Annotated in this window: 54 protein-coding genes and 1 tRNA gene (1 of these 55 running past the window's edge); 38 read left to right on the top strand and 17 right to left on the bottom strand. The window is 52.2% G+C overall.

The features are described from left to right. From BUA28_RS15965 to BUA28_RS12810, 17 genes are all read left to right on the top strand, one after another. Positions 1–900, top strand: a 900-nt coding sequence (locus BUA28_RS15965; RefSeq protein WP_218587266.1) for a hypothetical protein, incomplete at its 5' end; no start/stop codon positions are given. Further along, entirely contained in the window at positions 897–1,514 is a 618-nt protein-coding gene (locus BUA28_RS12745) for a DUF2460 domain-containing protein (RefSeq protein WP_072768504.1), read from the top strand. The genes BUA28_RS15965 and BUA28_RS12745, both read left to right, overlap by 4 nt. Next, complete coding sequence (locus BUA28_RS12750; RefSeq protein WP_072768505.1) at positions 1,511–2,365, top strand: DUF2163 domain-containing protein; 855 nt, start codon at positions 1,511–1,513, stop codon at positions 2,363–2,365. The genes BUA28_RS12745 and BUA28_RS12750 overlap by 4 nt, the downstream gene beginning before the upstream one ends. Next, entirely contained in the window at positions 2,362–2,793 is a 432-nt protein-coding gene (locus BUA28_RS12755; RefSeq protein ID WP_072768506.1) for a C40 family peptidase, read from the top strand. Before BUA28_RS12750 ends, BUA28_RS12755 begins: the two co-directional genes overlap by 4 nt. Continuing rightward, on the top strand, positions 2,790–6,053 hold the full coding sequence (locus BUA28_RS12760; RefSeq protein ID WP_072768507.1) for a phage tail protein: 3,264 nt from the start codon (positions 2,790–2,792) through the stop codon (positions 6,051–6,053). Before BUA28_RS12755 ends, BUA28_RS12760 begins: the two co-directional genes overlap by 4 nt. Continuing rightward, positions 6,050–6,463: a hypothetical protein gene (locus tag BUA28_RS12765; protein WP_072768508.1), complete on the top strand. Its 414-nt coding sequence runs from the start codon at positions 6,050–6,052 to the stop codon at positions 6,461–6,463. Before BUA28_RS12760 ends, BUA28_RS12765 begins: the two co-directional genes overlap by 4 nt. Then, positions 6,460–7,455: a phage tail protein gene (locus BUA28_RS12770; RefSeq protein ID WP_072768509.1), complete on the top strand. Its 996-nt coding sequence runs from the start codon at positions 6,460–6,462 to the stop codon at positions 7,453–7,455. Before BUA28_RS12765 ends, BUA28_RS12770 begins: the two co-directional genes overlap by 4 nt. Continuing rightward, positions 7,452–7,637, top strand: a complete 186-nt coding sequence (locus BUA28_RS15625; protein ID WP_143148521.1) for a hypothetical protein — start codon at positions 7,452–7,454, stop codon at positions 7,635–7,637. Before BUA28_RS12770 ends, BUA28_RS15625 begins: the two co-directional genes overlap by 4 nt. Before the next feature lie 112 nt (positions 7,638–7,749). Further along, positions 7,750–7,872: a hypothetical protein gene (locus tag BUA28_RS16315; protein ID WP_256598318.1), complete on the top strand. Its 123-nt coding sequence runs from the start codon at positions 7,750–7,752 to the stop codon at positions 7,870–7,872. A 24-nt stretch (positions 7,873–7,896) separates the two neighbouring features. Continuing rightward, positions 7,897–8,241: a hypothetical protein gene (locus tag BUA28_RS12775; RefSeq protein ID WP_256598319.1), complete on the top strand. Its 345-nt coding sequence runs from the start codon at positions 7,897–7,899 to the stop codon at positions 8,239–8,241. After that, positions 8,238–8,501: a hypothetical protein gene (locus BUA28_RS12780; protein ID WP_143148522.1), complete on the top strand. Its 264-nt coding sequence runs from the start codon at positions 8,238–8,240 to the stop codon at positions 8,499–8,501. The genes BUA28_RS12775 and BUA28_RS12780 overlap by 4 nt, the downstream gene beginning before the upstream one ends. Then, positions 8,498–8,782 (top strand): DUF7940 domain-containing protein, encoded by a 285-nt coding sequence (locus BUA28_RS12785; RefSeq protein ID WP_072768511.1) that lies wholly within the window; start codon positions 8,498–8,500, stop codon positions 8,780–8,782. Before BUA28_RS12780 ends, BUA28_RS12785 begins: the two co-directional genes overlap by 4 nt. Then, a complete protein-coding gene (locus BUA28_RS12790; RefSeq protein WP_072768512.1) occupies positions 8,779–9,312 on the top strand; it encodes a glycoside hydrolase family protein in 534 nt (177 codons plus the stop codon). Before BUA28_RS12785 ends, BUA28_RS12790 begins: the two co-directional genes overlap by 4 nt. Then, positions 9,309–9,524, top strand: coding sequence for a hypothetical protein (locus BUA28_RS12795; protein ID WP_143148440.1), 216 nt, complete (start codon positions 9,309–9,311; stop codon positions 9,522–9,524). The genes BUA28_RS12790 and BUA28_RS12795 overlap by 4 nt, the downstream gene beginning before the upstream one ends. Then, positions 9,521–9,868, top strand: a complete 348-nt coding sequence (locus BUA28_RS12800; RefSeq protein WP_072768513.1) for a hypothetical protein — start codon at positions 9,521–9,523, stop codon at positions 9,866–9,868. The genes BUA28_RS12795 and BUA28_RS12800 overlap by 4 nt, the downstream gene beginning before the upstream one ends. 113 nt (positions 9,869–9,981) lie before the next feature. Beyond that, positions 9,982–10,461, top strand: a complete 480-nt coding sequence (locus tag BUA28_RS12805) for a hypothetical protein (RefSeq protein WP_072768514.1) — start codon at positions 9,982–9,984, stop codon at positions 10,459–10,461. Positions 10,462–11,279: 818 nt separating this feature from the next. Continuing rightward, positions 11,280–12,071 carry a DNA adenine methylase gene (locus BUA28_RS12810; protein WP_072768515.1) on the top strand — a complete coding sequence of 264 codons (792 nt, stop codon included), beginning with the start codon at positions 11,280–11,282 and terminating at the stop codon, positions 12,069–12,071. A gap of 75 nt (positions 12,072–12,146) precedes the next feature. On the opposite strand, the gene BUA28_RS12815 is transcribed toward BUA28_RS12810, so the two are convergent. The 3 genes from BUA28_RS12815 to BUA28_RS12820 form a co-directional block, all read right to left on the bottom strand. Further along, a tRNA-Asn gene (locus BUA28_RS12815) sits at positions 12,147–12,222 on the bottom strand. Positions 12,223–12,534: 312 nt separating this feature from the next. Further along, positions 12,535–12,690: a hypothetical protein gene (locus tag BUA28_RS15970; RefSeq protein ID WP_178298044.1), complete on the bottom strand. Its 156-nt coding sequence runs from the start codon at positions 12,688–12,690 to the stop codon at positions 12,535–12,537. Between the two features lie 225 nt (positions 12,691–12,915). After that, on the bottom strand, positions 12,916–14,088 hold the full coding sequence (locus BUA28_RS12820) for a hypothetical protein (RefSeq protein ID WP_083570016.1): 1,173 nt from the start codon (positions 14,086–14,088) through the stop codon (positions 12,916–12,918). A gap of 301 nt (positions 14,089–14,389) precedes the next feature. On the opposite strand from BUA28_RS12820, the gene BUA28_RS12830 reads away from it, so the two are divergent. After that, a complete protein-coding gene (locus BUA28_RS12830; protein WP_072768559.1) occupies positions 14,390–17,095 on the top strand; it encodes a tetratricopeptide repeat protein in 2,706 nt (901 codons plus the stop codon). Positions 17,096–17,555: 460 nt separating this feature from the next. Here the strand turns inward: BUA28_RS12830 and BUA28_RS12835 are convergent, their stop codons facing one another. Next, the gene (locus tag BUA28_RS12835; protein ID WP_072768516.1) at positions 17,556–17,783 is read right to left on the bottom strand and encodes a hypothetical protein; all 228 of its coding nucleotides are present in this window, start codon (positions 17,781–17,783) and stop codon (positions 17,556–17,558) included. A gap of 258 nt (positions 17,784–18,041) precedes the next feature. Between BUA28_RS12835 and BUA28_RS12840 the strand changes: the two genes are divergently transcribed. Beyond that, positions 18,042–19,280 (top strand): vanadium-dependent haloperoxidase, encoded by a 1,239-nt coding sequence (locus tag BUA28_RS12840; protein WP_072768517.1) that lies wholly within the window; start codon positions 18,042–18,044, stop codon positions 19,278–19,280. 1,053 nt (positions 19,281–20,333) lie between these two features. Here BUA28_RS12840 and BUA28_RS12850 read toward each other — a convergent pair. Next, positions 20,334–21,788: a homospermidine synthase gene (locus BUA28_RS12850; RefSeq protein WP_256598320.1), complete on the bottom strand. Its 1,455-nt coding sequence runs from the start codon at positions 21,786–21,788 to the stop codon at positions 20,334–20,336. 202 nt (positions 21,789–21,990) lie between these two features. Here BUA28_RS12850 and BUA28_RS12855 point away from each other — a divergent pair, with 202 nt between their 5' ends. Continuing rightward, complete coding sequence (locus BUA28_RS12855) at positions 21,991–22,344, top strand: hypothetical protein (RefSeq protein WP_072768519.1); 354 nt, start codon at positions 21,991–21,993, stop codon at positions 22,342–22,344. 235 nt (positions 22,345–22,579) lie between these two features. Here the strand turns inward: BUA28_RS12855 and BUA28_RS12860 are convergent, their stop codons facing one another. Then, positions 22,580–24,607, bottom strand: coding sequence for a GumC family protein (locus tag BUA28_RS12860; protein ID WP_072768520.1), 2,028 nt, complete (start codon positions 24,605–24,607; stop codon positions 22,580–22,582). A gap of 602 nt (positions 24,608–25,209) precedes the next feature. On the opposite strand from BUA28_RS12860, the gene BUA28_RS12865 reads away from it, so the two are divergent. Continuing rightward, positions 25,210–25,398: a hypothetical protein gene (locus tag BUA28_RS12865; protein WP_072768521.1), complete on the top strand. Its 189-nt coding sequence runs from the start codon at positions 25,210–25,212 to the stop codon at positions 25,396–25,398. A 192-nt stretch (positions 25,399–25,590) separates the two neighbouring features. After that, positions 25,591–26,379: a 4,5-DOPA-extradiol-dioxygenase gene (gene ygiD, locus BUA28_RS12870; RefSeq protein WP_072768522.1), complete on the top strand. Its 789-nt coding sequence runs from the start codon at positions 25,591–25,593 to the stop codon at positions 26,377–26,379. A gap of 48 nt (positions 26,380–26,427) precedes the next feature. Here ygiD and BUA28_RS12875 read toward each other — a convergent pair whose 3' ends face one another. Beyond that, entirely contained in the window at positions 26,428–27,561 is a 1,134-nt protein-coding gene (locus BUA28_RS12875; protein ID WP_178298046.1) for an NAD(P)/FAD-dependent oxidoreductase, read from the bottom strand. Positions 27,562–27,865: 304 nt separating this feature from the next. On the opposite strand from BUA28_RS12875, the gene BUA28_RS12880 reads away from it, so the two are divergent. From BUA28_RS12880 to BUA28_RS12890, 3 genes are all read left to right on the top strand, one after another. Then, positions 27,866–28,531, top strand: coding sequence for a dioxygenase family protein (locus tag BUA28_RS12880; protein ID WP_218124755.1), 666 nt, complete (start codon positions 27,866–27,868; stop codon positions 28,529–28,531). 123 nt (positions 28,532–28,654) lie between these two features. After that, positions 28,655–29,653 carry an aminoglycoside phosphotransferase family protein gene (locus BUA28_RS12885; RefSeq protein WP_072768524.1) on the top strand — a complete coding sequence of 333 codons (999 nt, stop codon included), beginning with the start codon at positions 28,655–28,657 and terminating at the stop codon, positions 29,651–29,653. A gap of 2 nt (positions 29,654–29,655) precedes the next feature. Next, on the top strand, positions 29,656–30,414 hold the full coding sequence (locus BUA28_RS12890) for an HAD family hydrolase (protein ID WP_072768525.1): 759 nt from the start codon (positions 29,656–29,658) through the stop codon (positions 30,412–30,414). Here the strand turns inward: BUA28_RS12890 and BUA28_RS12895 are convergent. Next, positions 30,398–31,267, bottom strand: a complete 870-nt coding sequence (locus BUA28_RS12895) for a hypothetical protein (RefSeq protein WP_072768526.1) — start codon at positions 31,265–31,267, stop codon at positions 30,398–30,400. The two genes, BUA28_RS12890 and BUA28_RS12895, sit on opposite strands and share 17 nt — an antisense overlap. 431 nt (positions 31,268–31,698) lie before the next feature. Between BUA28_RS12895 and BUA28_RS12900 the strand changes: the two genes are divergently transcribed. After that, positions 31,699–35,022, top strand: coding sequence for a bifunctional diguanylate cyclase/phosphodiesterase (locus tag BUA28_RS12900; protein WP_072768562.1), 3,324 nt, complete (start codon positions 31,699–31,701; stop codon positions 35,020–35,022). Between the two features lie 136 nt (positions 35,023–35,158). On the opposite strand, the gene BUA28_RS12905 is transcribed toward BUA28_RS12900, so the two are convergent. Beyond that, the gene (locus tag BUA28_RS12905) at positions 35,159–35,344 is read right to left on the bottom strand and encodes a hypothetical protein (protein WP_072768527.1); all 186 of its coding nucleotides are present in this window, start codon (positions 35,342–35,344) and stop codon (positions 35,159–35,161) included. A gap of 401 nt (positions 35,345–35,745) precedes the next feature. On the opposite strand from BUA28_RS12905, the gene BUA28_RS12910 reads away from it, so the two are divergent. Both BUA28_RS12910 and BUA28_RS12915 read left to right on the top strand, forming a co-directional pair. After that, the gene (locus BUA28_RS12910) at positions 35,746–36,060 is read left to right on the top strand and encodes a phage protein NinX family protein (protein ID WP_072768528.1); all 315 of its coding nucleotides are present in this window, start codon (positions 35,746–35,748) and stop codon (positions 36,058–36,060) included. An 80-nt stretch (positions 36,061–36,140) separates the two neighbouring features. Then, positions 36,141–37,727, top strand: coding sequence for a phospholipase D-like domain-containing protein (locus BUA28_RS12915; RefSeq protein ID WP_072768529.1), 1,587 nt, complete (start codon positions 36,141–36,143; stop codon positions 37,725–37,727). Positions 37,728–37,869: 142 nt separating this feature from the next. Here the strand turns inward: BUA28_RS12915 and BUA28_RS12920 are convergent, their stop codons facing one another. Continuing rightward, entirely contained in the window at positions 37,870–38,508 is a 639-nt protein-coding gene (locus BUA28_RS12920) for an SRPBCC family protein (protein WP_083570017.1), read from the bottom strand. Between the two features lie 391 nt (positions 38,509–38,899). On the opposite strand from BUA28_RS12920, the gene BUA28_RS12925 reads away from it, so the two are divergent. Further along, positions 38,900–39,406, top strand: a complete 507-nt coding sequence (locus tag BUA28_RS12925; RefSeq protein ID WP_072768530.1) for a hypothetical protein — start codon at positions 38,900–38,902, stop codon at positions 39,404–39,406. A gap of 62 nt (positions 39,407–39,468) precedes the next feature. Further along, positions 39,469–40,872, top strand: a complete 1,404-nt coding sequence (locus tag BUA28_RS12930; RefSeq protein WP_072768531.1) for a Dyp-type peroxidase — start codon at positions 39,469–39,471, stop codon at positions 40,870–40,872. 245 nt (positions 40,873–41,117) lie between these two features. On the opposite strand, the gene BUA28_RS12935 is transcribed toward BUA28_RS12930, so the two are convergent. Next, on the bottom strand, positions 41,118–41,465 hold the full coding sequence (locus tag BUA28_RS12935) for a DUF488 domain-containing protein (protein ID WP_072768532.1): 348 nt from the start codon (positions 41,463–41,465) through the stop codon (positions 41,118–41,120). A 429-nt stretch (positions 41,466–41,894) separates the two neighbouring features. Here BUA28_RS12935 and BUA28_RS12940 point away from each other — a divergent pair, with 429 nt between their 5' ends. From BUA28_RS12940 to BUA28_RS15630, 3 genes are all read left to right on the top strand, one after another. Next, positions 41,895–42,386 (top strand): CreA family protein, encoded by a 492-nt coding sequence (locus BUA28_RS12940; protein ID WP_083570018.1) that lies wholly within the window; start codon positions 41,895–41,897, stop codon positions 42,384–42,386. Positions 42,387–42,732: 346 nt separating this feature from the next. Continuing rightward, the gene (locus tag BUA28_RS12945; RefSeq protein WP_072768533.1) at positions 42,733–43,188 is read left to right on the top strand and encodes a CHRD domain-containing protein; all 456 of its coding nucleotides are present in this window, start codon (positions 42,733–42,735) and stop codon (positions 43,186–43,188) included. An 81-nt stretch (positions 43,189–43,269) separates the two neighbouring features. Further along, positions 43,270–43,506 carry a hypothetical protein gene (locus tag BUA28_RS15630; RefSeq protein WP_143148523.1) on the top strand — a complete coding sequence of 79 codons (237 nt, stop codon included), beginning with the start codon at positions 43,270–43,272 and terminating at the stop codon, positions 43,504–43,506. Positions 43,507–43,618: 112 nt separating this feature from the next. On the opposite strand, the gene BUA28_RS12950 is transcribed toward BUA28_RS15630, so the two are convergent. The 3 genes from BUA28_RS12950 to BUA28_RS12960 form a co-directional block, all read right to left on the bottom strand. Beyond that, positions 43,619–44,920, bottom strand: coding sequence for a c-type cytochrome (locus BUA28_RS12950; RefSeq protein ID WP_072768534.1), 1,302 nt, complete (start codon positions 44,918–44,920; stop codon positions 43,619–43,621). Further along, complete coding sequence (locus BUA28_RS12955; protein WP_072768535.1) at positions 44,917–45,645, bottom strand: c-type cytochrome; 729 nt, start codon at positions 45,643–45,645, stop codon at positions 44,917–44,919. The genes BUA28_RS12950 and BUA28_RS12955 overlap by 4 nt, the downstream gene beginning before the upstream one ends. A gap of 492 nt (positions 45,646–46,137) precedes the next feature. After that, positions 46,138–46,524 carry a winged helix-turn-helix transcriptional regulator gene (locus BUA28_RS12960; RefSeq protein ID WP_256598321.1) on the bottom strand — a complete coding sequence of 129 codons (387 nt, stop codon included), beginning with the start codon at positions 46,522–46,524 and terminating at the stop codon, positions 46,138–46,140. A 115-nt stretch (positions 46,525–46,639) separates the two neighbouring features. Between BUA28_RS12960 and gshA the strand changes: the two genes are divergently transcribed. The 5 genes from gshA (at position 46,640) to BUA28_RS12990 (ending at position 53,972) form a co-directional block, all read left to right on the top strand. Then, positions 46,640–48,286: a glutamate--cysteine ligase gene (gshA, locus tag BUA28_RS12965; protein WP_072768536.1), complete on the top strand. Its 1,647-nt coding sequence runs from the start codon at positions 46,640–46,642 to the stop codon at positions 48,284–48,286. A 470-nt stretch (positions 48,287–48,756) separates the two neighbouring features. Beyond that, positions 48,757–49,467: a glutathione S-transferase family protein gene (locus tag BUA28_RS12975; RefSeq protein WP_072768538.1), complete on the top strand. Its 711-nt coding sequence runs from the start codon at positions 48,757–48,759 to the stop codon at positions 49,465–49,467. 267 nt (positions 49,468–49,734) lie between these two features. Then, positions 49,735–51,183 carry a hypothetical protein gene (locus BUA28_RS12980; RefSeq protein WP_072768539.1) on the top strand — a complete coding sequence of 483 codons (1,449 nt, stop codon included), beginning with the start codon at positions 49,735–49,737 and terminating at the stop codon, positions 51,181–51,183. A gap of 73 nt (positions 51,184–51,256) precedes the next feature. Continuing rightward, positions 51,257–52,780, top strand: a complete 1,524-nt coding sequence (locus BUA28_RS12985) for a RimK family protein (protein WP_072768540.1) — start codon at positions 51,257–51,259, stop codon at positions 52,778–52,780. A gap of 532 nt (positions 52,781–53,312) precedes the next feature. Next, on the top strand, positions 53,313–53,972 hold the full coding sequence (locus BUA28_RS12990; RefSeq protein WP_178298048.1) for a PEP-CTERM sorting domain-containing protein: 660 nt from the start codon (positions 53,313–53,315) through the stop codon (positions 53,970–53,972). Between the two features lie 42 nt (positions 53,973–54,014). On the opposite strand, the gene BUA28_RS12995 is transcribed toward BUA28_RS12990, so the two are convergent. From BUA28_RS12995 to pelG, 3 genes are all read right to left on the bottom strand, one after another. Then, positions 54,015–55,124 (bottom strand): glutathione S-transferase family protein, encoded by a 1,110-nt coding sequence (locus BUA28_RS12995; protein WP_305887644.1) that lies wholly within the window; start codon positions 55,122–55,124, stop codon positions 54,015–54,017. A 313-nt stretch (positions 55,125–55,437) separates the two neighbouring features. Continuing rightward, the gene (locus tag BUA28_RS13000; protein ID WP_072768543.1) at positions 55,438–56,667 is read right to left on the bottom strand and encodes an MFS transporter; all 1,230 of its coding nucleotides are present in this window, start codon (positions 56,665–56,667) and stop codon (positions 55,438–55,440) included. A 267-nt stretch (positions 56,668–56,934) separates the two neighbouring features. Next, positions 56,935–57,671, bottom strand: the 3' portion of a protein-coding gene (gene pelG, locus BUA28_RS13005) for an exopolysaccharide Pel transporter PelG (protein WP_072768544.1). The gene runs 634 nt beyond the window's last position; the window shows 737 of its 1,371 coding nt (coding positions 635–1,371); its start codon lies beyond the right edge, outside the window — the gene reads right to left on this strand; its stop codon occupies positions 56,935–56,937.

Genomic DNA, 57,671 nt, shown 5'->3' on the forward strand with positions numbered 1-57,671 from the left:
GGATACATGAGCAAGCGGCAATTGCTTGATATTCAGCGTAACTATGAAGAGCAGCGTTTCCAGATACAAACTACCGCTCAGCAAGCGCGCATCGATGCAATGAAGGGCGACCCCAATTATGACCCGGTTGCCTTGCAGAAGCTGCTTGATCAAATGGCGGAGATTCAGTTCAAACACGCGCTCGACGTGGAAAAGATCAATTCCGCCATGCAGCTTGATGTCAAGGAAAAGTGGGATGGAGTCCTCTTCCCGATCAAGGATGCTTTCGACCGAACCATCAACGGCATGATCCAGGGCACATTGACATGGCGAAAAGCCATGCTGAATATCGGCGACAACATCGCGGCCTCGTTCATCAAATCAGCGGTCAACATGGCGACGGCCTGGGCCGCGGCTGAGCTCCGGAAAACCGCCGCGACACAGACGGGCACAGTGATGCGGGCTTTCTTGGAAAAGATGGGCCTGATCGACACTACAGCTTCGCGCGCAACCGCCGCCACAGCAGCAGTGATAGCGGCGAAAGTTTCCGCAGCCGGCATTATACCGGCTGAAGCCGCGATCGCAGCTGGTGGCGCAGCTGCTGCTGTGGCGCCCATTCCGATTGTAGGTCCTGCCCTGGCAGCCGCAGCATTTGCTGAAACGATGGCCATGGTCTTGAGCGGCCTGGCGGTTGCTTCAGCAGAAGGCGGCTATGACATCCCTGCCGGCATAAACCCAATGACTCAACTTCACGAACGCGAAATGGTTCTGCCGGCTGAGCACGCGGATGCGATCAGGAATATGACCGGGGATGCCTCAACTGTACATATCCATACCTCGGGCGGTGATTTCATCCATAAAAATGATCTTGCCAAGCTATTGACGCAGCTAAATCGAAATTTTGCATGGCACCGTAAATGAGTAACGCAGTGTTTCCCACACTACCGGGCTTATCATGGTCCACCGGCAAGCATCCGATATTCAAAACCAAAATTCAGGAGTCCGTCTCTGGCCGTGAGTTGCGCTCATCGTTTCAGGCATACCCTCTTTGGCGTTTCACGCTGTCGTATGAGTTCCTGCGCGGCGATTCCAATGATGACCTAAAAAAGCTATTGGCATTTTTCCTTGTTGTGCGCGGTTCCTGGGATTCGTTCCTGTATTCCGATCCAGATTTTAATTCAGTCACTGATTATCAGTTCGGCGTGGGGGATGGAAGCACGACTCAATACCAGCTGACCCGGGCAATCAGCGCCGGCGGGAACGCTTTCGTGGAACCGGTACAAAACGTCAACCTGCTGACCAACATCAAGAGGGCCGGGATCACTCAAACCAGCCCGGCCAATTACAGCATCAGCAGTACTGGCCTGGTGACATTTGTCAGCGCACCCGCCGCCTCTGCTTCTCTTACCTGGACCGGAACATATTATTACCGCTGCCGTTTCATGATGGACGAAGGCGGCTTCGATCAATTCATGAAACAGCTCTGGGAGCTCAAGAAATGCGAGTTCAAGGGCGCGCCAGGTAACAAGGTATGAAGACTGCATCTGCCGCAATGATAAGCCTGCTCGCCAGCAAGCAAAATCTGCTTATGGCCGATCTGTACACCTTCACTCTGGTCGGCGGGTTCGTTGCCCGTTACACCGGAGCGGATGCCGATCTCACAGTGGGCGGGAATACTTTCAGCAGCGCCGGCCCGATAATCACTCGCAGCAAAATTTCTAACAAAGCCGGGCTGGAAGTGCAAACCATGGACATGACTGTCTTTGCCGACAGCACGATGCTCTTGAATGGCAAGCCGTGGCTGCAAGCTGCCCGAAGTGGCGATCTGGACGGTGCGCGCGTACTGGTTGAGCGCGTTTTCATGCCCACATTTGGCGATACCAGCGCGGGCAAGCTGTGGGCGTTTTCGGGGAACGTTGCGGATATTGAAGTAAGCCGCACTGAGGCGCGACTTACAGTTAAATCCGATCTGGAAAAACTCAATCAGCAATGGCCGCGAAACATGTATCAGCCTGGGTGCCTGCATACACTATATGACACCGGCTGCACGCTTAATAAGACGGGTTTCAGGACGGCATCCAACGTCACTCCCGGGTCAAATGTGACGCAGATCAATTGCGGTCTGTCCCAGGCGTCTGGCTATTTTTCCCTGGGGACTATGGAATTCACCAGCGGTGCGAATGCCGGCATTACACGCACGATCAAACAATACACGCCAGGCGTGATAGTCCTGGCGTTGCCGCTTGTGGTTCCCCCTGCAATTGGTGACACATTCGTCGCCTATGCCGGGTGCGATAAGCAGCAATCGACATGCTCCAGCAAGTTTTCGAACCTCGCGAACTTCCGGGGATCCCCATATGTTCCGGTACCGGAAACAGTGCTATGAGTGGTAAACGTGTCGCCATTGTCGATCAGGCAATGACTTGGCTAAAAACCCCATGGCATCATCAAGGCCGCGTCAAAGGTGCGGGTGTGGACTGTGCATATTTTCTGGTGGAAGTGTTCGCCGATGCCGGATTGATTCCCCGCATTGACTTGGGCGAATACCCGCCTGACTGGCATATACACAGGGACGAACCGCGCTTCCTGAATGTCCTGAAAAACTACGCGGATTTGACCGAGCAGGATCCTCTCCCTGGCGACATCGCCATGTTTCGGTTTGGCCGGACAGCCTCGCACGGATCCATTGTTGTCGAGTGGCCGCTCATCATTCACGCTTACAAAGACGAGCGCATGGTCACAATATCGGACGCCTCTCGCGGACCGCTAGCCGATCGGCTTGATGGAATCTATCGATTAAGGGGATTGGCGTGAGCGGCTTTTTCGGCGGACAAAAACAACCGAACAACACCGCGCCAATTATCGCGTCGGTCAGATTGCAGACGTCTGCATATGGTAGCGTGGTACCGGTCGTTTTCGGGCGCGCGCGAGTGTCAGGAAACTTGCTCTGGTATGGGGACTTTACGCCGGTCGCGCACACCGCAACGCAGTCGGCCGGCGGCAAGGGTGGCCCAAGCGGCAAACAAAAATCCACGACTTACAGCTATCAAGCTGCGGTCATCATCGGCTTGTGTGAAGGGCCGGTAATTGGCATCCGGACGATTTGGCAAGGGAAGGAAATTCATAATACTTCCGACCTGAACCTGTCCCTATACACCGGATCATATTCGCAGTCCGCTGCACCGTACATGAGTACGAATCACTCTGACCAGGCGCTCGGGTATCGTGGCACGGCATACCTTTTCTCGCCGGTCTACCAACTCGATGATCAGGCGGCGCTGCCGAATCACTCTTTTGAGGTTGATGGACTGCGTCAGTACGGCGGTGCGATTGTCGATGCAAACCCCAGGGACGTGCTTTCCAGTGTTTTGACGGATGCAAACTTCGGCATGGGGTTTTCTGCATCTTTGATAGGCGACCTGACTCAGTATTCTCAGTTCTGCGTGGCCAGCGGGATATTTATCTCCCCGGCATATACGCAACAGGAAACCGCCCACGGCGTAATTGAACGCTTGCTACAGCTCGGCAATAGCAATGCGGTTTGGTCTGAAGATCGGTTCCGGGTCGTGCCTTATGGCGATGCCCCCGTCACTGGCAATGGGGAGACCTTCACCCCGGACCTGACCCCGCAATACGACTTGTCAGACGATGATTTCCTCGATAATGATGATCCCGTCAGAGCGCGTCGTAGCACGCAGGCCGATGCGTTTAACCAGATCAACATCAAATTTTTCAACCGCGCGAATCAATACGCGGAGGAACCCGCCGAGTTCAAGGATCAAGCGGCTATCGAAATGCACGGACTCAGGGCAGGCAACCCTATCAACCTGGATGAGATCACTGATCCCGCCGTCGCCAGGACTGTAGTGCAACTGATCGGCCAACGCGACCTATATCAGCGCAACTCGTATGAGTTCCGCCTTGGCTGGAAATACGCCCGGCTCGAGCCGATGGATATAGTCACCTTGACGGATCCCGGCCTCGGGCTAAACCGGACGCCCGTCAGAATCATGGAAATCGAGGAAGACGAGGACGGGGGGTTGTCCATCAAGGCCGAAGAAGTCCTGTCCGGCGTGAGCTCGAGCGCGGTTTACTCAAGCCAGGAGGTTGGCGGATATAGCGCGGATTACAACATATCCCCGGGAGACTCAAACGCGCCGGTTATTTTCGAACCTCCTACCTCACTGTCAGTTACCCCCCAGATCTGGATGGCAACATCAGGCGGCGTCAACTGGGGTAGCTGTGAGGTTTGGGTATCGAGGGACAACGCCACCTATTCACGGGTTGGGCTGATCTCCGGACCGGCACGGCACGGCACCGGCGCGCTGGCCAACGGATCAGATCCTGACGTTGCAAATACTCTTGCTGTTGATGTGACTGCGTCAAAGGCTGTATTGACGGGGGGAACATTGGCTGACCGAGATCAACTCAATACGCTGTGCCTGATCGGTAATGAGCTGGTTTCATTCCAGACCGCCACCTTGACCTCGCCGTACCACTACAGCTTGACCGGCTTGCGGCGTGGCGCGTATGGGTCGAGCAAGTCCGCATGGACAGCGGGGACTCGATTTGCCCGGCTTGATCAGGCCATATTCAAATATGACTATGACCCGGAAATGATCGGCACCACGATCTATATCAAGCTAAGGTCACTTAATATTTATGGACTAGCGGCGCAAGATTTGGCCGAGCTCACCGCCACGCCATACGCGGTAACCGGATCCTATCTTGGGACTATCACCGGCTTCGCACTGGAGCAGGCATTCACTGGCACAGGGGCCAAGGTGAAGTGGAATGCATACGCCGGTGCGACCTCCTACAAAATTGAGGTATGGCGAGCGGGCGTGCTGAAGCGCACAGTAAGCGGGATCGGATCGACAAGCTACCAGTACACATTTGAGGACATGACGGCCGACGGCGGTCCCTGGCGCTCGGTTGACCTGAAGCTGTACGCGGTGTCTGGGAATGGCTCATCAGTGAGCGGGGCAGCCCTCACAGTAACCAATCCCCAGATAGCGGTGCCTTCGGGGCTTTCCGCAACCGCCGGCATAGGCAATACCACCATTGCCGCCACCTTGCCCTCCGATACGGACTATGGCGGCATGCTGGTATACGGATCGCTTTCAAGCGGATTCACGCCGGGCCCAGGCAATCTGCTATATGACGGACCCAACAATTCCGAAACCTTCAACGGCCTTCCGGCTGGTGTTGCCAGATTCTATAGGGTCGCCTTCTATGACCAGTTTGGAAAGGATGGCCTGAATTTAAGCTCTGAAGTCACGGCAATGCCGCTATCTTCAGGCGGCATTACCTCGGTAGCGGATCTGTCGACGGCAGGAACCCATGAGGGGCAAGTGGTCTACTTGACCAGCGACGAAAAGCTCCATCGCTGGAATGGTTCGGCCTGGGTTACGTGGGTTGATGGTACTGATCTACTGGCCAAATCAGTGACGGCCGGGCAAATGAGCGTAACGAACTTGGCTGCCATAAGTGCAGACCTGGGCACGATTACAGCGGGAACCATCACGTTCGCCGGCGCCGGGCATATCAAGGGCGGGCAGACTGCATACAATACCGGCACGGGCCTATTCCTCGGGCACTCCGGCGCAACCTATAAACTCAGCGTAGGCAATCCTGCCGGTAAAGCCCTGCTATGGGATGGCACAAACCTGACGGTGCAGGGCGATATTATTGCTACTGGAAATATAAGCGCTAATGCGGTCACTCAAGTCGGGGCCGCGTATACGTTAGCGCCAATTACTGGCGGCTCACTACAGTATCTATCTGTAAACAAAATGTCTGACGGCCGTCTGCTTGTAAACTTCTCATGCTTTATAAAGCCGGGTAGTGATGGCTTTGCTGCCAGTTCCGAGGTCGCCGTATTTGTGAATGGAGTGCAGGTTTATAGGGAATCGGTTATCGTCACATCCACACAAGCAAAAAGTTTGTGTTTTTATTTTCCTTACGTCGATGCTTCGCCTTCAGGGACTAAGACCTATGAACTAAAAGCAATGAGCGGTGCAAATTGTGCATATTCCGCTAGATCGATTGTCGCCACGGAGCTAAAACGATGAATTTCCTTGTTTATGAGACTACCACGGGCGCGATAGTGCGGTCGGGTCAATGTCAAGATGATATGTTGGATAGTCAATCTCGATCTGGCGAAACCGCAATCGAAGGCGAAGCCGATGATGCAACCCAATATGTTGATAGTGGGGTTGTCTCTTCTCGGCCTACAATCACCGCAACCTGGAGTAAGCTGGAAGTTATAGCAAATGGAAGCGATACAACAACATTGGGAAGCTCACTCCCAAACCCCACGGAAGTTTTTGTTTTCGTTCCTGATGGCGCTGTGGCTCCGGAAATGGAGATAGTTACTTCTGGAACATTTTCATTTGCAACACCTATCGTCGGTTCTTACACGATAAATGTAATACCGCCATTCCCGTATCAGCCACACACTCAGATCATCACAGCTATATGATTATCCAGCCAGTATTAGCGCCAACTCTATCTGGCTTGACGGCTACCCCTGCGTTAAAAAGCAACCTGCTCAAATGGTCCGCTTTAAATGATCCGTTGCTGTTTGGTGCCGAAGTATGGGCGTCTAGAACAAATGACCGCGCAGGCTCCTCCAGACTCGCCACTGTTTACGATAATGCATTCACGCACGCGACAGATTCGGGAGAAACTTGGTATTACTGGATCCGTGCGGTAAGCATATACAGCAGGGCAGACGGCGAATGGTATCCGCTGTCTGCAACGGAGGGGGTGTCTTCAACTGCGCTCCTAACCCAGACCACAGACATGGCGCCGAATTCAGTCACCAGCATCTCTGTGGCGCAGGGTGCCGGGACAATAACGCAAACAAATTATTCGGTATGGGAGAACATATTTTCCATCCCATTTTTGGGAACAGGCAATAAACACCTAATCACTGTATCTCATTCCGCTAACTCCAATTTAATAACAGTGGGTGCTTCTCAAGGGCTAAAGAGCGTAGAGCGGTTAACCCTGAATGAATACACGGTCTATAGAACCGGCGCGGTTTCGGTCACCAGTGGCTCAAAAATTGTTACAGGAGTCGGAACGTCCTGGCTGTCCGGTTTGGTCGTCGGCAATTACTTTTTTATCCCTGGCGGATTCAAATATCCTATCGCTTCCATCGATGGTGATACGCAAATCACTTTGTCTACCAATTATGTCGGGTCATCGGCTTCCGGAGTTTCATACTTCATAATCACCAATATCAATACGGTATTGGTGCTGTCTCAGGACACTAGAAATTTCTCGATTGTAGGAACATACGTGATTTCCAGTAACCAGCAGTTTAATCATGTATGGGCGCTTGATTCAATCAGCGGAAAGCTATATGACATTATTCTGGATTGGTCCATAGCAAGAGATAACACGAGCTGGGCGTTAAGCCAATCTTCGATTCTGAGAACAGTCATTCTTCAGGAGTTAAAGCGGTGAGCAACTATGTAATTTATCAAGCGACTACCGGGGTTGTGAGCATGCTTATACAAACCAGCGACCCTGTTTTTTTGCAACTAAATACGCCTGCAGGATGTAAATATATTGAGACATCTATAACTAACTTAACTGATATTGCAGGGGTAGACCCGGCTAATGAAACGATAATTTTAGCTGGTTAACAGATAGCATTTTTGAACACAGAGCCGCCATTGAGCGGCTTTTTTTATGGGGGTTGAGATGTCAATGTTCCAGCGCGCACGCATCAAAGAAATAGAAGAAAGGATTAAAGCCATGGACGCAAAAGTAGGTGCAAAAGCGTACGTGACACTCGACAAGCTGGCGGAATTCCCACGCATCACGTTGATCGTCGCTGGCGCTGTGCTTGTGATATTTGCCCTACTGGCCGCGAAGTAAAGGAATCCTTGGGCGCTTTTTGCAATGCTGACTGCCGTGAAGATTCAGAACGATTCGACCGAGCGAGGGCTAGAAATGGGCTGTGAAGGGGAAGAGAAAGAGGAAAGGAGGAGGCGCGGTCCGTCGAATCACACGCTGTCGTGGAGCGGGATTATCGCGGTAGCCGGTCTGCTTGCATCGGGCGTGGCGACTTACAACGCCGTGCAGAACGATATTGCGGCGCTCAAGCGCGGCGAGGTTTATCAGGAGCGCACTAATGAGCGCTTGAGCGCTGAGATTAAGTCGGCAAGGGTCGAGCAGCGGGAAACCATGAAGGAGTTTAACGAGAAGCTCGACAGGGTTATCGAGCATTGGTCAAGGAGGAAATGATGCATTACTTACTAATAATCGTGGCCTTCCTGGCCGTCGCCTGCTCTGTGCCGCCGGGCGCTTTTAAACCTGATCCGTCGCCGATTGAAGTGGCGGTGGATGAGCCGCGACAGGAAATAAAGGAGCGGGGAAAGCCTGAAGTGAAGCCAGAGCCTAAGCCGAGGGCGGTTATTAAAACTCCGACATGCAAAGGCATCGATACTGGTGACGAGAAAGAATCTTTTAATCTGAAACTCGACTGCATGCTGGATGGAAAATGAAGTTCGTTGAGAACTGGGAAGCGATTCTAAAGGGCGCCTGGAGCGTACGACTGGCCGCTGTCGCGTCTGCTCTTATCAGCGCATCAGAATCGGCATCGTCAGTCGTGCCGACCGGGATCTTCGGTATTACGCCGGAACTGGTTGCTGATGCAGCGTTAGTGCTGCGGTATCTCGGCTATGCAACTTATGCGGCTGGGGCATTCGTTGCTAGGTTCATGGATCAGGGAATAGCAGTTGCGCAGATTCAGGCGGCACTGGACGCAGCGAAGGAGCGATCATGAAACCATCTGTAAATCAGGTCCGCTCGGCAGTTGCTGTCATGATGGTGAGCGCAAGCCTGTACGTTGGCATCGCTCAGCATGAGGGCTATGTCGAGGTCGCCGCGCCACCAGTCGCTGGTGACGTACCTACTAACGGATTTGGCTCTACTGCTGGCGTCCGACTGGGAGATAAAACAACGCCAGTCCGAGCCATGATCCGCCTGCTTAACGAGATCGAGGATGTCTATGCGGCCGGCGTGCGAAAGTGCGTCACGGTGCCGCTGTATCAGCACGAATTCGACGCATACGTGAGTCTTGCCTATAACGTGGGCGTAGGCGCAGTGTGCCGCAAAGCCGATAAGCGAACAGTTGACGATCAAGGTAAGCCGAAGCAACCGGAGCCGGACAGATTAATCGATGTGCTGAATAAAGCTGATTACGACGAAGCCTGTAGGCGCATCAAGTCATTTAATAGGTTCCAAGGAAAGGTTATGCGCGGCCTGACCATTCGCCGCGAGGCTGAATACAAGCAGTGCTTGGGGTTGGCGTGAATAATTTCGTTCCATGGTTCGTGACTGCTGTTATGTGCAGTTTGATGGCTATGGTTTTCTATTCCTATGCCAACTGGCTTCCGATAAGAGTATTCGATGTTTTTCTGATGGCCTGGATGAGTTGGGCGGCCATCGTTGTCGTTCGCGGTTACTTCAAGATTTACGCGATCTTTGATCGGATGGACAGGAGAGCTAAGGATGGTCGGGTGTGAACGGTCTGCCCGATAACTTTGTGATCGTTGACGGCCTGCTCACAGTCGAGCCGATTCTGCAACCGTCCTGGCTGATCCGCCGTCGCTTAAGCGAGGACTCTATGACCGGCCCTTATGTTTGGGTTGCGACCATAGCGCAAGCGGAAATCGGATACGAGGTAAAAGGGTATCTGGCAAGGGATGAATATCCTATGGTATTGAGCGAACGCCGGGCCATGAAACGTATCGTTAGCCAACTCGGATTCTCATCTGGTGGCTATGGACGAGCTGACAAGAACGGGGCTGAACGAGTATCGCATGCGTTTGAGGTTGGCGGCAAAATTGCACAAAAATCAGGCGATTGAGAAGCGCCACAATCGATTTAAATCATGGGGTTAAGGGTATGACAAGGGTGCGATATTAAGCCAAACATTCAGTTCAGTTTGCGAAATTGTGCAAACTCATAATCGAGGCAAACATGTATGTATTGATCGGGATATTTTTAGGTGGACTGACTCTTGGTGGACTGGTTTCATGGAAGGTAACGGCGGATCACTTCGAGGCCGGGATGCTGAAAGAGCAGAGACAGGAAATTAAGATCGTCGCAAAACGCGACGATGTGACGGCCGTATCAGGAACTCAAGCAGTCGCTGCCCAGGAAAAGATAAGAACCGTTTTCAGAGACCGAACCATTTACCGAGATCGAGAGGTGCCAGTTGAAGTCATTAAGCGCATGGATAGCGGCTGCGTTATCCCTAATCATTTTGTCAGCATGTGGAACTCAGCCAACCAGGGGACCGTTCCCGACGCCACCAGCGGAATTGATGAAACAGCCAGTGACGTTAGGCTCACAGACATTGAGTGGCAGAAAGAGCGAGAAGCCGAAATCTGCCTTGCCAATACCGAGCAATTGATTGGGTTACAGGGATGGATTAAGGGGCAGAAGGCGGTAGAGTAGCGATGTCGTAGGTTTTGTTGGTTTGAACATACTAATTTGTAGACCCTGTTTCGGCGGGTTTTTTGTTGGATTTAAGCAATTCGGGGTCGCCATATTTGTCGTAACAAGCCTCAGCAATCGCCCTGGCAGCCATGTCGCTACTCACATTTTTCATATTTTGAAGAATGCAATCATGGTAATTGTCTGGTTCTTGCATTCGGTTACAAGAAGATATTTGAGCAATTAGCCCGAAAATGGCTAGAAATTTTAGTGATCGTTTCAAGAATTTTCTTGGCTGTGAAAACTTTAGTGTAGCCCAACCTCATCAATAATCAACCGCATTCACGTTAGGGAATCTAGGTCGCCCCGCGCGTATTTTTATGCCCGCTACTGGGCCCAAGCTGATAATGGAGGTGATCGGCAAATCACCTACTTTGCGCCGGGTTGCCACGCCGGGATTGGGTTTAGGGGTGATCGGCAAAATATGCAGATTAATTAAGTATCTGAGTTATCCGGGAATTCCGTATAACTGAACATTTGAACTAGGGTGAAATTCACTTCAGTTGGTAAGAATTTCTTACATACTGAATTTGATGGAATATCAGTTGTTAGAATTTTTCTAGTTGATATTCTAATTCCCTCGAATTCGAGGGTTTTGAACTAGTGCAAATTTTGCACTAGTTGATCAGCAATAAAGAAGGGCGGTCAAATGATGCGTCAACATCATCTGGCCACCTTAACCCACAGAATACAGCTGTGAGCCAAAGCCAAGGCCCTCCTGCTACGTACGCAGCGCGGGGGAGCTTAGCACAACATTCTCGCCATTTCGAGAGGCTCATATGTCAGCACCTATTATCCCGTGGCTTGGCGGCAAGCGCCGCCTGGCCGATCGTCTTATCCCCCTCTTCCCTCCGCATGAGTGCTACGTGGAAGTATTTTGCGGCGGGGCGGCGCTCTATTTCCTCCGACCAACGCCGGCGCCAGTTGAAATCATCAATGACATTAATGGCGATTTGGTTTCGCTCTACCGCGTGGTGCAACATCACCTTGTAGAGTTCGTTCGGCAATTCCAGTGGTCACTCACCAGCCGGCAGCTTTTTGAATGGCTGAAAATGACGCGAGTCGAAACGCTCACGGACATTCAGCGAGCAGCCCGCTTTTATTATCTGCAGCAGTATGCCTTCGGTGGAAAGGTCCACGGGCAGAACTTCGGTACAGCGACCACGACACCAGCGATCAATCTGTGCCGTATCGAGGAAAGCTTATCGGCTGCACATATTCGCTTGGCCAGCACTACGATAGAAAATTTGCCATGGGGCGAATGCATCGATCGCTACGATAGGCCGCACTCTTTTTTCTACCTGGACCCGCCCTACTGGCGGACCGAAGGTTACGGCGTGCCGTTTGAATTTGAGCAGTACGAGCACATGGCCAACCGACTAAGGTCGATGAAGGGAAAGGCAATGGTAAGTATCAACGATCATCCCGAGATCCGGCGTGTATTTGATGGGCTGCCCATGTTGGGGTTGACCATCCAATATGCGGTCTGCGGGGCTCATGAACGTAAAGCCAGCGGAGAGCTAGTAATTACTAATTACGACACTGGAAGCGCGAGCGGTTTGTTTCAATAAAGCAGAATTGCGGAAAAGTAGCAGAATTGCGGAAAAAAACGGGAGGCGCGAAAACGCCGAAACCCTTGCTGTTATTGGCTCCCCGACCAGGGCTCGAACCTGGGACCTGCGGATTAACAGTCCGTCGCTCTACCGACTGAGCTATCGGGGAATTGGAGAGGTGCATATACTAATAGCTTGAGCGAGGCTGGTCAATCAAAACCGCCCATCAGTAGCTGGTGACAAGGCCTGAATTCAGCCTGAAACGGTCTCCTCAGGCCGTTTTGAGCAGATTGTCGGCAAGTCACGTAGCGCAACGTAATCTAACGAAGAACCAAGGCGTGAAAAGAACTCGCGTTCGAGCGAGCTTGGCAGGTAGACGTGGATTAGTGAGAGATAGAACAGAATGACCGACAGTTACTCAACCGCTGGCGCTTCCGTGACATCACAGGAGCGCCAGCGGTTTATTCACTGAAGGCGCTTTTTAATAGTCCTTGTCGGGAACGACAATAACTTTTTCCGAGGAGGTTCCAGGATCTCCCTTTGGACCTTGTGGTCCAGACTTGCTGGTATCTATCGATAGGCAGCCTGCAACTCCAGCAAGCATGACAATCACCGTAAATAGTTTTAATTTTTTCATTTCGATTATCCTTTTAATAAGTACGGCATTGAAAACCGCCGCGTATACAAGATAACCTGAAGCTCTAGCTCTAACTGTCTGTTACCGTACATAGGGGCGTTGCTGCACGCTCTTCTACCCGGTAAAAGAGGATTGGGTTTTTTTCGTGTTTTTGCCTCCACCAACTACTTATTAATTGATCAGCCCAAGTTCCGGGTATCTGCGCCCTCTTCTCATAGGGTCAGTTCATCCAGTTTGCGTATTATAAAGTCCTGAAGCGAGCGGCCTGGCATTCTGCTTGCGAGGCACCACAACCCCTAGCAGGATTAGGCCAGCAAGCATCAAGGCATAAGACTCGGGCTCTGGAATAGTGGCGACAAAGCCGCCTGCAATAACCTGCCCCAGGTTGTTGACACCGTAGGACTCCGTCAAAGGGTCGCCGGGCAGGTTTACCAGTGAATTAAGGTCTGTCATGCCGCTTCCATTTGGACCCGTGACAAAAGCATGAAAATCGCTGATCGATTCCTCCGGCAGCAGGGGAATTTGGGCCGCGCCCACCACTTGCCCGGCGTTATTGACGCCGTACGCCACACTTTCATCTCCGCCCAGCGTGCCGAGGTCGGTCAAGCCCGCCCCATTGGCGCCGGAAATAAAAGCATGTGAATTCGACTGCCCTACTGCCTGCCCTGTATCGTTTACGCCATACGCAAAGGTATCTCCGCCCAAGGTGCCGAGGTCCGCCATGTTCGCACCATTAGCACCTGTGATGAACGCACGTTGATCCCCGCTATTCGTAAATGAGTCGCCCACTACCTGTCCGGCGCTGTTGATGCCATGGGCCGCGCTGTAATCTCCTCCCAGCGTACCCAGGTCAGTCATGTTCCCACCCTTAGCATCGGTAGTAAAAGCACGGAAGGATTTATCACCGCTCGTCAGGGAGATTCCTACCGCTTGCCCGGCGGTGTTAATGCCATAGGCCCAACTGGTGCTCCCACCCAAGGTGCCGAGATCAGTCATGCCGACCCCATTGGGGCCAGTGATAAAAGCATGGTAAGCTTTATCCCCGGTTATGAGGGAACGTCCCACAACCTGTCCGGCAGCATTGATGCCATAGGCCCAGCTGTCGCTTCCACCCAAGGTACCAAGGTCTTTGATGCCTGTGCCATCGGAACCCGTAATGAAAGCGTGCGTATTTCCGCCAGACGTTCTGGACCAGCCCACCACCTGTCCGGCATCGTTGATGCCGCGAGCAAAAGCATCTATCCCGCCCAAAGTTCCGATATCGACCACTGCTTTGCTGCTGGGGTCTACGATGAAGGAACGGAAGCCGGCAAAAGCCGTCGGCACAAAACCGAGGCTGACGCCCAAGGCTGCAACCAGGACAAGGTTTCGGACTTTACAGCTGGAGATAGCTTTCATGTTTTATCTACTCCCGTAAACGTTGCCGCTTGGGAAATATACGGTCTAATTACATTTCAGGATAGACCATGTAATGGAAATTTCAAGGTGAAAAAATAGGCTCATGACTTTCTGTTTACGGTGCCGATCTTGAATCTACCGGCTACCGTCATGCTATTGCCTGAGCTCAAGGTATTGCAGGAAATACGATTGACCAATTGCCTTTTGCACGTCGCCAAATATTTGTATCGCGACTCCAAAGCCGGTGCTATCCGTGCCCGGGTTTTATTTTACGAATCGATTATGAATGACGATTGAGCGCATGAAAAAGATTTCCCGCAATGACCCGTGCCCATGCAATAGCGGCCGGAAGTACAAGCACTGCTGCCAGAAGCATGAAGCCGGGACTTCATCCGCCTCCTCCGCTCCATCCGCTCCGTCCATTTCGGAATACCTCCAGGCAGGGATTCAGTATCATCAAGGCGGAGACCTGCCTCGGGCTCAGGCCATTTATCAACGAATACTCCAAGTAGTGCCGGATCATCCCGGTGCGCTGCATTTCATGGGATTAATAGCGAGGCAGATGGGAAAGACCGAGATCGCCATCGAGCTCATCGGCAGAGCACTCCTGTTCAAACCGGACTATGCGGAAGCCCATGGTAATTTAGGGAACGCCCTTAAGCAGCAAGGCAGGATGGATGAGGCGATCGCCAGTTATCGCACCGCACTCGGGCTCAAGCCGGACATGGTGGAGGTATACGTCAACCTGGGCAATGCACTCAAGGAACAGGGCAAACTGGAGGAAGCTATTGCCAGTTATCGGAAAGCGCTGACATTCGATCGGGATTTTGCTGAGATACACACTAATCTTGGGAACGCACTGAGAGAACAAGGCAAGCCGAATGAAGCGATCGCAAGCTATCGCAGAGCGCTCATGCTCAAACCGGACTCCGCCGAGGCGCACAATAACCTGGGGAATATGCTGGTCGAACGAGGCAATCCCGAAGACGCCGTCGCCAGTTTTCAAAAAGCGCTCATTTTCAGGCCGGACTTTGCCGAGGCGCACAGCAATCTGGGAAATGCGCTTAGCGAACTGGGCAGACTGGATGAGGCAATTGCGAGCTATCGCAATGCGCTCGCTCGCAAACTGGATTATGCCGAGGCATACAGTAATCTGGCTAATGCGCTGAAAGAGCAAGGAAAGCTGGACGAGGCGGTAATCAATTATCAATGTGCGCTACGAATTAGCGAAAACCCGGAAATAAAAAGTGGGTTTGCCGAGTGCATAAGAAATGTTTACCTTACTCATGAGATTCCCGGCATTCGTGCTTTTATCACTCGAGCCCTATCCGAGGCATGGATCCGCCCGGCTGAGCTCGGAAACCCGGCTGTATCGCTCATCAAGTTGAATCCGGGCATCAGGCAATGCATAGACCGGGCAAATAGCGCCTGGCCTGGGTTCGAAATCCCCGGTTCTAACGGCTCTAGTGGGCAATTCGGTTCCGATAGTCCGGATAACGTGGATAGCCTGTCCGGCTTCGCCAGTGTCTGCAACGACCTCTTGCTGCAGTGCTTGCTGGAGACTATGCCGGTATGCGACATGGAACTGGAGCGGTTTTTAACCATGGCAAGATATGCCATGCTACGTGCCGCCATCCACGAGCACGATCACAACAGAGTCTCCGTTGATTCATCGGCCATTTTTTGCGATGCTTTTCAGAATGCACCGGAAGCGAAAGCGCTGGTTTTTTATTGCGCGGTGGCTCGACAGTGCTTTATCAACGAATACATTTTTGCCTGTTCAGACGAGGAATTAGAACTGGCACAACGACTGAAGGATCGCCTTGCTGCCGCTTTGGCAGACTCGCTACCGGTTTCCCCGTTATGGCTGGTTGCTGTGGCGGCGTATTTCCCGCTGATTTCAGTGAGTTCCTCCGAGGCCCTTGTACAGCTGGCCGATATACAGCCCGCCCTTGTACATCCGCTGCTGGGTCGTTCCTTGCCCGATACCCTGGCTGCGCTGCTAGTGCAACAAGTATGGGAACCGCTGGAAGAACGGCGGCTCCGCTCCCTCATCCCGCATCTGACCCCTATCGTTGACGATATGTCACGCCTGGTGCAGAAGCAGTATGAGGAAAACCCGTATCCAAGATGGGTCAAACTGCCCTCATATCGGAAATCCATTTCGGTCAATCGCTATCTGCGCAACCGATTTTCTTTTTCAAAGTTCATTCCGATGAGCCGGCTTGATGAGGCTGACGCAAGAATCGATATTCTGATAGCCGGATGCGGAACAGGCCAACATTCGATTGCAACAGCCCAGCGATATGGCAATGCTAACGTCCTTGCCGTGGACTTGAGTTTAACGAGCCTGTGTTACGCAAGGAGAAAGACCGAGGAGCTGGGTTTGGGAAACATTGAATATGCACAGGCCGACATTACCAGCTTAAGCACCCTCAGTTCGCCTGAAATGGGCGGCCGAATGTTTGACCTCATCGAATCGGTCGGCGTGCTTCATCACCTTGCAAAACCGCTGGCAGGGTGGCGAGAACTGCTTGCTTTACTACGCCCCGGCGGATTAATGCGTTTGGGCTTCTACAGCGCATTTGCCAGACAAAATGAAACTGATGCGAGGCTTTATATTGCCGAAAAGGGATATGCACCGAATACGGAAGATATCCGACGCTGTCGGCAGGCTATGATGTCTCCCGAAAATGCGCCAGGATTCCGAAAAGTTTTGTCCGCCAGGGACTTTTATACGATGAGCGAGTGCCGTGATTCGCTATTTCATGTTCAAGAGCATCACTATACGCTGCCTCAGCTAAAAGAAAACCTGCTGGAACTGGACCTCGCGTTTCTCGGATTTACACTTGAATCCGACGTTTCCAAACGATATAGAGAGCGTTTTCCCGAGGATATATCCCAAACCGACCTGGATAAATGGCACACCTTTGAGCTCGAAAACCCTGACACGTTTAGAGGCATGTATCAGTTCTGGTTACAGAAACCGGCGAATATCCAGCATTGATAGAAGAAGGAAGTTGCAATAGACAGCGGTTCAACTCCTCCGATTATTTCAAGGAAAACCCTATCTACTCGATGGAGATTTTCCTTGACATTCTGAAGTAATCCACACTGTCATAATAATCGCACAAATTCCCAAAATCATCCCCTTCAAACTCGCATGAGGCTTAGCTCTTGAGATATCTGATTGATTCTAAACTAATATTCAAAAGTTCAAAAAATAGCCAAGTAAGAAAATACTGTTACGGGTACGTGACTTACCCAACCTGTGAAGAGGTTATCAACAAACTTATCCACAGCAATTGTGGACAATAAAACTCCTCCCGCCCCTACCAAAAACATCCTTCCTCAAAGCAATGTGAGAGACTTTATGGCTTGGTAACTGCTACATATGGTCTTTCGAGCTTTAAAGCTTTTTTTCTTTGCTCATGTCAACTCGCCTTTGGTTAACCCAGCCACTCCAGCTATTTCATTAGGTTGGCCGGATTTTCATACTCCTCCAGGCGAAGCGCGGTTTCCACGGCTTTTCTCGCTTCTTCTACTGTCTTGACACGCGAAAGATCAACTGCCGGATTAGGATAGCTGTGCCAGAATGAAAAACCTGCGGCCGTGATCCATAGGAGGCCTCTGACGTGCTGGTCTATAAATACCTCTTGATGATGTTCGTCAATTATTTTCCATTCCAAGTCCATAGCTCAAGCTCCTCAGCAGGTTATAATGTGAAACTGTTAGTAACTGCAGAACCCATCAATCCATTGAGCCCTTGCGTTAGGGCACGTCGCGCCCACCGGTGCGTATATCGCATCTCCGACTCTCAATCGAGGCGAAAAACTGGTTCAACCCCGCCGAGCTTGTGGCGGCAACCCCTGTTTCGAGATGCTCGAGTAAGAGGGGATCGAAGCCCAGTCTACCAAAATTATATGCATTGTTTAACTCACCTTGGAGAAAATATGGTTCGGAGTGTCAAGACACGCAGGAATATTTTGTTACCCATTGCCGTGGCGGTGATGCTTGCCGGTCCAGTGGCAAAAGCTGATACGGTTACCGAATGGAGCCGCAAGGCCGGTGATATTCTTGTTGATTCCGGGTTGGGACCACTGCCGGTTGATCGCGCGCTGGCTATCGTTCACGCTTCCGTATACGAAGCGGTGAATGCAATCACCCGGCGCTATCCTGTCAGCGACGTCAAGCTTAAAGCGGCCCCAGGGGCCTCAATCGACGCCGCTATTGCGTCAGCAAACCGTGCCACCCTGGTGAAACTCGTACCATCGCGGCTGGCGGAAATCGACGTTGCTTACCAGGCGGCGCTGATTACCATCGCCAATGGCCGGGCCAAGACCGAAGGTATTACAGTAGGGAATGAAGCAGCAGCGGCGATTCTAGCCATGCGCGCTGGCGATGGGGCGACAGCGGGTGAAACATACCGGCCGCGCACCTCTCCAGGCGTCTATGTGCCTACGGTAATACCGGAGGCGCCCCAATGGGCGAAGATGAAACCATGGCTGATGACAAATCCTGCTCAGTTCCGTCCCGGCCCTCCCCCGCAGCTTGACAGCGCGATATGGGCGCGCGACTACAACGAGGTCAAGACGCTCGGCGGTAAGCACAGCGATCGCCGTACTACCGAACAAACCGATATCGCCCTCTTCTGGGAAGAAGTGATGCCGCCGATTTACCATGGGGTTGTACGCTCCGTTGCCGAGGTTGACGGAAGAGACATTACCCAGAATGCACGCTTGTTCGCGGCTGTAACTCAAGCATCGCACGATGCGTTAATCGCCGTGTTTGATGCAAAGTATCATTATGGCTTCTGGCGACCGGTCACCGCGATCCGTAACGGGGACATCGATGGAAACGACGCAACGGAACGAGACCCGTCCTGGCTGCCTTTCATTGAGACACCGATGCACCCCGAATATCCATGCGCGCATTGCATCGTTGCTGGGGCGGTTGGCGCGGTGCTGCAAGCGGAGATCGGAAAAGGACCTATGCCCCTCCTGACAACCATCAGTAACGCGGCGGGTGGCGTAGCGCGAAGCTGGACGAAAATTGATGATCTTACGCAAGAAGTAAATAATGCACGCATTTACGATGGCGTGCACTACCGCAATTCCGCAGAGGTGGGCGCTGCCATGGGCCGGCAGATCGGCGAACTGGCCGTAACGAAGTATTTGCGGCCACTCAAGTAGAGCGGTCAGGGCGGGGTACCGGCAACCGGTATCTTTCGGCGCAACAACGCCGGCAGACACCCAACTCCAGGTTACAGTAGCGGTTCCCCATACCCAGCAGCAGCGTACGATTTAAACACCTCACCATACGCGTTCGACCCATCGAAAGATAAATTTCGCAAACTCGCGCCGGATGTAAATTCCTGGAATCAACACAAGCCCTGCCATAAAACGGCAAAGTTTTTTCTTGACATTTTGGCAATAATCCACATTCGGCCACAAGCAATACGCAATCGGTACGATTGCCCAAAATCGCCTTGGGCCAACCTCCCGAGTACTAGCCTCCTGTTCAAGCCGCTGATAACAAATGCAGTTCTGTAAAGATTAAAAAACCGCCAAAAGCAGAAACATTGTTACATAAAGACCACTTAGTCATCATGCACATAGGTTATCAACAAACTTATCCACAGGAAATGTGAACAACAAATTGCTTGCCACCACTTCTCCAAGCAGCCTGGATCCGTTATAGCGCGCCCTACCCGCTACCACCTCCGGGAACCAAAGTAAATCGCCTCTGACTAATGTATTTATGTGCCCTACATCACGTTGAAGGTGGAACAAGGTTGAATTTTTTCTATTGCTGATTCTTGTGAGGAGAAAAAAGTGAAAAAACATGACGACCCGGATGGACCCACCGCCGTTACTGCTTTGCTTGATCATGGAGCGGAAGTTTTTACGAAAAAAAAGTTCACGCACTCTCAGTCAAAGGCTCAGCAACGTGGAAACGACATAAAAAACGACCGGCAAGAAAAAATGTCCGCTATCAGATCGAGGTCCGCGCAGGAACAATCGAACCGGAACTAGGCGTAAGCTGGCAAGGCGACAAGCATAGGGTTTATAACGCGGCATTACCCCGCCGTAAAGCCAGGTTCGAACTCCGCGCATTCCTATATTCCGCAATTTCAGGCAGGAATCCCGCCACAGCGGCGCATATTCCATTGGTCTTCAGTTTCAGCAGAGAAACGATTTGTCTTTAGATGTAACCCCCTGTTCCGGCTACATGAGTGGAAAGTTTCAACTCACCCGTATATTCTTGAACTGCCACGGATCACTCCTATCCACATCTTCACTGAATAGCCATCCCCTATCGCACAGAGGAGTCCAATCGGTATATACACCCAGAATTTCTCCGAGATAAGGCCGTGCGATCTTCAAAGTGAGCTCATGGTCAATGTCGTCGGGCTCGACCACACCCGCATCAGGATTTTGAAGCACCCATGCCATGCCGGCCAGAACTCCCGCCACAACCTGCAAGCTTGTTGCATTGTTGTGTGGCATTAGCCGCCGCGCTTCCTGTATCGACAAACGTGAGCCGTACCAGTAGGCCCCCTTGGCGTTACCCATGAGCAGGACGCCAAGTTCATCCACCCCGTCCGCTATTTCATCACGAAGGATTCGCTTGTTGGACTGCAAGCGCCAATTCCTGCCTGCCAATTCGTGAATGGAAAGCACGGCGTCGTCACAAGGAAGGTACGCGTAATGCACCGTGGGACGATAAATTACTTTTTCGTTTTCTTTCAACGTAAGATGATCGGCGATGGAAATAGATTCGCTATGCGTAATTAGAAAACCCTGATAGGAGCCACCGAGCGGAACCCAGCTGCGCACACGTGTAGCAGCGCCAGGCTGGTTAAGGTAAATGGCAGCGTCACAACCAAATCCATGCCGTGCACCGTCCCGCGGCCAATGACGCTCATGACTTCCCCACCCCAGTTCTGAAGGCTGAAGACTTTCGCCCACGAACCCTTCGACCGACCAGGTATTGATAAACTCATCGTCACGCTTACGCTGGTTGGTAGTCTGAGTATCTCGCTCAGCGATGTGGATCGTTTTAATTTCAAGGCGAGACGCCAGCTCGGCCCAATCTCCGGCGCTTACCGGCCTCTTTATTGTCAAGCCGGTATCCGCGGCGATATTAAGCAACGCCTGTTTGACAAAGGCAGAAGCAAGACCAGGGTTGGCGCCGTGAGCTACGAGTGCCGTGGGGCCTCCCCGCTTTTCGCGTGCGAACGCAAGGGCTTTTTCGCGCAATGCATAATTCGAGCGCAACGATACCGATATCGATTTGTCGGTATACCCGCCCAACCATGGCTCAATACAAGTATCAAGGTATAGTGAGCCGCGCTGCCAGCACAGCTCGATCAAGGCAAGGCTGGAAACGTCCACCGACAGGTTGAGCAGGAAATCTCCCTTGTTCAGCCATGGCCCGATTGCGGCAGGGTAGTTTTCTTCTGTCAGCATATGAAGCATAAATTCCACGCCGAATTGCCGCGCAATATCCCGGCCACTCTCATCAGCGGAAATTATCCTGACCTGTTCAGGGCGTATTTCAAGATGTTGAAACAATAGCCTGAGCAAGGCTTGCCCGATGCTGCCGAAACCTACTATTATCAGCTTACCGTTCAAACGCCCGTATTTGTCATACCCTGTCTTTTCCATACTGAGATTTTCCTGTGCTTCTTTGAACATATTCTCCCTCTTTCCCTGGCGCCTGCTGGACAAATGTTTCCCATTGGACAAACTTGAAAACCGGCCAAACAAAATCCCATCGCTCGCGCTCGCTTTGGCCCTGCGTTGCCTTGTTACCCGGACCGTCAGGAACTGCACGTAGCAGATTGGGTCAAACTTGTATTCTAGCGCTTCGTATTTCTTTTTGGAGGAGAGCGGCAAAATGACTAATTGTATCCTGCCACAGCATGAAAATCATACTCATCCGCATGGACCCGAATGCGGCCACACAGGTATCGTGCACAACGGGCATGTCGATTACCTGCATGACGGGCATCTGCATCACCCGCACGGCAACCATTTCGATGAGCATGTGATAGACATAACCACGGCCAATCCTGAAAGCTGTACGCCTGAACATCAATGCGCGGGCCATGCGCAAGAACATATACATGGACCTGACTGCGGCCATGAAGCCGTGCCGCATGGCGATCACATGGACTATCTTGTCGATGGCCACCTCCATCACCCGCATGACGACCATTGCGATGATCACGGGGCAGTTACGGTGGCATGATCCGGGAATTGCTGACAAGGTACGAGCGGGTCCGGGCAGGAGCCATACACGATGGGAATTCTACATCGGAACAGGTAAGAGGCTTGGTGCGCCGGCTTCGCGCTCGCTTCGTTTAGGCGGACGAAGCTGCCTTGCGGGTCGTTGCTTTATCCGGGGGTAAATCCTGCTCTACCGATTGCGGCTGATCGCGGTGAGAAATCTTCGGACGGTGAAACCCGCCATGCGGGTCGTTGTTTTATCCTCGAGGGTAAATTCCTCCCTGCTGGTTTGTAGGTCGGGCTTCGCCCGACATTGTCATTAGCGCAGGGTGAAGTAGCTCAATCTCGTAAATATCCCGGCCTTGTTGCGGCGGTGAATACGCGCTGTAGCTGGAAACGACCGAAGGCTCCAAATGACCCGTGACCTGCTCAAGGTCCCCTAGCCGCAGTCCTTGGCGTACAAGATAGGCGATATAGCTGTGCCGGATTGCTTCGGCGGTAATTTGCTGGGGATCAGGCAAACCCGAGTCCACTGCCGCACAGATTAATGCGGCGGAAAGATCGATGCGCGTCCCTGGGTCATCCGGGTTCCATACAGGATGACCCCCTGACTGCATGAGCGACGATTTAACGGAATTGCTCAGAGGAATGATTCTGGGCGACCTTCCTGCCATATTGATGGCTGCGGCATCCAGATCGATCTGGTCGGCCGTCAACGATGCGGCTTCATCGATAGTCAATCCGCTGAGCAATAAGCCAATCAGTTGTTTTCCCTTTAGATTGGCAGCGTTGAGCAAGATTCTTAGCTGATGACTGGAAAGCTCCCGGCACGCCGGGGCTGCCAAGGCATTGTTTGTTTTTTGCCCCATTTGGCCCGCCGTGGCGCCGAGCGCGGCATGAGAATGTTCGATTAATGGGGCAGAGGGGGCCGGATGGCCCTGCACGCCAAAAACCGCAACAAGCGGCTGCTGTTCTTTTTTTTGCGTTGCCAAATACTCGAAAACCCATACGCTAAAGAGCCCTAGCAATAGCGACCCTACAATGGCTATCAAAGCGTCCCGGCTATAATTGGGCCTGAGTGGTTCCACCGGTTCAAAAGCCCTGCTAATGACAGTTACCTGCGGATATTTATCTTTGCGGCCGGTTTTGACTTGTACCAACCGCTCCTGCGCGTCTCGATAAAGTGTCTCCAAACCTTCCAGATCGGTTTTCAAGGCATCGTGCTCAGCAAATTTGGATGTGAATGCTGATGCTTGCCGTTTATGCTCACTCAATTGAGCACGAATTTCTCTAACAGTTTGTTGTGCGGCCGCATACGCCATCTCGGCATCTGTCAATGCCACGCTTGCGCCGTATTTACGTTTATTATTGACTGCGATCTCCAGTTCCTTGATTTGCTCTGGAATAGATCTCAAATCAGGTTGCAGATTTAAATACTCCCGTGTAAATTTTTTATCGAGTTCCGCCAGCTTTTCGCGCAAATCCCGCAAACGCGATTCAAGATTAACCAGGCTGCCCTTCTCATCATCGGGAACCACCGCCTTTCCCCGGCCAATGGCGGTCTGGATAGAACTCAGGTGGGCCCTCGCCTTCACTTCATCCTCACTGGCCTTGTTGAGGGAATCGTTCAGGCCTTTAAGGCGGGCTGCTGCTTCATTCTCCTCACGTTGCGTGGAAGAGATATCGTGGTTTTTTCGGAAAGCCTCCAGCTCTAGCCGGGCAGAGCTAACCTTATCAGCCAGCCGCTTTACCTCGTCCTCCACAATATGTTCGGTATCGGTTGTCAATCTTTTGACTTCTTCAGTCCGTGCATCCAGGTACACATCTATCCACGTGTTAATGAGCAGCGGCAAGAACTTTGCATCGGGCCCTTCTGCCTTTATCTCAACGAGATTGGTTTCAGCGATGGGATCGACATTCAACAAATTCTGAATATCGGATGCAGTCAGCCGTTGCAGAGATTTGCCTGCTGATGTCGCCTTGAGTCGCGACACAGTCTCTGCAGCAAGCTCGTGCCGCAGAAAAATCTGTCGCTGAATAGCGACATGCTGAATATCCGCCTCGCTGCTTCCACGGTCTATGGCTGTCATCGCCGAAGTCAGCAAGGTGGCGCCGCTACCGTAAATTGCTGGTCGGCTGTAAACATAAGCCAGGCTTATAGCAAGGCTGATTAGAAATACCAGGCTGAAGATGCTGAATCTGCGGGACCGGTACCAGGGATGCTCATCCGTGTCGCCTGCGGCACGGAAATCTGGGGTAAAGCGGGAATCAATTCTGTTTTTCATAAACCGGGTTACATCCAAAAATTCGATATAGCGAACGCAATCCAGGTTTCAATGGATAGGCAAAATAATAGCCGGATATGTTCAGGAATAGCAATTAGATAAAGATTCGGCAAACTTATATCACGCTACAAGCAAAAGGCGTGCTAGCTTTGCATTGAGATAAAGGAAAGTAAATTCATCGTATTGTTTCCATGCAGCACCTGTCCATCAAATAGATGGTTACGAAGATCAAATAGAACGTCAACAGACCAGACGACACGATAGCAACCTCACCACTTTCATGTCAGGCGTTCTCATCAGTTCTGCGAAAACGCGAACTTATAAAATCTTGTGCCACAAATGCAGCTTCCGTTCGGTTCCGCACGAACGAAACCCGATCCGTTCCCGGACAATGTGCGCAATTCGAGAAATGAAGCTTTCATATTACTGTAAAAGTTTCGTTTTAAGCTGAAGACGTAGCTGGAGCGGTATACGCTTTTCGAAAGCGGGCAAAAAAATATTGGAAGCCCTTAAACGCCCTTCGCCCTTTTTGGCGAACAACTGCTTCGGAAACTTATTATGGTTTATTCAGCTTTTTTATTTATTCCCTTCAGGGGCGCACAATGAAAAAACGTAATGATCAGGATGTGTTCGGCCTAGCTTCTGCATTGTTTGATCTCAGGTCGGCAGCCTTCCGACAAAAAATGTTTAGACATTTCCAATCGAGTGGCCACCAGCATTGGGTAAATATCGAAAAAATACCGGAAAGGAAAAAGCATGAGAGCATCACACTTTATAAAGAAAGCGCTTGACTGAAAGCCTGGCTGGCGTCCTGCATCTTCACCCGGCTCAGGCATTCCCGTCATGGCTACGGTGTTGCCGAGCTATCGCCGACAACACAAATTGCGCTTGAAACCCCCGGGTTATGCAGTGGCCTCGTGACTGGAAAATTTCGATGAGTCACGAGACACTTCCGGCCTCTCTTCTTATATTCATTTAATCCCATGCCCTACCCCATGGCATTGATGCCCGCAGTGTTTGTGGGCCACGGCAACCCGATGAATGCGATCTCCCGCAACTCATATACTGCGGCGTGGTCCGCGATCGGCGCCTCGCTCACCCACAGACCCAAAGCTATTCTCTGCATTTCGGCACACTGGTACGTGCCGAAAACAGCAATCACGGCCATGGCGCATCCGCGGACTATTCACGACTTTGGCGGATTTCCCCCGGAGCTTCATCAAGTTCAGTATCCCGCACCGGGTTCCCTTGAGTTCGCTGCAGAAGTCGCGGATTTGCTGATGCCAGTTGCGGTCATGGACACAAGCTGGGGTCTTGATCACGGCGCCTGGTCAGTTCTCATGCACATTTTTCCCGACGCCGATATTCCCATCGTCCAATTGAGCATAGATGAAACCCGGGAAGCGGCCTGGCATTACGACACGGCCCGACGCCTGGCGCCATTGCGCGATCAGGGAGTGCTTATCCTGGGCAGTGGGAATATCGTACATAATTTGCACGCGTATGCATGGGGAAAGCACAATGTAGAACCATACGATTGGGCTGTCCGGTTCGAGAATGTCGTACGTGAAGCGTTAAGCTCGGGCGATGTCGATTCTCTCATAGCGTATGACAAACTGGGGCAGGACGCATTGTTATCGGTACCCACCCCAGAGCATTACCTTCCGTTTCTCTACGTCCTTGCACAACGCCGGAAAGATGAGAAAATCAGTTTCCCGGTGGAAGGATTTGATGGCGGCTCAATTTCCATGTTGGCCGTAAAGATCGGCTGAGATCAGCCTTGCTCATGACCCGGCGATACCGATGGGTACCCCAGGTTTTCAAAGGCGGCCGTAATGGTATGCCGCTGTCTTTTCCTGTCGGCTCACGCGCTCTCGTATCGCATCTTCATACTCCGCAAATCCCATGAGTGCGTGGGGTTGCGTTGATCCTTGCGTAGCCTTCAGCAGCGCATGCGCCCCAAGCTGCGCGGATTCAATCGCTAATTCAATTCCCATTCCGCTGAGCGGATCTGGCGCATAAGCAGCATCACCGACAGCGATCCAGCCTTCTCCCGACATCCTGTCGAACACCTGGGCGCCAGCCATACGGCCGGATATTTGTATCTTTCCTGATGCAGCCGACAGTAGAGGTGCGAGCAGCCGAGTGTTGCGAAGCTCGCGAACAAAAAATTCCTTCAGGGAGGCAGGCCTTTTTTTAACCTCATCGCGATCAGTACAGAAACCGGCAAAGTAACTGCCGTCCCCGACGGGCAATGCATACCACCAACCGTTGTCCATACCCTCGACATAAAGCGTATTCCCGGGCGATGGAACTGACCCGCTAACCGGCGTTCGTAAGAACGTCATCAAGGCAATCTTCGATGGTTCGGCTACGGGTGACCGGTCAACAAACTGTGCGGCCACGCGGCCGGTAGCAAGGACTAGAAAACTGGCAGAGGCATGACTTCCGGCCTCATCCCCGACGGTTGCGGCGGCCGAGCGCATCAGGAGATGCCACTGATCTCCGCTGCGCTCGATTCCCACAATTTTGGCATCGTCAATGATCAATACGCCCGCCATGCAAGCCACGTCACGCAGCGCCCGGTCGAAAAGCGGGCGCTCTATTGCGATACCGGCACCCCATGGATTAAACATTGCGTTAAATGTGACGGGCTCGGGCGTATCCCATAATGATATCGTCTCGTGGACTTCTACCCCGAGCGATGCCTTCTGAAAAAAATCGGGGCTGTAGCGTTCAATAAGGTGACGCGCGTGGCCAGACACGAGTTCGATGCCGCCTGCGGCATAACCGCCCCAATGTACGAGACCCACGCGCGCGCCGCCGCGCGCGAGCATGAGCGCGCATATCGCACCCGCCGGTCCACCGCCGACGACAGCAATATCTAAACTTCGGCTAAGCCCGGGCATGCGCTGCAACGCCGGTTGTTGCACTTGAAAAATGCCCAGGTTCAACACTGACCCCGTTATCCACCAGCGAAGCTGTAGCTATATTGATATCATTATCAGAATACGCAGTGGAAAAGCTGATTTAATGTCTGGATCGAGAGCAGCGATTTCACCCGGCGCATCGATCGCGCAGGCGTATACTCATTCTGTACTAACATGATTTTATATGGAAGAATTCATTAGAAAAGAAGGTTTCCGGTGCGGAACATATTGCCCTGCAGGGATCGGTCTGCGGCAGAAAACCAAAACCGCATCTAATTCCAGCTTGCCATTATGAAAGAGGATATCGACCATGAATCCGGATAAGAGAATGCAAAATCATCGCGTCATGTTGAGTCGTCGCATGATATTGAAAGCATCGGCTGCAATATTCGCTACAGGCATATTGCCATCGCTCACTACAGTTTTTGCGCAACCGGCCCTGAACCGGACACAAGATCAGATCCTGGGTCCCTTTTATCCGATCATGAGCAAACCCGATCGCAGCGGAGACCTGACTCGGGTACCCGGCGGGTCGGGGCGTGCAAAGGGACAGCTTCTTATGGTTACCGGGCGCGTGCGGAATCCTGCAGGAAACCCAGTGGCAGGCGCGGAGATCGAAATATGGCAGGCCAATGCTTTCGGCCGCTATACGCATCCCGACGATACGAACCCGGCGCCGCTCGATCCGAATTTCCAGGGTTTCGGCGCGGTAACCACCGGTCCCGATGGCCTCTATCAGTTCAAAACAATCAAACCCATACATTATCCCGCGGGAATCACCGGCATCAGGCCGGCGCATATTCATTTTGACGTCAAGGGCCGCCACGACGTCCTCGTAACGCAGATGTACTTCGAAGGCGATCCATACAATGACAAGGATCCATACCTCCAGAGCACTCCCGATCCGGAAGCGTTGATCGTAAAGCTGCACTCACCAAGAACAGAAGAGCCTGAATTCATGGTCGCGGTATTCGATATTATATTCAGAGGCTAATGTCGCTGGCTGGTTACGCATACCTGAACCTCGGCCGGTTATATAGCGAATGGCGAAGGGATCACTGTAAGTTTTACGTATGCATGACCTTGAGAATTCAATGATTATTGTGATCAACAGGACATGAAATACCTCGGTCATCTCTCGACGAATGATCCTTTTTATACATACCTTCGCAACGATATTATTCCTCTGCTGGACGTCGGCATAAATTCTCCCGACTTCCGTGTATATCAACTACCGGCGTCCAACCACGTCTACCTCTACGAAGACAGCCACAGCCACACCCGCATTATCGGAAAATTTTTTGGCGGCGTCGCCGGCTTCGGGCCGGAGGTCGCCTTTCATCGAATGGAGCGAGAATTCAATAACCTGAATTATCTCCGAAGCATCGGCTTTAAAGGCTATCCGCATTACGTCGCGCGCCCCTTGGGGCGAAACGCCGATCTGAATAAGGTATTGGTAGAAGAATTCTGCTACGGCACGCCGCTTGCGGACTTCATCGTCAAGGCGATTCGCGAAAACGCCCGCGATATTCTTTTTCAAAAACTTGCTGCACTCGCCTATTTTCTCGCAACACTGCACAACCGAACTGCACACGACAGCAAAGTAGACTTCAACAAAGACGGTGTATATTTCGATCGCATTATGGAACAATTGACCAATGCCCGGCGTGTCGAGCGGGACGAAGCTTTGGAGTTTTACCGGTTCAAGGACCAGTGGCGGGAGAAAACCTTTATGTGGGAAGACCAACAGGTCCTTGTTCACAGCGATGTCACCCCGGCTAATATTCTGTTTGGCGACGGCCCCTGGGTGATCGTTATCGATCTGGAACGGATGAAATCGGCGGACAGGGTTTTTGATCTTGGGAGAGTGGTCGGAGAACTCAAGCATTTCTTCATGCAGAAAACCGGTGATAAATGGCTGGCCGAGCCGTTTATCGGGCATTTTCTATGGGAGTATGCCTGTCACTTTCCTGATCGTGACGCCGCTTTCGGCGCCATCACCCGGCGTATCCCCTTTTATTCGGGACTCACCCTCCTGCGCATCGCCCGCAATGCATGGATCGGTAAGAAATATAGCCGCCAATTACTGGATGAAGCCAAAAAAACGTTGAGGTAATCATGACGATAAAAGGCATTCTATTTGATCTCTACGGCACTCTGATCGATATCGAGACCAATGAGTCGATGGAGGAAATCTACCGCGCGATTGCTCACTATCTGACCTACCAGGGAGTATATTTGCACCGCTGGGAAGTAAGGGAGCGTTATTATCAAATCATGAAGCAGCAGAAGGAAGCGCGCGGGGAGGAATATCCTGAAATTGATGTAGAAGCCATATGGAACGAATTACTCATGCAGGAAGGCATCCGGTCAGCGCCCATCCGGGGGCAAGTAGCGAAGGTTATTTCCCATATTTACCGCGGCATATCCTGCAATCGCCTTCAGCTATATCCCGGCGTCAAGCAAGTATTGAATGAATTGCGGATGAGCTACCGCCTGGCCCTCATCTCGGATGCCCAGTCCTGTTTTGCGCAGCCTGAAATCCGTGCCGTCGGGCTGGAAGGCTACTTCGAGTCTACCGTTATCTCCAGCCATTATGGCTTCAGAAAACCCGACTCCCGTCTTTTTCAACGAACGCTCGGCAACATGAACCTCAAACCGGCTGAAGTGATCTGGGTGGGTAATGACATGTTCCGAGACATCTATGGAGCGAAGTTACTGGGAATCAAGAATATCTTCATTGATTCCAACCAAGGCGCAAAATCCTATAAGGATGTGGCTCCGGATTACCGTGCCCAGAAATTCGCGGACGTTCTCAAAGGCGTGGCGATGCTGAGACAAGCGAACGCTACTGCTACTATTAACCCGGATACCTGAACTTCAATCGGTTAACGAAGGGTGCTGAAAGTGTAAAATCGCTGTCACTTGGTATGAAAACACTACAGCTATGTTCCGCGCCCTCATCGTTTATCTTGAGGTTGGCAAATATTGCCTTATCCGCTGGACGTGCCACCCGAATTTGCGACGTTCCCGCATCTAACTTATAGCCAACTGGTAAGATCCTCCGGGCTTCGGCGCCTTCGAATTTTGAGACAGCACCTCGGGTGAGGAAAGAATGCCGAACTTCAGGCTGTACCTGCGGTTTTGAGGAGCCAGTCTTTGTCCATTTGACATTCAACAGAAATTCTTCGTTATGCGGTAAGTTTGGCGAAGCCCAGCATGTCAGGCCTTCGCGCTTCTGCATGCAAGTAGACCAGTCCTCCACCGCCTTCGATGCGACAGGATGCCCGACAGCGGACCTCTGCATGAAAAACTCCGCTGCCTGGGATGAATCCACCGTTGAATTCTTCGAGCAATAGCCGCTCTTCCACTGCGTGAATCGCTCCTCATTCAAGACGAGGCCCGATGAGCCTGCCCCGGAGTTCGCACCGGTGCTCGTTCCACCATCGTCGAGAGTGAAGAGCCCATATGAAAGACCTAACGAGCCATCATCGGCGGATTGACGCGCGCGCTTGACTGCGGTCAATGCTTGCGCGAAATTCAAGGAACATAATTCTGCGTATAGCGATCGATCTCTCAGCCGAGCATCGGCTTGGGGATACTCGCTATAGAACCCATTCGTAAGAATATTATGACAGGTACTTTCAGCAGCGGACGCGCTTCCCGGCAAAATAAAGGCGATAAACGGCATGGATAAAATGAAGGCAATGACGGCATTTCGGTTTTTCATGATGTTCCTCCGCGGCAGTAAGCATAGTATAGCTAAGATGGGCCGTTTGGATAAGACGAAGGACTGTCGACTCTAATACCATTTTTTGCGCTGAGCCAAATCAAGAAGGCGATTGATACCTATACAACATCCTGACCCGTATGATTCTGCATCGCGCTCTTATATGATGCTTCCTGGTCTATGGGGAAGAAATCCATTGAGTAGCAGCGAATTCCCGGAGCGCTCTTTAATACTGCGCTTTGTTAGCCATCACACAGAAAAGCGCTTTACTCTATGCTCAACTAGCGGCAGGCAGAAGCTCTGCCATTATTCCATGGTTGGCAAGATGATCAGAAGAGCCATACGTCATCAACTGGAAGGCCCTTCTCTCTGGAGTGGCCTCCGCTTTTTTAATATCCGATGATAAAGTTCCTTTCTCGCTCAACCGTAATATGATGAGTCGGAACCCATGGCTCATCGTTTTGCTTTACGCCGCCTTTTCAACGCTTTGGATTGTCGTTGCGGGCTATTTGATCTCGCTCTCCCATGATGATCCGGTTTTGCGGAGCCGTGCCTATCTCGCGAAAGAACTGATTCTTGTCGCGATCAGTAGTGTCATGTTTTATCTGCTGCTTAAGTGGAGTCGAAACAACGTCATTCCTTCGGGGTCACCCGGACCGGATTCCGGAAACGTCTCGTTAAATCGGTTATTGCTGATATTTTTCTCGATGGCCATGGTCGCACCCCTGGTTAGTATCGGCATCGTCAAGATATATGAGCCACAAATAGAGCGGGATGCATATGCGAATCTTCAAACTATCGTTGACCTTAAAGCAGAACAGATCGAGCTTTGGCTGGCCGAGCGACACGGGGATGCGGAAGCATTAGCGATGAGTCAGGCGCTCGTCGAGCGGATAGTGAATCTGAAGCGCGATACCGATGGGCGCCTGCAACAGCTCATTCGCAGCCGGTTGGACGCGGTTCGGCAGGCCTATAGCTACGAGTCTGTACTGCTGATGGATATAAAAGGACAGCCTCTGCTGGCGTTAGGCGATGCGCATAAACTGCCTGCTATTACCAGGACATTACTGACTGCTGCCTTGCAGACGCGCGAGATACAGAGCAGTGACCTGTTTCTGGACGAAAGTGGGGAAGCCCGGCTGGATATCGTAGTGCCTCTGGTTCACGATGGCATGAGCAACGAGGCTGTCGCAGTCGTCGTTTTGCGCGCGGATCTCGAACAATTTCTGGTTCCGCTGGTGGAAAAATGGCCCGGTCGCAGCCCCAGCGCGGAGACACTGCTAATCCGTAAAGCAGGTGAAAATATCACCTATCTTAATAAATTGCGCCACACCGGAAGCTCCGGGGGCGCCACGTTGCAACGCCAATCGTTAGCCGCGAGGGAAAACTTGCCTGGCGCCATTGCAGCACGAGAAGGCCAGCGTGGAACGGCGAGTGGAACCGATTATCGCGGGGAGCCGGTCATCGCAGTTTACCGGCCAATTTCCGGCTCTGCCTGGCAGCTGCTCGCAAAAATCGATCATAGTGAGGTACTTGCCCAATTATGGACCCTGGTATTCTGGGTCAGCGTGGTAATTTTAATTGCGATGGCTACGGTAGGCGTAATGTTGCTGCTGCTCTGGCGTCAGCAGCAACGCGCTCATCAACTGGAGTTGATTGTCCGCACTGCCGAGCAAGACCGCCTCCTCAAGTATTTTTACGAATTGCCATTTATCGGTATGGCAATCATCTCTCCCGAAACCAGGCGCTGGCTGCGATTCAACAACCAGTTATGCGAAATGCTTGGTTATTCCCGCGAGGAACTCACCGAAAAGAATCTGGCTGAGATGACATATCCGGCGGACATGAAAAAAGACATTGCCGATCTGGAACGTGTCCTGCGGGGAGAGTCGGAAGGCTATGCAACGAACAAACGTTTCCTCCGCAAAGATGGTTCGATTGTGATGGCCAACATGGATGTCAAATGCGTACACAGAAATAGTGGCGAAGTTCATTACGTCGTCACCATGATCCGCGATGTAACCGAGCAGGAGCGGCAAAAGGCCGAAATTCTTGCTGCGCAAAGTCAGTTGCAAGCCACGCTGGATGCCATACCCGATCTGCTATTCGAGCTAGACCTCGACGGCTGCTGCCATGCCTATCATTCCGCACGCACTTACCTGCCTGGTTCTCCTGTTGAAGATTTGCTTGGCAAGAAAATTTCAGATGTTCTTCCGCCGAGCGCGGCAGATATTGTCCTGTCAGCATTGCTGGAGGCTCAGAAAAAAGGGCTGTCATCCGGCAAGCAAGTAGAACTGGAGCTTTCAGGAGAAAAAGGCAGGTTGTGGTTTGAACTCTCCGTCTCCCGAAAGCAGCTGAGTGCCGAGCTGGAGCCTCGCTTCATTGTTCTCGCGCGAGATATCACCGAACGTAAGGCATCCGAACAGCGCATCATGCAACTTGCTCACTACGATCCTCTCACTGCGCTTCCTAACCGCGCGTTGCTGGCGGATCGGATGAAGGTCGCGATTAAACGCGCCGAACGGCGTTCTGGCCGGCTCGCCCTGCTATTCGTGGATCTCGACCGTTTCAAGCCGATCAACGATTCGCTTGGACACGACATTGGCGATCATTTGCTTAAAGCTGTGGCGGAACGCATGCAAGCTTCAGTTCGTAGCGTTGATACGGTAAGCCGGGTCGGAGGCGACGAATTTGTTGTCCTATTGAGCGAGATCGAAACGACAGAGGATGCGGCACGCGTTGCGGAAAAACTTATTTTTGGATTATCGCAGCCATATCTGATTGAAGAGCATGAGTTGCTGTTGACCGCAAGCATCGGCATTTGCATCTATCCGGACAATGGTAAGGAATCCAATATTCTGTTACGCAATGCAGATGCCTCGATGTACACCGCTAAGGAAGCCGGCCGAAACCGTTATCAATTCTACTCGCGTGACATGACGGTGCGGGCAATCGAACGGGTCAGTCTTGAACACGATCTGCGGGGCGCAGCTGAACGCGGCGAAATATTTTTGGTGTACCAGCCGCAAATCGAGCTTGCGACGGAGCGAATAATCGGCGCGGAGGTGCTGATGCGCTGGCAGCACCCTATGCGCGGGCTCATTTCGCCGATTCGATTCATTCCCGTCGCAGAGGATAGCGGCTTGATTCTCGCAATGGGAGAATGGGCGCTGCGCGAAGCCTGCGGGCAGGCCCGGATATGGCGCGATCGCGGGTTACTGGATATATGTATCTCGGTCAACGTTTCGGCGGTCCAATTCCGTCAAACCGATTTTGTCGTTACCGTTGAGCGCGCACTCAGGGATGCAGGACTATCGCACGGCAACCTGGAGCTGGAACTCACCGAAAGCGTAGTGATGCAGGGGATGGAGCCTACCCTGGGGAAATTACGGGAACTGGACGCTCTTGGAGTAAAGGTCGCAATCGATGACTTTGGCACCGGCTACTCGAGCCTCTCATACCTGCGGCAGTTTACGGTCGCTAGATTGAAAATCGATCAGTCCTTCGTACGGGACTTGCCGGGCAATGTTGACGCTAAAGCCATCGCGGCGGCGATTGTGGCCATGGGCCTTAGCCTCGGCTTGCGCATTATTGCCGAGGGCGTGGAGACCAAAGCGCAGGCGGAATTTCTGCAAAGCGTCTCATGCAAGGAAGGCCAGGGTTATCTGTATGCCTGGCCTATGGCAGCCGACGAGTTTGAAGCATGGGTAGCGGAATGGCAGAGCCGAACAGACAAGAAGTCGCACGCAGTTTGAATCGAAGAATCGAAGAAGCAAAGGCGCATCGAAATTCGTCAAAATATCAGTTGAGGGGAGCCTGAGACACTCCGTGAAAATCGTGATTCTTCCCGCGCGTTTGTTTCTACCTGTATTGCGGCTTGGCCACTCTTGCTTAATTCTTCTCTTCCCGATTCTCGGTCCTCTCCTTTTTGACTGGATTCTGCAGTGTATAACCCTCCTCATTTGCCTTGTAACCGCCATAAGCGCCTACGCCCGCTGCTGCCAGCAGCCAGCAGCCCGACAGCATAGGCACTGTCAGTAAAAGCGTTACCAGATAAAGCAATGACCGTACTTTCATTAGCGATCTCCTGAAGTTAAAAAATGCTGGTTTTGTGATCCCGCTTAAAGCAGCGTATCGCTAAAATCATAGGTGAATGAGTGTTAAAGTCTGTGCGGTTGCAAACGTTTGTCATTGCGTACGCGCAGTATACTAGAACATAAACGGGTCCTTACTACCCTTTTTATTACCCTTATTACCGCCGCCATCGCGAGCGCGTTCGAAGCGCCGCCGACTTGACTGTATAGCTATGATACGTCAAAGACGATTTCATACTTCCAAATGAAATGAGCATCGGATCATGGCGCTCTTACTCGATCATGAATTCTGTCAATGACAGGCAAACCGGAATGATTACGCGAGCCATATGCAGAAGCTGTAGCCCCTGCGATTCCACCGAAAAATTCCCAAAGGAGACAGGTATGAAAGTATCCGAGCTTAAAGACGAACTGCTCGATTACTGGGCGGCGAAAGCAAATGGTGCAACGGAAGTGCACGTAATTGATTCACACTGCGTCATCAATCATGTTCGCTGGGAACCGTCGCTCGACTGGTCGCAAGGCGGGCCTATTATAGAAAGAGAGGGAATTAACCTCAGTCATAGCCTGGAGCCAGGTTCGGAGCACTGTACAGCATATATGAGATCCGGAAGAAACCGGCAAAAAGGGCTCACGCCCTTGATCGCCGCTATGCGGTGCTATGTCGATTTCAAGTTCGGCGAGGAAGTTGAGGAGTAATGCCCGAGCTGTCACTTATAAACCTGGGACGGCATTGGAGAAAGGATGCGACGCGACACGCGGGCATGATGCGATAACATATGGCAAACATAAAACTGAAAGCACACTTGCGCGAAGCATCGCAACCTGCACGGATTCTGGCCGTCCAAGCATTTTCCCGCGCGGCCGGAGCTCCACTCGTACATGGCAACAGCATCCGCCTCCTCAAGGATGCAAAAGAGAATTACCCTGCATGGCTTGAAGCGATCCGTTCGGCGGAAAAGAACGTTCATTTTGAAAATTATATTATTCGTGACGATAATATCGGCAAGCAGTTTGCCGATGCGCTTATCGCAAAAGCAAAAGAAGGCTCCCGGGTAAGAGTGCTATACGATTGGATGGGCGCCCTGACCGAAACGTCGGGCAGCTACTGGCGGCGCCTCAGCGACGGCGGCGTCGAAGTGCGCTGCTTCAATCCACCGAGCTTCAACAGCCCGTTGGGCTGGGTGAGCCGGCTTCACCGAAAGTCGCTTTCCGTGGATAATCGTGTTGCGTTTGTCAGCGGATTATGCGTTGGGCAGATGTGGGCAGGTTATCCCGAACGGGATATTCCACCATGGCGCGATACGGGCATCGCAGTGCGCGGCCCGGTAGTTGCCGATGTGGTACAGTCATTTTCCCGCGCTTGGGCTGAGGTTGGGCCGGAAATCCCTGCCGACGAACTGCCGGACCAGAAGTCAATTCCTATAGAAGGTACGGTCGATATGAGGGTGCTGGGTCATGTCGCAGCCACCGCTGGATTATATCGTCTCGAACAACTGATAGCGGTATTGGCGCAAAAAACCCTCTGGCTTACCGATGCCTACTTCGTTGGCACCACGAGCTACGTGCAAGCGCTGAGAGGCGCGGCGATGGATGGCGTGGATGTCCGTTTGCTGGTGCCGGGATCGAGTGGCGACCTCAAGTTTTTGCGGCCGATATCGCGCGCCGGTTATCGTCCTCTGCTGGAAGCCGGGGTGCGTGTATTTGAATGGAATGGATCGATGTTGCATGCCAAGACTGCCGTTGCGGACGGACGGTGGGCACGTGTCGGATCAAGCAACCTCAATCTGGCCAGTTGGCTCGGCAATTGGGAATTGGATGTTGCCGTGGAAAACCTGGGGTTCGCACATGAAATGGAGCAGATGTATCTACAGGATCTGGACAACGCCACCGAAATCGTGCTCAGTGAAAAAAACCGTGTCCATCCGGTCGAGGAGCCCGAGCCTCCCCCCAAGTCGCAACGCGCAGGGATGGGTAGCGGCAAGAGCGGAAGCGCAGGAAGGCTTACCGCCGGCGCGATCCGTGTAGGCAATACCGTGGGGGCAGCCATTACCAATCGCCTTGTCCTTGGCGCTGCGGAGGCGAAAATCATGCTGTCCGGGGGCGCTGCGCTGCTGGTTCTGGCCGTGCTTGCGCTGGTGCAACCGCTGCTGATAGTGGTTCCTTTCGCGTTGATCGCTGGCTGGTTTGGTATTTCACTGCTGCTCCAAGCCTACCTGTTACACAAAAGCAGGAAAAACGGTAACGTGTCCGATGTGCCGCCCAGCAGAAACAAGGACAACGTGGTCGAGATTCCGGGCTTGCGCCGTGAGTCTGCTGCCGAGCCACCCCCCCGAGAACCGAGCGACGCGCAAGACGGACCTTGAGGCAAGTTACCGGATGTCCAGCGGACAGACCGATCCTCTCATTCTCTTTTCTTAAAAAGATAATATTGGCCTTCCAGCTTCCACTCCATTACTGATGGAAAGGCCGGCTCCGCCATGGTGCAATATCAAATGCGACGTTGCATTATCGGCTGACGGTTTTCACGCGCTCTCGTCTGATTATTTCATCGATTAATGTCTGGAATTGCTCCCGCGCCTCCTGTTTGACGAACACATCCCCCACCATGGCAGGCATCCATACACCGGGAACAAGAACCGCATGATAGATGATGCGCGTTTGCCCTCGTTCTGGCCGCAGTTCCGTGGTCTCCTCCATTTTACGCATATTGCCGCTAATCATGCGTTCGTGGATTCTCTCGAAGGGAACCAGCTTTATTTCTCGTACTGATTCGAATGAAAAGACAATGAAACCGTATTTCGTGATACTTTTTTGCAAAACATGGCAGTGGTTGCCCATTCTGCCAGTGACCCTGCTGGACAGAATACCTGGATTAAACTGGGGTGTGTTTTCGAAATCGGTCAGTACGGCCCAAGCCTTCTGGGGCGCAACCGGAACGACAAAACTGACGTCAATGATGATCTGCTCGCCATCATTCTGTACGTCGACCCTGATATTTTTATCATGGGGTTCGAGTATCTGCTTGACGGGATTCAAAACCTGTACGTTTTCACTCCTGGGCTGATTCTCCTCTTGCGACCAAGCTGAATCTCCCAGAAACAGATTCAGGAGAATGGCAGCGAAAATGACTTGAAATTTATTCATCGTTCAGAACCTGTAGTTCTGCATTGGGGTTTATTATTCGCCGATTTTTGCAAAGGAACAATATTTTTTTTGATGAGCATGAATGAAGGTATTGACGGTACGGTACTACACGCCAATCGGTTTACCCCGCTATGAATTTTTCCGGTTTCACTTCCCTGGAGTCTGTCGGATTTAAAGGAAATCAGCTGCCAAGCGCCTGGCCCGTTCATATTTCGCCGCTTTTTCAACCTACAGGAAATAACTATTGGCCTTCAAAATTCTCGAATCTGCCCTCACTCATTCACTTTTTCACTTCGATTCTTCAAGTCCGACCTGCTGCTGGACTACAATAGCAAAACGACGGGCTCGAAAGTTAGCCATAGGCACATCGCCAATCTCAGGAGAAATCCCCATGAGTCTATTCCACCCCCGTATCGGCCCGGCGCTGCCGCCGGATGCGAACACCTCCATATCAGGCGCATCGAGAGCGGTACAAAGCCCCCTTACCCTGGTCATGACTATCCGTTCACCTGAAGATTTCAACATCCTCGATGAGCGAATAAAAAAAATCCAATCGGCGCCGCTAGAAAAAAATCCCGTCTGGGTGGCGCTGGATAAGCTCAAGATCGTACATTTCGCGCGTTTCGTATTCCTAGAAAATAAAACCAAGCTGGCGATAATTACGACATACGATGGCTCGTTCGACGATTATCTCAATGAGTTCATCGACGAGATAGGCGACGTGTTCAACGTGCTTCTCCAGCACATGAAGGACGCGCCGCCCCTGCCCGTGCAGCGCAATCGCAGCGCTTTCCGGGACTACATAAAAGCTAACGATCTGGGCGGCATTCCGCCTTTCTACAGCGCCTACCCACAGGCAACGGTGCTGGATATACAGGCTTCGCTGAGTCAGACCTGAAGGTAGCCCTCTGATAATCCTCCTATTTTTCAGTTCCCTTTCCGCCGCCTGACTTGCTTCCAATGCCTGACTTGCCATATGAAGACATCCAGGGTTTCATCCTCCGCACTTATGCGATGCCGGTCCTACGTGTAATTGCCTTGAAGGTAGAACAAGCGGAGCCTGCCCGACGATTTTTGGGCGGATTGGTCAATGGCAGTAATGGTGGCCATGCCGATACCACCGATGTTGCGCCCAAGCTCGCGACCGCCACGGATTGGACGGTAAAACCGCAATATTGCCTCAATGTCGGGCTTACCTACACGGGCCTTGCCGCGCTTGGGCTCCCCGCCTCCTCGCTTGCATCCTTTCCGGAAGAATTTGTGGCAGGCGCCGCAGCCCGTGCCGAGAGGGTAGGAGATACAGGAGAAAGCAGTCCAAAGCATTGGAAGAGCCCATTCGCCAGTCCTGATCTACATATCTTGCTGCTTCTCTTCGCCGAAACGGAGGATGTGCTGGTACAAGCCACCGATCAGCTCAGGGCAGCTTATCCGCACGGCGCAATGTCCGAGCTTTCCGTGCAGGAAGCCCGAAGCCTGCCTGAAAGCAAGGCACACTTCGGGTATCGTGATGGCTTCGCGCAACCGTCCATCGATGGCGGGCTTCCGCCGGTGATGCCGGATGTACTTCCAAAAGCGCCGGCTGGAGAATTCCTTCTCGGCTACCCCAGCCAGTATGCTGACTTTACTTATCCGGTGCCTGCCCCTACCGCGCTTGGCCGAAACGGGAGCTTTGCGGCTTTTCGCATTCTGGCCCAGGACTGCCACGGCTTCGAACAGTTTCTGGCAGAAACTGCCCGTCAAACCGGGCTCGACCCGGAATTGATAGCCGCCAAGCTCTGCGGCCGCTGGCGAAACGGCGTTCCGCTTTCCCTTTCGCCTCATTCCGCGGACGAACAAATCCCCCTGGAGCAGCGCAACAGCTTCGACTACGTACCCAGCGACAGCGTGCCGGATGCATTCGATGATGCTCGCGGCTACCGTTGTCCGCTGGGATCGCATATTCGCCGCATGAATCCGCGCCACTCCGTGGTAGCCGGAAACGGCGGCCTCAAGCATCGCATTATCCGCCGCGGCCTTCCCTATGGGCCCCCTTATGATTCGGCCAATCCCGATGATGGAGTCGAGCGCGGGTTATTGGGTCTGTTTATCGGCGTAAGCCTCAAGGATCAGTTCGAATTTTTGATGTCTGACTGGAGCAATAAGGGAAGCTTTGCACCCGGCTTGCGCAATACCAAAGATCCCGTCATCGGGAATAACTCGGCCTCAGGCGCAACTTTTCTCATTCCCATGGAAAATCAGAAGCATCCGGTCGAGCTTACCGGACTTTCCCGTTTTGTCACCTGCCGTGGCGCAGCTTATTGTTTCCTTCCCAGCGCCACCGCGCTTCGTTATATTTCCGCTTTACCCGACGCGCCGCTTTCCTGACAGAACAAATAGCCTTATCTGTGCATGCAATTAGAGAAAAAGCGCGTGCCTGACGAAACTGAACCCTATACCCTATTTCAGACAGTTCCGGCAGTAGCGATGGCCAACGCGAATAAACGGGCCGATTCGCTAGCTAGGCGATTTGCCCAGTGACCTGATGTGTCCAAAACATTAAGGGAAGATAGACCGGAACGGTTGCCGCAAGAGCGATCAATAAGGACCACATGATATGAAACCCATACCGTTCAGAGCTTCTCCAGAAACTCCTGAAGGACTACAGCTTCATTGCACTCTTCGTCTTTGGCGCCATACATCAGCGTGACCCTTCCTTTTTTTATCTGTTCTTTGAGCAGCGCAACCTGCTTATCGTTTTCCCTGAGTTCCGCCCGATAACGCGTCTTGAACTCGGTCCACTTGCCGTGGTCATGGGCAAACCACTTTCGAAGATCGGTGCTTGGCGCAATTTCCTTTAGCCAGATATCGACGCTTGCTTTCTCTTTTGTCAACCCCCGAGGCCAAAGCCTGTCGACCAGGATGCGCACCCCATCTTCTTTCTTCGGCGGTTGATAAACGCGTTTTATGCTGATATTCATCTGTGGGTCTTCTCCGCAGTAGTCTGCCGATAACTCACCAGCAGGGCGCTTGCCGTTACTGACTTATATCGCAATGAAGTCTGGATAAGCAAGGTATGATATCGTTCAAGCACAGCTTTGGTTCCAGCTAACCAGAAAGACAGCAATGCAACGCTCCATTTTCTGGTACGACGCACAACAGGATGAAAGGCCATGCATGCAGGACTAGACGACAGTCGTCGCCCCGGATCTCATGTTATCTCATACTCATGTCGGTCTCAAGAACCAAGGCTGCTCTCCTCCAGCAGGCCTTACCGTGAAGGAGTATGCATTTTGAATGCGATGACATCAATGATAGAAACGAAGGTTCACTGTAGTTCGCTATATGCTCAGGCGCTGGCTTGGCTTGATAGATTGTGTCGAACGTAAAATAATCTGTGAGGAGGAAAAATGCGGAAAACTGGATTTACCGTGGAAACGGTCGCCCTGGCATTGCTGTATATAGCGTTTTGCACGTCCGTAAAAGCCGAACTCATCGGTGAAGTGGACACTGCTTTCCGGTGGATGGGAAAGGATGACCGGGTGGTCATGGAAGCGTATGACGACCCCAAGGTTCACGGCATAACATGCTACGTTTCGCGTGCCAGGACGGGAGGTCTAAAAGGTACGGTAGGTCTGGCAGAGGACAGGGCAGAGGCGTCCATTGCGTGTCGGCAAGTAACCGAATCGATCCATTTTCCCGAGAAGATCCCAAGGCAGGAAGATGTATTTACCGAACGCATGTCTATTTTATTCAAGCGCCTGCATATCGTTCGCGTCGTGGATGCCAAGCGCAACACGCTCATTTACTTAACCTATTCCGATAAGTTGATAGAAGGCAGTCCACAAAATAGTATTACCGCTGTTCCGGTAGCACGCAATAATCCCATACCGGTCAAGTAGGGTTGCGGTGGTTGGCAATAATTCGGGATTGTGGCAGAAGCATTAAAGCTATCCTCAAAAAGTACTGTCCAGGAAAATACTATCTGGAGTAATTGCCCGCTTCAACGACCCGTCCGGGCATCTTTCAGGGAATCACCGCTTCAATCGCTCTATATTCGGAATGAGACGCGTTACCGTACGTGCGCTACCGTACGGACTCATCATTAATTCATGCATAGCATTACGTGTTGATGCTGTGCACCTCCAAACAAAACCAGGCTGCAAAGATAAAAACCGGTAGGTAAACCAGTTGAGCAGCTGAGAAAGCGATCACAATCCATAATTAATCATCTTAAAGGAGGCACCCATGAACATAGTTCTTCGTACGCGATCCACCCTGGCCATTGTTGCGTTAATAGCCGGCACACTGGCTGGGGGCGCAGGATTCGCGACCGCTGGCGAAATCAAGGTCAATCTGAGCGGCGATCAGGAAGTACCCCCTGTGCAGACCTCCGCATCCGGCAGCGGCACGATAACGGTCGATGACGACAGATCTGTCAAAGGCACGATAACTACCTCCGATTTAAAGGGAACGGGTGCGCATATTCATGAGGGAGCGGTTGGCAAAAATGGGCCGGACATCATCACGCTCAAGAAGAGTTCCGATAACGAATGGTCCGTTCCCGGTGATGCAAAGTTGACTGACGCCCAATACGATGCCTACAAGGCAGGAAATCTCTATGTTAACGTTCATAGCGACGCGAACAAGAGCGGAGAGATACGCGGGCAATTAAAACGTGATCTGGGCGCCGGCTCCCGTTAAATGACTCGCGATTACTGATTACTGAATTGCCCTGTCAGCAGGCGGGGTAATCATTGAGATATGTCCAGAGAGTGCCTCACCATGACAAAATACTTTCAGACCGGGTCGTATAGAACCGGTCGGCCCCATGGGCATGAGCCGTATCCCGGCAAACCAGTACAGGATCCCCCTCGCCCCATCGATCCCGACAAACCACGGGAAGATCCCCAACCCTTCGACCCGGACAAGCCGGTGGATCCCCGCCCGTATGATCCCGATCCAACGCCGGGAGATCCAATCATCGATCCAGCGGACGAGCCTCTACTCCAAGCAGGATGAACAGTATTCAGGGCGTTGCCCGGCAGCACTGCGCGAGCAATATCGGAGGCGTCCGGTTCTTTCCTCAGCAAGACTGAGAGCACAATCGCGGCGCCCCAAGCAAATCCGGGCGTCATTTCAGTGTTATGCCCTCCCGGCTCTTGTCGACTTGAGCTGTCGTGACCAGGCTGGCATGGTTACCCCATGCGTTGCGGATATACGACAATACCAGCGCAACCTCACCATCATGCAGGGTCTGGGCGAATGGCGGCATGCCGTAAGGGCGTGGGTTACCCATGGTGGCTGGAGGATAGCCGCCATTGAGAACGCTGCGAATCGCGTTGATCGGGGGCGTCATTGTGACACTCCGGCTGCCCGCCAGAGGCGGATAAACACCTGGAGCGCCCTGACCGGACGCGCCGTGGCAATCCTGGCAGTGCTTCTCATAAATCGCGGCGCCTTGCCGAAACCAGGCCTGGACCTGTTCTGTCATGGCTGGACCTTTAATCAGGGAAAGTGAATTGCTCTCGGGTAATGACTGCAGATAGATGGCCATTGCACGTGCATCCTCTTTTGTCAGATGCTGGAGGCTTTCCATGACAACCTGCGCCATGGGACCCGATGTGGTCGCTTGCGGTGAAACACCTGTCGTGAGCAACTGGACGATTTCATCGATTCGCCAATGGGCAAAACCTGCTTCCAGGCCTGAGGTAAGGGACGGTGCATACCAGTTTGAACCCATAATCTGCCCGCCTCCCAGCGCGTCATCCCCGGCTGTCGCGCCCAGCGGATTGCGCTCCGCATGGCAGGCGTTGCAATGGCCGAGCCCCTGCACCAGATAGGCGCCCCGATTCCACTCGGCGCTTTTTCCCGGCTCGGGCTGATAGACGCCGGGCTTGAAGTATACGGCGCGCCAGACACTCAACAATAATTGATAATCGTAGGGAAACTTGATCTGGCTCGGCGCATTGCGTTGCGCAACGGGAGCAAGCGTCTGCAGATGGGCGAAGATCGAATCAGAGTCCTCGCGCGTGATTTTTGTATATTCGGTATAAGGAAATGCGGGGTATAAAGGCCGTCCATCGCGTGACTTCCCCTCGTGCAGCGCTTTCCAGAAATCTTCTTCGCTCCAGCGGCCGATCCCGGTTTCCTTATCCGGGGTGATATTGGTCGTGATGAAGGTGCCGAAGGGTGTGGAAAGACTACGCCCCCCTGCGTAAGCCGGCCCACTCTGGGCCGTATGGCATCCCATGCAATTACCTGCGCGCGCAAGGTAGGCTCCGCGGCTCAGCGATTGCTCGGTGAATATCGTCTTCCGGGTATTTGCTGCTTTTCCTGGAGGGGACGCACCGATCAGGGTAAACGACGTACCCATAACAGCGAGACCCGCCAGACCGGCGAGTAGGGCTATCACGACAGCGATCCTGCGTTTCATTGGACGGTAGCGCTTTGAACGATGCTGCCGCAACGCCGTGCCATTTCAACCGGAAGCGTGCCAGCCGGCCCACTATTCTCCGGTATGGGCTGGGCGGCCAGCCATGCCGCAACTGCGTTCGTCTCTTCGGTAGTAAGCTGCTTTGCGATTTCCGACATGCAATCCGCAGTCTGACCGCGTATCAGTCCTCCATTTCGCCAGGCACCGAACTGGGCGATCATGTAAATGCGCGGAAGACCCAGCAAGCCCGGAATAAATGGCGCCGTACCCATCAGTTCGTTACCATGGCATTGAATGCAAGCCGGAATCTGTCGTGCGGGGTCTCCCTGATTGATAAGCTGCCGGGCGAGCTTGATTTGGGCCGATGACGCAGCCATGCGCTCGGGTGGCGGGAAAGGCTGTTTAAGCCCCGAAAAGTAGGCGGCCATTTCCAGCAGATACTGGTCCGTCATATTTGCAAGCAGCAGGGTCATGGGCTGGTAATAACGCAGTCCATCCCGGAAACTGCGCAACTGGTTAAAAAGATATCCTTTTGGCTTGCCTGCGATACGTGGATAGTACGCGTCTCGCCCTACCTTGTCTTCGAGGCCGTGGCAGGCAACGCAGGGCTTAACCCGCTCCGCCATGGTGTCGGGCACCTCAACCGGCGCAGCGGCGGAAACTGCCTCTACCGCATTGGCGAGCCCGGCAGAAAATAACAACGTCGCTAAAATAAGTCGTCTCATGGACCGCTGTTTGCTGATCTATAGGATTTCACTGATGAGACTGTGGCAGCCTGCCAAAGTTGCTAGAGTTGATAAGGGCGGAGGCGGAGGCTGAAGCTCACCCTCTTAGGAAATGCGGGCAGGCTCAGGCTTATCCTGTCGCTGCCCGAGACATTTCTCTCATTGGAACTTCCACACGAACGGATAATCAGCCAAAACCTGGCCTGCTACCGGCGCTTGCTCCAGCAAGTTTTAGAGGGATTAAATCCCGACTACTGTGTTTGTCGGATAGCAGGGGATAGGCAGGTCAGGCATAATAACTTTGGAGTATTTAATAATAACACTTTACCAGTTCGAGCCTGACTTGGCTCATTCGAATCCTGATCATTTTGTTGAAGCAGAAACCTGTCTGGAATGGCAGAGTGTGTCATCAAAACAACGCTGCCATTGCTTGTGTTGAAATGCAAGCCATCAATGATGAGGAGCAACAACAGGGCTCAAGCCCGGCGGCTGCTAGCGTGGCTCAACTGCGGGAAATATTTGAGTGCCGGGATGATGTTGCTGGCTCCATGAGATGATGGCTGCCAGTACAGGCCTCAGACTTTCGCCCTTCTCGGTCAGGGAATACTCGTAACGTACCGGCTTCTGCTGATAGGCTCGCCGCGTAATAAGGCCTGTGGCTTCCAATTTTTTCAACCTGTCGGCAAGGATATTTGAAGCGATTTTTTCGGCTGACGATATCAATTCCAGATAACGGCTCTTGCCTAAAATCAAATCCCGGACAATAAGCAGCGTCCATTTATCACCAAAAATATCCAGCGCATGGGTAATGGGGCAGCATGACCTTTCGAAGGCAACTTTTCCTTCCGCCATCTTGTCATCTTTCATAACTTGCTTCATAACTTGCCTGCAGGAAAAATTGGTGAGTTAATAATAGTATAGTTACTTGCACTTTGCAATACAGTAAGATAAGCTTCGTGGACTTGCTTATTGCAAGTAATATCGGAGGATAAAAATGTCAAAACCGTTATCTCATAGCCAGCGCCAGGCACCTATCCACGAATCTCTTCAGCCGCTATTAATTGGTGGACTGAAAGGCATCGAAAAGGAAAGCCTCCGAATTGACCGGAAGGGATTCATATCACTGTCTCCTCATCCGATTGAGCTAGGAGCCGCATTGACCCATCCGCACATAACAACGGATTATTCCGAGGCTTTGCTTGAGTTGATCACACCAGCATTATCGGATGGAAAGGAAACGTTGAATTTTTTGACGGACTTGCATAAATACGTCTGTGCAAATATTAATGACGAATTATTGCTGGCAGCAAGTATGCCTGTCGGTGCTTTACGGGACTCGGCAATTCCTATCGCCAGATATGGCTCCTCCAATGTAGGAATGATGAAGCACATATATCGCCGCGGTTTAGGTTACCGCTATGGCCGTTGCATGCAGGTAATCGCCGGGATCCATTTTAATTACTCGCTTCCTGAACAATTCTGGCCGGAATACCAGCAGTTCAAGAAGCATACGGGTGACCTGCAATCATTCGTCACCAATGCTTATATGGAAATGATCAGAAACCTGCAGCGCTATGGCTGGCTCATCCTTTACCTGTTTGGCTCTTCACCTGCGGTCAGTAAAAGTTTCGTCGATAGCCGTAACTCTGCTTGTTCCCATACTTTGGAGAAATTTGACGATACCTCATATTACAAACCTTTTGCAACTTCACTGAGGATGAGTGAGATTGGATATGTAAATCCGGTTCAGGCAATGTTTCATATTTCCTTTAATAGCCTTGATGAATATATAAGGGATTTGGCCAGCGCGACAACGAAATCCTATCTGGATTACGAAAAAATCGGCATAAAGGCAGGTGATCAATATCAGCAATTAAACACTAATTTTCTACAAATCGAGAACGAATATTACACCTCGGTACGGCCGAAACAGCCTACAAGGCCCAATGAGAGACCGCTCAAGGCCCTGAGAAGCAGAGGGATCGAATATATCGAAATCCGATCACTTGATATTGATATTTTTGAACCTGCGGGAATCTCGATCGAAACGACACGGTTTCTTGAAGCGCTTAGCCTGTATTGTTTATTTCGCGGAAACTTGGGCCATGACTTGAAGCAGTATGAGGAGGTTAATAATAATGCGTTATCCGTTGCCAACCAGGGAAGAGATCCCACGCTGAAGCTATCCGACAAAGGACAGGCAGTCTCCCTGCAAGAATGGGGGTTGAAGTTGTGCGAGGAAATGCAGGAGATTTGCGAGGTTCTGGATAAAGGGAATGACAATAAACCCTATACACAGGCATTACACAAACAGTGGGAAGTTGTTTGTCACTCCGAGCTGACTTCTTCAGCAAGAATGCTGTTGGCAATGCGGGACCAGAAGCTTTCGATTACTGAACTGGTGTTGCAAAAATCGGATGAATACGCACGTTATTTTCGGAATACACCACTTGAGACCTCGGTAAAGAAAAGCTTTGATGCCCAAGTCGAAGCGTCGCTGAAGCAACAGGAACGGTTGGATACAATGGCCGAGATCCCGTTCGATAAGTACTTGAGTAATTATTTTTCTGAAGACGCCACCGCTAATGAAACGTGTTTGAAAGAATCTAAAAAAAACCTGGTCCTGGATTGGAACACCTGATAGACGAATTGCGGGTAGTCAAAGAAGCGAAGCAAGAACCAAAACGACGCGAGGCACGTGCTGAAGCCGCGGTTGCAAGAAGGCGGAGATAGTTATTCCAGGCATTTTCAGGAGTTTCCCAATCATCCCCTCGTTCGAAATAGTGCCCCGTGAAATCCTACTTCTTATGACCCTGGCAATCGAGGTCAAGCAGATACACAAGCGTTGCGACAATGATCCGCCAGTGGTTTTGCTTTCCTGCTACAAGTCGGGATCGGGCTATCGGTCTATCGAATTATGGGATTGGCTGAGCGATAGCGCGGCCGATCAAAAGCTGCATTTCCTTGCAGTGTGTAGTCGTGTCTCATAGCTGCCCGCAGAGAAAATTATACGTGAGTAAAATAAGCAATAGTGACTTGCAGTTCGCAATACATTAGGATAAGCTTTCGTTACTGGTTCATTGCAAGTTGAAACGACGCTTTGGAGCGCTGATGGTAATACTTTATCAATTGGAACGTACGTGGGGCATTCCGAATCTCAGCCATTTCTGCTGCAAAACAGAAACTTATTTAAGAATGGCGGACATTAAATATGCTGTTAAAGCGACGCTCCCGTTGTTTGCGCCGAAAGGTAAAGTGCCTTACATCGAAGATGGAGATCTCAAATTAGCGGACTCGCGCTTTATCGTACGACACCTTAAAACCCGATATAAAGATCTGGATGAGGACTTAACCCCGGCAGAATCGGCACTGTCGCTGGCAATGCAGCGGTTGCTTGAAGAGCATCTGTTCTGGGCCACAATGTATTCGAGATGGCAGTATACGGATGCAAATTGGCAAGTGAATAAGAAAGCGATTTTTAGTGTTCTGCCCCCTGTTATTCGCGATGTGGCGGCAATCTATTATCGTCGCAGGATTCAGCGCCAGATTTTGGGGCATGGAACGGGGCGGCATAACGCCGAGGAGGTTTTCGAACTCGGTATGCAGGATATTGATGCGCTGTCAGCATGCCTCGGGGGGAAAAAATATTTCCTGGGAGATAAGCCGACCAGCCTGGATGCGAGTGCCTTCGGATTTCTCATCAATACGTTCGGCTGCCCGATCGAGTCGCCACTAAAGGAACATGGCTTGACGAAGGACAACTTGAGAAATTATATCGAGCGAATCAAGCTGCAATATTATTCCGACCTGGGGGCTGCTTAGTATTATGTAGCTCTACCGCTGAAGGATAAATCTCATAATGTTTATAAAGCCTTGCCGGTGAGTCTTGCGGGAGCTTTCACTCGGAACAAACATACAAAATATTTGCCCAAATATCAGCCAGGCCGCCCATCGCCAACTCAGCCGTTGATGACCTTCCCGACTCGATTTCATTTCCAACTCGCATAAGCCGGGCCTTGCGCCTGCGGATAAACGTTATTCTGCTAGACTGAATCATGAATAACACGATTCCTGTAGACGGAGGCGTAAATGTTCGGCTCAAATATACTGGAAGTGGCAATCGGTATCATTTTCGTCTACTTGCTCCTGAGCCTCATATGCACGGCCCTTAATGAGGGAATCGCGTCGCTCATTGACAAGCGGGGAAGAAACCTCATGGGGGGAATTAAAAATCTTCTCAATGATCCGCAGTTCACCGGGTTGGCGCAGCAAGTCTACAACCACGGACTGATAGGCGGCATCTCGCAGTATGCTTCCAATCCGAACAAAATAACCCGCTTGCCCTCCTATATGTCGGGGCAGAACTTCTCGCTGGCTTTGCTCGATATTCTTGGCGCACGCGGGATTATCGCGGGTAAGTATGGCGATCTTCTGGCTATCGCAGAAAACGCGGACGACGCGTACGGAAAAGCCGTCGAAGCAGCAGCCGCAACGCCGGCTAATCCTCAGTTCGCCGAAGCCGTCAATCAGGCAAAGGCGGCTCAGGAACGAGCCCGGGCAGCCTTGGAGGCTATTGCGGACGAGGCAAAGGCGGCATACGACAAAGCCATCCAATCCGCCACCAGCGCTCCAACAGACGCAGATCTTGCCCATCTTGCAACACAGGCAAGGAATAACGTTGAAACCATAAACGCTGCAATTAAAATGCTCGATGCGCGCCGCGCCGCGATTGCATCCGCAAAAAATCCCAAGAAGGCCAAGCTGCTTCTGACAGCTGGCACGACTCTGAAAGAGGCGCTTGCCTTCGCCCGTACTTTCGCCGCCCAGTCTCCCGATCCATTGGGCAATATTCAGGAAGGGCTGAAAAGGCTGCCCGAAGGTGACACAAAAGAAACGCTTCTTGTCCTTATAGACAAAACGCGGCGCGAAGTCGCTGCTGTCGAGCACCAGGCGGAAGCATTCCGGAGAAATCTCGAAGGCTGGTTCAACAATGCCATGGAAAGGGTTGGCGGCTGGTACAAGCGCTGGACCCAGCGCGTGCTGCTTTTTTTGGCGACCGCGGTAGTTGTTATTTCCAATGCCGATACGGTCATGCTCATTCAACGGCTTTCAAAGGATAATGCTTTGCGCGCGTCGCTGGTCGCTGCGGCAGAGGATGCCGTAAAGGCCCAGCCTGCCTTGGAGTTGCCTGCTCCCCCTATGGAAGGGGCAGCATCTCAGCCCGCGCAATCGCCCCCAATCGAAGCAAAAAATAACACTCCGGGTTTGCAAGCGGTTCTTAAAACGGCAGAGAGCATCAGGTTGCCGGTAGGATGGTCATTTAACCCCAGCGACGCCGGACATTTTCGAAACCCCGAGCTGTCGTGGGATTACGCAGGCTGGGCGTTTTACAAGCTGTTCGGCCTGCTGGTTTCCATACTTGCCGTATCGATGGGGGCCCCCTTCTGGTTTGATACATTAAGCAAATTCGTCAATTTGCGCAGCGCCGGTACTCCACCTGGCGAAACCAGCAAAAGTGCACGTCAGCCTACCCTGTAAATTTCAGGAAATATGATTTTCGGAGTATTACGTGATGCGATGCAAAACAGCATCGGGAGATCAGAGACTTTCCATGTCCATACTCATTGTCGTCGAGGAACCCGATGCCTGGCCTCTCGAGATTCCAGGTGTAACGATCATATCGGCGCGAACATATTTGACTGATCCAGGGTTCGCCATAAACCATGGCGCCGGCCAAACCCACCATTCCCTGAATCGCTCCGCCAGGGTTTTCAACCTTTGCAAATCCTACCATTACCAGGGCTCGGGCTATTATGTTTCGCTGCTCGCAGAGGCCCGTGGGCATAAACCGCTGCCCAAGGTCGGCGCAATCGAGGATTTGCAATCCCAGAATCTGATACGCCACCTTACCGAGGATCTGAGCGCCTTGATTCAGCGTTTGCTTGCACCGCTGGCAATGAACGACTTCGAACTCCACATCTATTTCGGCCGCACCACAGATAGTCGCTATAACAGACTCAGCCATCAGCTTTTCAATCTGTTACAGGTGCCGCTCCTGTCCGCCCGCTTCGAACGCCATCGCAACCAATGGAGCTTGCGCAGCATACGGGCGATCGACGCAAGCGATATTCCCGCCTGCCACCAGGAGCTTGCGGTGCTTGCAGCAACTGAGTACTTCAAGGTCAAGGGCCGCAGGCTATGGCAGAAGAAACACATTTCCCGCTTCGATCTCGCAATCCTTCACGATCCGGGTAATCCTGAACCTCCTTCCAATGCAAAAGCTTTGCACAAATTCAGGGATGCGGCAGAGGAATTGAGCATGCGCGTAAAATTTATTACCCGCGCCGATATCGGCCGGTTGCCTCAATTCGACGCGCTGTTCATCCGCGATACAACCTTTGTCAATCACTATACTTATTACTTCTCGAGACTGGCATTTGCGGAAAGGCTGGTGGTGATAGACGATCCCGAATCCATCCTCAAGTGCAACAATAAGGTCTATCTGGCTGAACTCCTCGCTCGGCACAATATACCCACCCCCAAAACGTTGTTGGCGCACCGGGACAACATCGCCCGAATCATCCCTGAGCTCGGTCTCCCCTGCATACTGAAGCAGCCGGACAGTTCATTCTCGCGCGGGGTGGTAAAAATCGAAACAGAAGCCGAACTGCTGCCCCGGATAACCGAGCTGCTGGCCAAATCGGTACTCGTTATTGCCCAGGAATGGCTGCCTACCGCATTCGACTGGCGAGTCGGCATACTCGACCGGAAACCATTATTCGTTGCCAAATATTACTTCCCCCCCGGACACTGGCAGGTCATCAAGCGCGATGTGCAGAAACGCAAAATGAGCGAAGGTTCCACTCAAGCCATCCCGCTGGGCGAAACACCACCAGAAGTAGTCGGAATTGCACTCAAATCGGCCAACCTCATTGGTGATGGCTTCTATGGCGTGGATATCAAGCAATCCGGTAACCGCTGCTACGTGATCGAAGTCAACGACAATCCCAATGTGGATGCCGGCAACGAAGACGGCGTGCTCAAGGATGTACTTTACCGGGAAGTGATGGGCGTTTTTCTGAAGCGTATCGAAGCCCGGGAACGAGACCATAAAAGCGCCAGTAGCGAAACCTGACGATAATTTTTAAGGTTTTCCTGGCGCTGGCCGCGTAGCCTTCAATATAGAGAATATCGTTATAAATGCTACTTCCTGCTCGTTGATTGTCATCATTCAGATTAGCCACAATTCAAGCACTAGCAACGCTTTAAGCCACGCGGAGATAGCTGGATTGCCAACGGGTCCTCGGATGCGAAGCCGGGAGGGTTCTTTTTACTGTCCAGCTACAGAATGCGCCATAATGTAAAATAAAATTTTCTGGCGTAGCGAATATTATTAATATTAAACAGGTATTCCTTATTCCACATAATCGTTTGTTTAGTTGAACACACATCCATAGAAGAATCTCATGCAACCCCGACGAAACTATTCGCTTACCAAACGGATTTTTGGATTGGGGCTAGCTAGCCTCGTCAGCCTGAGCCATGCAGCGCCGCTTATCGTATTACCGGCGGGCGAGATCACCCGCTTAAGCTATGCTGGCCAGGAGTTCTTCGACGACAAAAACGGAAACCACCTGCCCGATAGGGGAGACGTATTTAAAGGCATAGTGAATATCACCCGAATTCACGGTGTTGCAAGCGGAGCGGACTTTTCAAGCCAGCTGGCAGACAACGAACTGACAGGTCGCTTTCAATTTTCCATAATCGATCAGTCGAGCGATTTTGGCCACCTTGAATTTGGCTTGTTACCAGGAGACTTTTTTAATTTTTATGTGGGACAGGGATCGACCAAGAACTTCGATCCTTCCTCGTCGAATGCCTATGATCGAGCTTCAGATGGTCAATTTTGGCTCGGACTACAGCCGGGAGGGGTTTTTGAAAGCGTAAACGACAGGCAACCGAACGGATCCACCCTCAACCGGGCATGGGCCGACATTACGGCAAACAACACCGGCTATTTCCTTCGTAGTGATTTGCTTCGCACTATTCTTGGTAAAGATGCTCAGCACAGAGTAGGAAACCAATTCCATGGCGATCATTCCACGCAGGCGATTTTTGATAATCAAGTTGCTGGGCCCTCATCGTTCCCTTCCCAGTTCACCTTCAATATCTTTGGCGAATTCGATGTTTTCGCGGTGCCTGAGCCTCCTACGCCGCTCCTCATTCTGCTTGGCATGACGATCGGATTGAGTTTTCGAAGATGCCGAAATATGTCGAGACGATTACAGGATCGAATTACGCCGCTTAATGCGGCAGGAAGCTCTTAAGAAAATTGGGTTGCCGGATCAGGTGGCGCTAATCAGATCTGCTCAACTCTGATCAGAGTCAGGTAGCCGCGCTCGATCGTGAGGTTGATAAAAGTCCAGGATCGGACCTGCCGGAACAATACCGTTGGGATTGATAGTTGGATGGCTGCGGTAATAGTGTGCCTTGATGTGCTGCATGTTCACCGTCTCTGCAATGTTGGGCCACTGGTATAGCTCGCGGGTGAAACCCCAAAGATTCGGGTACTCCGTCAGACGCCTGAGATTACATTTAAAGTGGCCATGGTAGACCGAATCGAAGCGAACCAGCGTGGTGAAAAGCCGCCAGTCGGCTTCGGTGACATGCCCGCCCACAAGATAGCGCTGACGTGAGAGACGCTGATCGAGGTCGTCCAGGCGTTGAAATAAAACCGCGACTGCATTCTCGTAGACCTGCTGATCGGTGGCAAAACCTGCCTTATAAACTCCATTGTTGACGTCGTGATAGACGCGGTCGTTAATCTCGTCGATTTGGGGCAGCAGCGCATCCGGCACAAAATTTTCTCCCGTGGCGCCGATGCCATCAAAGGCAGTATTCAGCATGCGGATAATCTCGCCTGATTCGTTGTTGACGATCGTGTTCCGCTGCAAATCCCACAGCACCGGCACCGTCACCCTGCCGCTATATTCCGGAGCGGCGCGCAGGTAGACTTCATAAAGATAGCGCGCCTTGCCAACAGGATCAGGCACCACGCCGGGAGCCTGATCGAACGTCCAGCCGTGGTCGCCCATGTAGGGATTGACCACGGAGACGCTTATCATGTCGCCCAAACCTTTCAGCGCGCGAAAAATCAGTGTGCGATGTGCCCATGGGCAGGCCAGGGAAATATAGAGGTGGTAGCGGCCCGCCTCGGCGGGAAATCCACCCTCACCGCTCTGCCCGGGACTGCCATCGCGTGTGATCCAGTTGTGAAACTGGGCATTCGTACGGACGAAGCTGCCGCCCGTCGATTTTGTGTCGTACCATTCGTCTACCCATTTGCCTTTGACGAGCAAACCCATCTTTACCTCCTCTATCTCGCCGATTTGATGTCTAGCAGTGTAACGTAAGTCAGGATGGTTACGAAGGGCTGGAAGATCAGCCAGAGACAAGTGTTGCAGTACGTCGGTGTCCACTCAAATGGGATCAACGGTGGTTACTGCCCAGCAAGCTGGCTGAGAGTTCGATGGCCCAGATGATCGAGTGAACGGATTAACCAGCACTTCTATTAGAAATAATTCTAATAGAAGTGGTTGGATAAATTTTGATAGCACAACGATACAAAGGTATCAATATCGTGAAGTAGGTCGGGCTACGCCCGACGCTAATTTACGATCGTCGGGCGTAGCCCGACCTACTTCAGGCAACAGCCGCAATGTCTGATTCTATTGCGTTGACGGGTAAGATGGTTTCAACTTGATCTCCAGCGGAGGTGCAAAAAAAGCTGGCTCACATGGCCTCATCTGCCCAATCGACAAGCAACGCGCCAACTCCGCATGCGGCGCCGATAAGGCAAACCACTATCCATCCGCCCCAAGCCCAGGCGATTCCCGCAGCGGCCGCGCCGGCCGCCCCGCCGAGGAAGAAAAGACCTACGAAAAGGCCGTTGAGCCGACCGAGTGCCTCCGGATGGAGAAGATTGATGACTCGACGGCCAAGGTTGTGGTCACCGACGACGCCGATATCGAGCAAAATCGCACCCGCACCCATGAGAAGAAGGGACAAGAGCGGCGTCGCAACATGCGACGATCCCGCCCATCCCGCAAGCGCGAAGGCCACCACTACTAGTAGATGGGATGCGATTGTCCCCGATCGCGTCCAGCCGAGATCGCCCGCTCGCCCGACAAACGGCGTCACCGCTGCGCCGGTTGCGCCGACGAGTGCGAACAAAGCGATTTCACGTTGGTCGAGTTCAAACGGCAGTTGCATCAACTTGAGTGCGACAGCAGTCCAGAATAGGCTAAATGCGGCCATGGTCAAGCTCGCCGTGAACGCTCGCCGTCGCAGCACAGGCTCCGCGCGCAATAGATGCCAAAGCGAGGCGATTAAAAACGGATAAGTCGAGCGCGCCACTGGCCGGCGTTCGGGCAGCCTCCCAGCGAGCGTGAACGCGAGCGTCGCCAGGGCGAATGCGCTCACGCCGTAAAAAGCGCGCCATCCAAAGTTAGCGGTGATGATGCTCGCAAGTGGCCTCGACAGTACAATGCCGAGCATTAGGCCGCCCATGATGTCCCCGATGACGCGGCCGCGCTGCTCTGGCGACACCATGGAGGCAGCGACCGGGACCAGGATGTGGATAGCAGAACACGCGGCCCCAAGAATGAAAAGAATCGCCAGCAGCAACGCCGCGCTTGGAGCGAAGGCAGCGGCGATAGCACTTATCGCCGCGCATCCGATCATCCTGACGATCAGCTTGCGATTTTCCAGGAGATCGGCCAGCGGAACCAGAAGGAAGAGACCAAAGGCGTAGCCGAGCAAGGTCGCCATAGAGACGAGCCCGCCGCTTGCTTCAGCGAGGCCAAGCGATGGGCCGATCAGGCCGATTAAGGTCTGCGGAGCGTAGAGATTGGTAACGACGACCCCTACGGACGTCGCGAAGAGCGCTGTGAGGGGCCCGGTAAGCGGTATTTCTCCCTTGGTCGAGGGATCGGTGGGAGTCTCGCGCGGCGTTACGGACATGATGGATTTTATTCTAATTGGAGTCCACCGATTTACCAGAAGCAGGTCTGGCACAGTTCGCCGCTGCGTGTTGAATGAACGTGATCAGGCGCATAATATCGGTACAGTTGGGGAAAGCTTCAATCGATTTTCGGCTCCGCCACGGATTCCCGGCTGTAATCGAAATCAAATCTCTCCTTCCACACCACCTGCGCGATTTTAACTTCAAAAAAGCGTTTCCCGCCAATTGACGGCTTCCTGTTCAATCCTTTGCCGGTGGTAATCGCGTTAATTCTGCAACATGAACGTTTCGTATTCCAGGCGGTTGAATTTGTGCGAGAGGATAAAGAGGCTGAGAAACGCGGATAACGTTACCGAGGCGGCAAATCCATAACCGAAGGTTTCCGCGCCCAGGTGCAATGTGGCAAAGGTGAACAGCAGGTTCGTGATAAAGAAACATGCAGTAATGATCAGCACCTCTCGGCGAGCATCCAGATAGAACAGCACGTTGAGTATCGCCATCAACAGCACCTGTACACTGACTGCAACGACGTCGATATAGAACAAATGTATATATAGCGGGGAAATACCTACTGCGTGCAGCAGCTCCCTGCCCCATAACAGGCACAGCATGACCGTCAGGCCCTGTACTTTGAAGATCTCGTAGATTCCCTGCCGGGCGGCGTACACCATCTGGTCCCGTCTATATTCAATATGCATAAGCGTATCGCCTTCCCGGACTGCGCGGTAAAAACGCTCATGCTGTTGCGCGAAATCAGCCTCCATGCTTACCAGAAATACGGCCATGCCGGGCAAAATGAACAGATAGGCCAGAAAAATCGGAAGATCGTAAATGATGGAAGCGCGCAAAGGGCCAATGACTGCCTCGGAAGTATGCGGCACAAACCAGAATATGAACTTATCCACCCAGACGGCCAGATAATAAAGGGTACCGACAGCAAATAAACTATAGAAACTCCTGCGTTGGTTGAGAAAATCAAACTTGAGCAGCGAGTTCCCGGGAT

Origin of the sequence: Nitrosospira sp. Nsp11 (assembly GCF_900142705.1) — a bacterium.
Classification (GTDB): Bacteria; Pseudomonadota; Gammaproteobacteria; order Burkholderiales; family Nitrosomonadaceae; genus Nitrosospira.

Excerpts from the sequence above, each read along its gene's own strand:
- BUA28_RS12745 (WP_072768504.1), top strand. The coding sequence starts at position 897 with ATGAGTAACGCAGTGTTTCCCACACTACCGGGCTTATCATGGTCCACC.
- BUA28_RS12750 (WP_072768505.1), top strand. The coding sequence starts at position 1,511 with ATGAAGACTGCATCTGCCGCAATGATAAGCCTGCTCGCCAGCAAGCAA.
- BUA28_RS12755 (WP_072768506.1), top strand. The coding sequence starts at position 2,362 with ATGAGTGGTAAACGTGTCGCCATTGTCGATCAGGCAATGACTTGGCTA.
- BUA28_RS12765 (WP_072768508.1), top strand. The coding sequence starts at position 6,050 with ATGAATTTCCTTGTTTATGAGACTACCACGGGCGCGATAGTGCGGTCG.
- BUA28_RS12770 (WP_072768509.1), top strand. The coding sequence starts at position 6,460 with ATGATTATCCAGCCAGTATTAGCGCCAACTCTATCTGGCTTGACGGCT.
- BUA28_RS16315 (WP_256598318.1), top strand. The coding sequence starts at position 7,750 with ATGGACGCAAAAGTAGGTGCAAAAGCGTACGTGACACTCGACAAGCTG.
- BUA28_RS12775 (WP_256598319.1), top strand. The coding sequence starts at position 7,897 with ATGCTGACTGCCGTGAAGATTCAGAACGATTCGACCGAGCGAGGGCTA.
- BUA28_RS12780 (WP_143148522.1), top strand. The coding sequence starts at position 8,238 with ATGATGCATTACTTACTAATAATCGTGGCCTTCCTGGCCGTCGCCTGC.
- BUA28_RS12785 (WP_072768511.1), top strand. The coding sequence starts at position 8,498 with ATGAAGTTCGTTGAGAACTGGGAAGCGATTCTAAAGGGCGCCTGGAGC.
- BUA28_RS12790 (WP_072768512.1), top strand. The coding sequence starts at position 8,779 with ATGAAACCATCTGTAAATCAGGTCCGCTCGGCAGTTGCTGTCATGATG.
- BUA28_RS12805 (WP_072768514.1), top strand. The coding sequence starts at position 9,982 with ATGTATGTATTGATCGGGATATTTTTAGGTGGACTGACTCTTGGTGGA.
- BUA28_RS12810 (WP_072768515.1), top strand. The coding sequence starts at position 11,280 with ATGTCAGCACCTATTATCCCGTGGCTTGGCGGCAAGCGCCGCCTGGCC.
- BUA28_RS15970 (WP_178298044.1), bottom strand. The coding sequence starts at position 12,690 with ATGAAAAAATTAAAACTATTTACGGTGATTGTCATGCTTGCTGGAGTT.
- BUA28_RS12820 (WP_083570016.1), bottom strand. The coding sequence starts at position 14,088 with ATGAAAGCTATCTCCAGCTGTAAAGTCCGAAACCTTGTCCTGGTTGCA.
- BUA28_RS12830 (WP_072768559.1), top strand. The coding sequence starts at position 14,390 with ATGAAAAAGATTTCCCGCAATGACCCGTGCCCATGCAATAGCGGCCGG.
- BUA28_RS12835 (WP_072768516.1), bottom strand. The coding sequence starts at position 17,783 with ATGGACTTGGAATGGAAAATAATTGACGAACATCATCAAGAGGTATTT.
- BUA28_RS12840 (WP_072768517.1), top strand. The coding sequence starts at position 18,042 with ATGGTTCGGAGTGTCAAGACACGCAGGAATATTTTGTTACCCATTGCC.
- BUA28_RS12850 (WP_256598320.1), bottom strand. The coding sequence starts at position 21,788 with ATGTTCAAAGAAGCACAGGAAAATCTCAGTATGGAAAAGACAGGGTAT.
- BUA28_RS12855 (WP_072768519.1), top strand. The coding sequence starts at position 21,991 with ATGACTAATTGTATCCTGCCACAGCATGAAAATCATACTCATCCGCAT.
- BUA28_RS12860 (WP_072768520.1), bottom strand. The coding sequence starts at position 24,607 with ATGAAAAACAGAATTGATTCCCGCTTTACCCCAGATTTCCGTGCCGCA.
- BUA28_RS12865 (WP_072768521.1), top strand. The coding sequence starts at position 25,210 with ATGAAAAAACGTAATGATCAGGATGTGTTCGGCCTAGCTTCTGCATTG.
- ygiD (WP_072768522.1), top strand. The coding sequence starts at position 25,591 with ATGCCCTACCCCATGGCATTGATGCCCGCAGTGTTTGTGGGCCACGGC.
- BUA28_RS12880 (WP_218124755.1), top strand. The coding sequence starts at position 27,866 with ATGCAAAATCATCGCGTCATGTTGAGTCGTCGCATGATATTGAAAGCA.
- BUA28_RS12885 (WP_072768524.1), top strand. The coding sequence starts at position 28,655 with ATGAAATACCTCGGTCATCTCTCGACGAATGATCCTTTTTATACATAC.
- BUA28_RS12890 (WP_072768525.1), top strand. The coding sequence starts at position 29,656 with ATGACGATAAAAGGCATTCTATTTGATCTCTACGGCACTCTGATCGAT.
- BUA28_RS12895 (WP_072768526.1), bottom strand. The coding sequence starts at position 31,267 with ATGAAAAACCGAAATGCCGTCATTGCCTTCATTTTATCCATGCCGTTT.
- BUA28_RS12900 (WP_072768562.1), top strand. The coding sequence starts at position 31,699 with ATGATGAGTCGGAACCCATGGCTCATCGTTTTGCTTTACGCCGCCTTT.
- BUA28_RS12905 (WP_072768527.1), bottom strand. The coding sequence starts at position 35,344 with ATGAAAGTACGGTCATTGCTTTATCTGGTAACGCTTTTACTGACAGTG.
- BUA28_RS12910 (WP_072768528.1), top strand. The coding sequence starts at position 35,746 with ATGAAAGTATCCGAGCTTAAAGACGAACTGCTCGATTACTGGGCGGCG.
- BUA28_RS12915 (WP_072768529.1), top strand. The coding sequence starts at position 36,141 with ATGGCAAACATAAAACTGAAAGCACACTTGCGCGAAGCATCGCAACCT.
- BUA28_RS12920 (WP_083570017.1), bottom strand. The coding sequence starts at position 38,508 with ATGAATAAATTTCAAGTCATTTTCGCTGCCATTCTCCTGAATCTGTTT.
- BUA28_RS12925 (WP_072768530.1), top strand. The coding sequence starts at position 38,900 with ATGAGTCTATTCCACCCCCGTATCGGCCCGGCGCTGCCGCCGGATGCG.
- BUA28_RS12930 (WP_072768531.1), top strand. The coding sequence starts at position 39,469 with ATGCCTGACTTGCCATATGAAGACATCCAGGGTTTCATCCTCCGCACT.
- BUA28_RS12935 (WP_072768532.1), bottom strand. The coding sequence starts at position 41,465 with ATGAATATCAGCATAAAACGCGTTTATCAACCGCCGAAGAAAGAAGAT.
- BUA28_RS12940 (WP_083570018.1), top strand. The coding sequence starts at position 41,895 with ATGCGGAAAACTGGATTTACCGTGGAAACGGTCGCCCTGGCATTGCTG.
- BUA28_RS12945 (WP_072768533.1), top strand. The coding sequence starts at position 42,733 with ATGAACATAGTTCTTCGTACGCGATCCACCCTGGCCATTGTTGCGTTA.
- BUA28_RS15630 (WP_143148523.1), top strand. The coding sequence starts at position 43,270 with ATGACAAAATACTTTCAGACCGGGTCGTATAGAACCGGTCGGCCCCAT.
- BUA28_RS12950 (WP_072768534.1), bottom strand. The coding sequence starts at position 44,920 with ATGAAACGCAGGATCGCTGTCGTGATAGCCCTACTCGCCGGTCTGGCG.
- BUA28_RS12955 (WP_072768535.1), bottom strand. The coding sequence starts at position 45,645 with ATGAGACGACTTATTTTAGCGACGTTGTTATTTTCTGCCGGGCTCGCC.
- BUA28_RS12960 (WP_256598321.1), bottom strand. The coding sequence starts at position 46,524 with ATGAAGCAAGTTATGAAAGATGACAAGATGGCGGAAGGAAAAGTTGCC.
- gshA (WP_072768536.1), top strand. The coding sequence starts at position 46,640 with ATGTCAAAACCGTTATCTCATAGCCAGCGCCAGGCACCTATCCACGAA.
- BUA28_RS12975 (WP_072768538.1), top strand. The coding sequence starts at position 48,757 with ATGGTAATACTTTATCAATTGGAACGTACGTGGGGCATTCCGAATCTC.
- BUA28_RS12980 (WP_072768539.1), top strand. The coding sequence starts at position 49,735 with ATGTTCGGCTCAAATATACTGGAAGTGGCAATCGGTATCATTTTCGTC.
- BUA28_RS12985 (WP_072768540.1), top strand. The coding sequence starts at position 51,257 with ATGTCCATACTCATTGTCGTCGAGGAACCCGATGCCTGGCCTCTCGAG.
- BUA28_RS13000 (WP_072768543.1), bottom strand. The coding sequence starts at position 56,667 with ATGTCCGTAACGCCGCGCGAGACTCCCACCGATCCCTCGACCAAGGGA.